This is a genomic window from Azonexus hydrophilus, assembly GCF_905120355.1.
Taxonomy (GTDB): domain Bacteria; phylum Pseudomonadota; class Gammaproteobacteria; order Burkholderiales; family Rhodocyclaceae; genus Azonexus.
Window position 1 is genome coordinate 1 of the sequence record NZ_CAJHOB010000015.1, and the last position, 57,000, is coordinate 57,000.

The 57,000-nt window shown below is 62.0% G+C and carries 53 protein-coding genes and 3 tRNA genes (1 of these 56 only partly in view); 34 read left to right on the forward strand and 22 right to left on the reverse strand.

What is annotated here, in order from left to right; genetic code table 11:
* Window positions 1-73: 73 nt before the first annotated feature.
* Window positions 74-150 (reverse strand) — tRNA-Met (locus tag JYJ39_RS11620).
* A 108-nt stretch (window positions 151-258) separates the two neighbouring features.
* Window positions 259-879 (reverse strand): ParA family protein, encoded by a 621-nt coding sequence (locus tag JYJ39_RS11625; protein WP_205204504.1) that lies wholly within the window; start codon window positions 877-879, stop codon window positions 259-261.
* Between the two features lie 107 nt (window positions 880-986).
* Between JYJ39_RS11625 and JYJ39_RS11630 the strand changes: the two genes are divergently transcribed.
* On the forward strand, window positions 987-1,802 hold the full coding sequence (locus JYJ39_RS11630; RefSeq protein WP_205204505.1) for an IclR family transcriptional regulator: 816 nt from the start codon (window positions 987-989) through the stop codon (window positions 1,800-1,802).
* Here JYJ39_RS11630 and JYJ39_RS11635 read toward each other — a convergent pair.
* Genes JYJ39_RS11635 through JYJ39_RS11645 form a run of 3 tightly spaced genes read right to left on the reverse strand, consistent with a single transcriptional unit; the run spans window position 1,721 to window position 3,352 of the window.
* On the reverse strand, window positions 1,721-2,422 hold the full coding sequence (locus tag JYJ39_RS11635; protein WP_205204506.1) for a chorismate--pyruvate lyase family protein: 702 nt from the start codon (window positions 2,420-2,422) through the stop codon (window positions 1,721-1,723). The two genes, JYJ39_RS11630 and JYJ39_RS11635, sit on opposite strands and share 82 nt — an antisense overlap.
* Window positions 2,346-2,780: a DUF192 domain-containing protein gene (locus JYJ39_RS11640; RefSeq protein WP_205204507.1), complete on the reverse strand. Its 435-nt coding sequence runs from the start codon at window positions 2,778-2,780 to the stop codon at window positions 2,346-2,348. Before JYJ39_RS11640 ends, JYJ39_RS11635 begins: the two co-directional genes overlap by 77 nt.
* The gene (locus JYJ39_RS11645) at window positions 2,780-3,352 is read right to left on the reverse strand and encodes a pseudouridine synthase (RefSeq protein ID WP_205204508.1); all 573 of its coding nucleotides are present in this window, start codon (window positions 3,350-3,352) and stop codon (window positions 2,780-2,782) included. The genes JYJ39_RS11640 and JYJ39_RS11645 overlap by 1 nt, the downstream gene beginning before the upstream one ends.
* 78 nt (window positions 3,353-3,430) lie before the next feature.
* Between JYJ39_RS11645 and JYJ39_RS11650 the strand changes: the two genes are divergently transcribed.
* The 6 genes from JYJ39_RS11650 (at window position 3,431) to JYJ39_RS11675 (ending at window position 11,618) form a co-directional block, all read left to right on the forward strand.
* Entirely contained in the window at window positions 3,431-5,704 is a 2,274-nt protein-coding gene (locus JYJ39_RS11650; protein WP_205204509.1) for an ABC transporter ATP-binding protein, read from the forward strand.
* A 10-nt stretch (window positions 5,705-5,714) separates the two neighbouring features.
* Window positions 5,715-6,176, forward strand: coding sequence for a DUF1854 domain-containing protein (locus JYJ39_RS11655; RefSeq protein WP_240189646.1), 462 nt, complete (start codon window positions 5,715-5,717; stop codon window positions 6,174-6,176).
* Between the two features lie 27 nt (window positions 6,177-6,203).
* The gene (cphA, locus tag JYJ39_RS11660; protein ID WP_205204513.1) at window positions 6,204-8,447 is read left to right on the forward strand and encodes a cyanophycin synthetase; all 2,244 of its coding nucleotides are present in this window, start codon (window positions 6,204-6,206) and stop codon (window positions 8,445-8,447) included.
* Between the two features lie 19 nt (window positions 8,448-8,466).
* Window positions 8,467-11,055 (forward strand): cyanophycin synthetase, encoded by a 2,589-nt coding sequence (gene cphA, locus JYJ39_RS11665; RefSeq protein WP_205204515.1) that lies wholly within the window; start codon window positions 8,467-8,469, stop codon window positions 11,053-11,055.
* Window positions 11,052-11,507 (forward strand): Rap1a/Tai family immunity protein, encoded by a 456-nt coding sequence (locus JYJ39_RS11670; protein ID WP_205204517.1) that lies wholly within the window; start codon window positions 11,052-11,054, stop codon window positions 11,505-11,507. Before cphA (JYJ39_RS11665) ends, JYJ39_RS11670 begins: the two co-directional genes overlap by 4 nt.
* 26 nt (window positions 11,508-11,533) lie before the next feature.
* A tRNA-Leu gene (locus JYJ39_RS11675) sits at window positions 11,534-11,618 on the forward strand.
* A 190-nt stretch (window positions 11,619-11,808) separates the two neighbouring features.
* Here the strand turns inward: JYJ39_RS11675 and JYJ39_RS11680 are convergent.
* Window positions 11,809-11,882 (reverse strand) — tRNA-Thr (locus JYJ39_RS11680).
* 39 nt (window positions 11,883-11,921) lie between these two features.
* Here JYJ39_RS11680 and JYJ39_RS11685 point away from each other — a divergent pair.
* The 8 genes from JYJ39_RS11685 (at window position 11,922) to JYJ39_RS11720 (ending at window position 21,216) form a co-directional block, all read left to right on the forward strand.
* The gene (locus JYJ39_RS11685; protein ID WP_205204519.1) at window positions 11,922-13,661 is read left to right on the forward strand and encodes a GGDEF domain-containing protein; all 1,740 of its coding nucleotides are present in this window, start codon (window positions 11,922-11,924) and stop codon (window positions 13,659-13,661) included.
* 76 nt (window positions 13,662-13,737) lie between these two features.
* Entirely contained in the window at window positions 13,738-14,628 is an 891-nt protein-coding gene (locus tag JYJ39_RS11690) for a lysophospholipid acyltransferase family protein (protein ID WP_205204521.1), read from the forward strand.
* A gap of 26 nt (window positions 14,629-14,654) precedes the next feature.
* A complete protein-coding gene (locus tag JYJ39_RS11695) occupies window positions 14,655-15,347 on the forward strand; it encodes a lipopolysaccharide kinase InaA family protein (RefSeq protein ID WP_205204523.1) in 693 nt (230 codons plus the stop codon).
* 100 nt (window positions 15,348-15,447) lie between these two features.
* A complete protein-coding gene (locus JYJ39_RS11700; protein WP_205204525.1) occupies window positions 15,448-17,196 on the forward strand; it encodes a carbamoyltransferase family protein in 1,749 nt (582 codons plus the stop codon).
* 1 nt (window position 17,197) lies between these two features.
* Window positions 17,198-18,304 (forward strand): glycosyltransferase, encoded by a 1,107-nt coding sequence (locus JYJ39_RS11705; RefSeq protein ID WP_205204527.1) that lies wholly within the window; start codon window positions 17,198-17,200, stop codon window positions 18,302-18,304.
* A gap of 4 nt (window positions 18,305-18,308) precedes the next feature.
* Window positions 18,309-19,184 carry a DUF6625 family protein gene (locus tag JYJ39_RS11710; protein ID WP_205204529.1) on the forward strand — a complete coding sequence of 292 codons (876 nt, stop codon included), beginning with the start codon at window positions 18,309-18,311 and terminating at the stop codon, window positions 19,182-19,184.
* Complete coding sequence (locus JYJ39_RS11715; protein ID WP_205204531.1) at window positions 19,175-20,338, forward strand: glycosyltransferase family 4 protein; 1,164 nt, start codon at window positions 19,175-19,177, stop codon at window positions 20,336-20,338. The genes JYJ39_RS11710 and JYJ39_RS11715 overlap by 10 nt, the downstream gene beginning before the upstream one ends.
* The gene (locus JYJ39_RS11720) at window positions 20,335-21,216 is read left to right on the forward strand and encodes a glycosyltransferase (RefSeq protein WP_205204532.1); all 882 of its coding nucleotides are present in this window, start codon (window positions 20,335-20,337) and stop codon (window positions 21,214-21,216) included. Before JYJ39_RS11715 ends, JYJ39_RS11720 begins: the two co-directional genes overlap by 4 nt.
* 7 nt (window positions 21,217-21,223) lie before the next feature.
* On the opposite strand, the gene JYJ39_RS11725 is transcribed toward JYJ39_RS11720, so the two are convergent.
* The 5 genes from JYJ39_RS11725 to JYJ39_RS11745 are packed head-to-tail and all read right to left on the reverse strand — an operon-like array spanning window position 21,224 to window position 26,031.
* Window positions 21,224-21,859, reverse strand: a complete 636-nt coding sequence (locus JYJ39_RS11725; protein ID WP_205204534.1) for a CatB-related O-acetyltransferase — start codon at window positions 21,857-21,859, stop codon at window positions 21,224-21,226.
* Window positions 21,843-23,015 (reverse strand): O-antigen ligase family protein, encoded by a 1,173-nt coding sequence (locus JYJ39_RS11730; RefSeq protein ID WP_205204535.1) that lies wholly within the window; start codon window positions 23,013-23,015, stop codon window positions 21,843-21,845. Before JYJ39_RS11730 ends, JYJ39_RS11725 begins: the two co-directional genes overlap by 17 nt.
* A gap of 17 nt (window positions 23,016-23,032) precedes the next feature.
* The gene (locus tag JYJ39_RS11735) at window positions 23,033-24,490 is read right to left on the reverse strand and encodes a PIG-L family deacetylase (protein ID WP_205204536.1); all 1,458 of its coding nucleotides are present in this window, start codon (window positions 24,488-24,490) and stop codon (window positions 23,033-23,035) included.
* Window positions 24,491-24,498: 8 nt separating this feature from the next.
* Complete coding sequence (locus JYJ39_RS11740) at window positions 24,499-25,434, reverse strand: GNAT family N-acetyltransferase (RefSeq protein ID WP_205204537.1); 936 nt, start codon at window positions 25,432-25,434, stop codon at window positions 24,499-24,501.
* A gap of 12 nt (window positions 25,435-25,446) precedes the next feature.
* Window positions 25,447-26,031 carry an AarF/UbiB family protein gene (locus JYJ39_RS11745; protein WP_205204538.1) on the reverse strand — a complete coding sequence of 195 codons (585 nt, stop codon included), beginning with the start codon at window positions 26,029-26,031 and terminating at the stop codon, window positions 25,447-25,449.
* A gap of 125 nt (window positions 26,032-26,156) precedes the next feature.
* Here JYJ39_RS11745 and msbA point away from each other — a divergent pair, with 125 nt between their 5' ends.
* Window positions 26,157-27,935 (forward strand): lipid A export permease/ATP-binding protein MsbA, encoded by a 1,779-nt coding sequence (msbA, locus tag JYJ39_RS11750; protein WP_205204539.1) that lies wholly within the window; start codon window positions 26,157-26,159, stop codon window positions 27,933-27,935.
* Window positions 27,936-28,070: 135 nt separating this feature from the next.
* Window positions 28,071-28,673, forward strand: a complete 603-nt coding sequence (locus JYJ39_RS11755) for a response regulator (RefSeq protein WP_205204540.1) — start codon at window positions 28,071-28,073, stop codon at window positions 28,671-28,673.
* Here JYJ39_RS11755 and JYJ39_RS11760 read toward each other — a convergent pair.
* Both JYJ39_RS11760 and JYJ39_RS11765 read right to left on the reverse strand, forming a co-directional pair.
* On the reverse strand, window positions 28,670-29,452 hold the full coding sequence (locus tag JYJ39_RS11760) for a LytR/AlgR family response regulator transcription factor (protein WP_205204541.1): 783 nt from the start codon (window positions 29,450-29,452) through the stop codon (window positions 28,670-28,672). The genes JYJ39_RS11755 and JYJ39_RS11760 overlap by 4 nt on opposite strands.
* A complete protein-coding gene (locus tag JYJ39_RS11765) occupies window positions 29,443-30,447 on the reverse strand; it encodes a sensor histidine kinase (protein WP_205204543.1) in 1,005 nt (334 codons plus the stop codon). The genes JYJ39_RS11760 and JYJ39_RS11765 overlap by 10 nt, the downstream gene beginning before the upstream one ends.
* Before the next feature lie 60 nt (window positions 30,448-30,507).
* On the opposite strand from JYJ39_RS11765, the gene argH reads away from it, so the two are divergent.
* Both argH and JYJ39_RS11775 read left to right on the forward strand, forming a co-directional pair.
* A complete protein-coding gene (gene argH / locus JYJ39_RS11770) occupies window positions 30,508-31,896 on the forward strand; it encodes an argininosuccinate lyase (protein ID WP_205204545.1) in 1,389 nt (462 codons plus the stop codon).
* A 107-nt stretch (window positions 31,897-32,003) separates the two neighbouring features.
* Window positions 32,004-32,381 (forward strand): OsmC family protein, encoded by a 378-nt coding sequence (locus tag JYJ39_RS11775; protein WP_205204547.1) that lies wholly within the window; start codon window positions 32,004-32,006, stop codon window positions 32,379-32,381.
* 108 nt (window positions 32,382-32,489) lie between these two features.
* On the opposite strand, the gene grxD is transcribed toward JYJ39_RS11775, so the two are convergent.
* The 3 genes from grxD to prfA are packed head-to-tail and all read right to left on the reverse strand — an operon-like array spanning window position 32,490 to window position 34,721.
* Window positions 32,490-32,807, reverse strand: a complete 318-nt coding sequence (gene grxD, locus JYJ39_RS11780; protein ID WP_205204549.1) for a Grx4 family monothiol glutaredoxin — start codon at window positions 32,805-32,807, stop codon at window positions 32,490-32,492.
* A gap of 13 nt (window positions 32,808-32,820) precedes the next feature.
* Entirely contained in the window at window positions 32,821-33,636 is an 816-nt protein-coding gene (gene prmC, locus JYJ39_RS11785; protein WP_205204550.1) for a peptide chain release factor N(5)-glutamine methyltransferase, read from the reverse strand.
* Window positions 33,633-34,721: a peptide chain release factor 1 gene (prfA, locus tag JYJ39_RS11790; RefSeq protein ID WP_205204551.1), complete on the reverse strand. Its 1,089-nt coding sequence runs from the start codon at window positions 34,719-34,721 to the stop codon at window positions 33,633-33,635. Before prfA ends, prmC begins: the two co-directional genes overlap by 4 nt.
* A 123-nt stretch (window positions 34,722-34,844) precedes the next feature.
* On the opposite strand from prfA, the gene JYJ39_RS11795 reads away from it, so the two are divergent.
* Window positions 34,845-35,468, forward strand: coding sequence for a hypothetical protein (locus tag JYJ39_RS11795; RefSeq protein ID WP_205204552.1), 624 nt, complete (start codon window positions 34,845-34,847; stop codon window positions 35,466-35,468).
* A 25-nt stretch (window positions 35,469-35,493) separates the two neighbouring features.
* On the opposite strand, the gene crcB is transcribed toward JYJ39_RS11795, so the two are convergent.
* On the reverse strand, window positions 35,494-35,883 hold the full coding sequence (gene crcB, locus JYJ39_RS11800) for a fluoride efflux transporter CrcB (RefSeq protein WP_205204553.1): 390 nt from the start codon (window positions 35,881-35,883) through the stop codon (window positions 35,494-35,496).
* A gap of 174 nt (window positions 35,884-36,057) precedes the next feature.
* Here crcB and JYJ39_RS11805 point away from each other — a divergent pair, with 174 nt between their 5' ends.
* The 9 genes from JYJ39_RS11805 to JYJ39_RS11845 all read left to right on the forward strand — a co-directional run bounded on the left by JYJ39_RS11805 (window position 36,058) and on the right by JYJ39_RS11845 (window position 43,396).
* Entirely contained in the window at window positions 36,058-36,702 is a 645-nt protein-coding gene (locus JYJ39_RS11805) for a DUF47 domain-containing protein (RefSeq protein ID WP_205204554.1), read from the forward strand.
* Between the two features lie 9 nt (window positions 36,703-36,711).
* Window positions 36,712-37,719 (forward strand): inorganic phosphate transporter, encoded by a 1,008-nt coding sequence (locus JYJ39_RS11810; protein ID WP_205204555.1) that lies wholly within the window; start codon window positions 36,712-36,714, stop codon window positions 37,717-37,719.
* Between the two features lie 57 nt (window positions 37,720-37,776).
* Complete coding sequence (locus tag JYJ39_RS11815; RefSeq protein ID WP_205204557.1) at window positions 37,777-39,561, forward strand: glutamine--tRNA ligase/YqeY domain fusion protein; 1,785 nt, start codon at window positions 37,777-37,779, stop codon at window positions 39,559-39,561.
* A 1-nt stretch (window position 39,562) separates the two neighbouring features.
* Window positions 39,563-39,754: a hypothetical protein gene (locus JYJ39_RS11820; protein WP_205204559.1), complete on the forward strand. Its 192-nt coding sequence runs from the start codon at window positions 39,563-39,565 to the stop codon at window positions 39,752-39,754.
* Between the two features lie 69 nt (window positions 39,755-39,823).
* Window positions 39,824-40,021, forward strand: a complete 198-nt coding sequence (locus tag JYJ39_RS11825) for a hypothetical protein (RefSeq protein WP_205204560.1) — start codon at window positions 39,824-39,826, stop codon at window positions 40,019-40,021.
* Window positions 40,021-41,190 (forward strand): Eco57I restriction-modification methylase domain-containing protein, encoded by a 1,170-nt coding sequence (locus JYJ39_RS11830; RefSeq protein WP_205204561.1) that lies wholly within the window; start codon window positions 40,021-40,023, stop codon window positions 41,188-41,190. The genes JYJ39_RS11825 and JYJ39_RS11830 overlap by 1 nt, the downstream gene beginning before the upstream one ends.
* Window positions 41,187-41,999 carry an orotidine-5'-phosphate decarboxylase gene (gene pyrF / locus JYJ39_RS11835; protein ID WP_205204562.1) on the forward strand — a complete coding sequence of 271 codons (813 nt, stop codon included), beginning with the start codon at window positions 41,187-41,189 and terminating at the stop codon, window positions 41,997-41,999. The genes JYJ39_RS11830 and pyrF overlap by 4 nt, the downstream gene beginning before the upstream one ends.
* Window positions 42,000-42,011: 12 nt before the next feature.
* The gene (gene ypfJ, locus JYJ39_RS11840) at window positions 42,012-42,887 is read left to right on the forward strand and encodes a KPN_02809 family neutral zinc metallopeptidase (RefSeq protein ID WP_205204563.1); all 876 of its coding nucleotides are present in this window, start codon (window positions 42,012-42,014) and stop codon (window positions 42,885-42,887) included.
* Window positions 42,857-43,396, forward strand: a complete 540-nt coding sequence (locus JYJ39_RS11845) for a protein disulfide oxidoreductase (protein ID WP_205204564.1) — start codon at window positions 42,857-42,859, stop codon at window positions 43,394-43,396. Before ypfJ ends, JYJ39_RS11845 begins: the two co-directional genes overlap by 31 nt.
* A gap of 22 nt (window positions 43,397-43,418) precedes the next feature.
* On the opposite strand, the gene JYJ39_RS11850 is transcribed toward JYJ39_RS11845, so the two are convergent.
* A complete protein-coding gene (locus JYJ39_RS11850; protein WP_205204565.1) occupies window positions 43,419-44,114 on the reverse strand; it encodes a DUF3334 family protein in 696 nt (231 codons plus the stop codon).
* 569 nt (window positions 44,115-44,683) lie between these two features.
* Between JYJ39_RS11850 and JYJ39_RS11855 the strand changes: the two genes are divergently transcribed.
* Together JYJ39_RS11855 and JYJ39_RS11860 are read left to right on the forward strand one after the other, a co-directional pair.
* The gene (locus JYJ39_RS11855; protein ID WP_205204566.1) at window positions 44,684-46,528 is read left to right on the forward strand and encodes a phosphoenolpyruvate carboxykinase (GTP); all 1,845 of its coding nucleotides are present in this window, start codon (window positions 44,684-44,686) and stop codon (window positions 46,526-46,528) included.
* Between the two features lie 77 nt (window positions 46,529-46,605).
* Entirely contained in the window at window positions 46,606-47,766 is a 1,161-nt protein-coding gene (locus JYJ39_RS11860) for a pyridoxal phosphate-dependent aminotransferase (protein ID WP_205204568.1), read from the forward strand.
* Window positions 47,767-47,782: 16 nt separating this feature from the next.
* Here JYJ39_RS11860 and JYJ39_RS11865 read toward each other — a convergent pair whose 3' ends face one another.
* The 3 genes from JYJ39_RS11865 to JYJ39_RS11875 are packed head-to-tail and all read right to left on the reverse strand — an operon-like array spanning window position 47,783 to window position 53,320.
* Entirely contained in the window at window positions 47,783-49,168 is a 1,386-nt protein-coding gene (locus JYJ39_RS11865; RefSeq protein WP_205204570.1) for a TolC family protein, read from the reverse strand.
* Complete coding sequence (locus JYJ39_RS11870) at window positions 49,165-52,227, reverse strand: efflux RND transporter permease subunit (protein ID WP_205204572.1); 3,063 nt, start codon at window positions 52,225-52,227, stop codon at window positions 49,165-49,167. The genes JYJ39_RS11865 and JYJ39_RS11870 overlap by 4 nt, the downstream gene beginning before the upstream one ends.
* Window positions 52,228-52,240: 13 nt before the next feature.
* Window positions 52,241-53,320, reverse strand: a complete 1,080-nt coding sequence (locus JYJ39_RS11875) for an efflux RND transporter periplasmic adaptor subunit (RefSeq protein ID WP_205204574.1) — start codon at window positions 53,318-53,320, stop codon at window positions 52,241-52,243.
* Window positions 53,321-53,456: 136 nt separating this feature from the next.
* Between JYJ39_RS11875 and JYJ39_RS11880 the strand changes: the two genes are divergently transcribed.
* Genes JYJ39_RS11880 through JYJ39_RS11890 form a run of 3 tightly spaced genes read left to right on the forward strand, consistent with a single transcriptional unit; the run spans window position 53,457 to window position 55,837 of the window.
* The gene (locus JYJ39_RS11880) at window positions 53,457-53,777 is read left to right on the forward strand and encodes a PepSY domain-containing protein (RefSeq protein WP_205204575.1); all 321 of its coding nucleotides are present in this window, start codon (window positions 53,457-53,459) and stop codon (window positions 53,775-53,777) included.
* Window positions 53,777-54,448 (forward strand): response regulator, encoded by a 672-nt coding sequence (locus tag JYJ39_RS11885; protein ID WP_205204576.1) that lies wholly within the window; start codon window positions 53,777-53,779, stop codon window positions 54,446-54,448. The genes JYJ39_RS11880 and JYJ39_RS11885 overlap by 1 nt, the downstream gene beginning before the upstream one ends.
* A 3-nt stretch (window positions 54,449-54,451) precedes the next feature.
* On the forward strand, window positions 54,452-55,837 hold the full coding sequence (locus JYJ39_RS11890; protein WP_205204577.1) for a sensor histidine kinase: 1,386 nt from the start codon (window positions 54,452-54,454) through the stop codon (window positions 55,835-55,837).
* A 9-nt stretch (window positions 55,838-55,846) separates the two neighbouring features.
* Here the strand turns inward: JYJ39_RS11890 and JYJ39_RS11895 are convergent, their stop codons facing one another.
* Window positions 55,847-57,000: the 3' portion of an MATE family efflux transporter gene (locus JYJ39_RS11895; RefSeq protein ID WP_240189647.1), read on the reverse strand. The gene runs 223 nt beyond the window's last position; the window shows 1,154 of its 1,377 coding nt (coding positions 224-1,377); its start codon lies off the right edge, out of view; the stop codon is at window positions 55,847-55,849.

Consider the following 57,000-nt stretch of genomic DNA (forward strand, 5'->3'; position numbering starts at 1 on the left):
GGCTTCCAACGAAGCAAAGAAGCGAGATTATGAAACACTAACTAGCTTCTGTCAAATACTTTTTTCTGACTCTTGGTTGCGGGGGCAGGATTTGAACCTACGACCTTCGGGTTATGAGCCCGACGAGCTGCCAGACTGCTCCACCCCGCGTCCGTCAGAAAGGCGAATTATGGCGACTCCCCGAGGCTACGTCAACTGCTTGCGGCAATTTTTTTGATCCGGATCACGAACTAATCGACGTGAACTGTTCTTTTCCTCTTATTTTTCAAGCCACTCGATGAGCGGCTGCCATTGCTCCAGATCTTTCTTGTGCCTCGATTTCGGCGGATCGAACAACGAAGCACCGGCCGCAGCGACGTTTACATAGTTCTGTGTATTGCGCAGATACGCCAGGATCGGCAGATCGAAATGTTTGAGAAACTCTTCCAGCATCGTTGCGGCACGGGTCCGCGGATCGACCCGCATGGCCACGATACCGACCTTGTCACGCGCGCCACCGCGCAGATCGTTGCGCAGCGAGTTCAGGAAATCTTCAGTCGCCGCCATGTCAAATATGGACGGCACCAGAGGCACAACGACCTTATCCACTAGACGAATATAGTCGCTCAGCTTGTAGCCCTGCAGCCCTGCGGGCGCGTCGACAACCACCCAGTCCGTTTCTTTCGGCAGGCTGACCGCCAGCTGGTTACCACCGAAATAACCCGTAACCGCCGTCAAGTCGGGACTGCGGAAAGCCATCCAGCGCAGTGCTGATTGCTGGCGGTCCAGATCGCATAATGTCGTGCTGCGCCCGGTATTTGAAAAATACCCGGACAAATTTGTGGCCAGGGTGGTTTTCCCCGCCCCTCCCTTGGGGTTTGCTACCAGTACAGCCCGCATCGACATCTCCATTTCTTAGTTAGTAAATCGTTTTACTGTACGCAAAACGCGCGTCGGCGCATAGAATATACCTATCCATCCGCCCTCTCGATTAAGGCATCAGCATTATGGTTACTAGAGTAGCAAACGAGCGTCAAGGCATACAGTCGATTGAAGTAGGTTTCCGTCTGCTGGACGTCCTGGCGAAACATAACCGCCCCATGATGTTGCGCGACCTGGCCAAGGGCGCCGGTATGGCAGCAGCAAAAGCTCACCGTTATCTAGTCAGTTTCATGCGCATCGGCATTGTTGAGCAGGACCCCAGCAGTGGCCGTTACGATCTCGGCGCCTATGCACTTGCTCTAGGACTTTCCGGCCTCGGCCGCCTCGACCCAGTGCGTCTGGCTGGCCCGGTGCTTGATGCGCTGTGTGAAGAAATCCACGAAACCGTCGCTCTGGCTGTTTGGGGAACGCATGGCGCAACCATCGTACGTATCGTCGACGCAGGCAACCCGGTCACCATCACTCTGCGCCCGGGCTCGGTACTCCCACTGCTCAATTCAGCCACAGGGCAGGCCTTTGCTGCCTTTGGGCGCGGGCCATTCCTGAAGAAACTGGTGGATAGCGAACTGCAGGCACAAGCAAGCGCCAGCAAGATCGCTGTGACGACCTGTCGGCGTCAGCTGGAAAAAAATCTTACGGAGTTCCGTACACGCGGGCTGTCACGCGCTACCGGTAGCCTGACCCCAGGCATCAACGGTTTCAGCGTCCCGGTCTACGACTTCAATGGTCAGATGGTGGCGAGTATCACTGCCTTGGGTACCGTTGGCGATTTTGACGCGGAGTGGGACAGCCCGACCGCTCATGCCATGCTGACAGCAGCACGCTCACTCTCTGAGCGACTGGGTTTCGGCGGCATCCCAGCTGACAACGGCGAAACCTGAGTAGCACTCAGCGCCAGCACGCCGGGCACCAGAAAAACCTCCGTCACCAGCACGCAGCCCCCCTTTAAGGCGTGACTTGAGCGCCGCGCCCATAGCACGGGCTGCTCTTCATCAAGCGCGTGGCAAAGCTGTCGGTGCAGTGGATGCGTCTGTTGCAGACGCAGATACTCAATCGGGCCACGCTGAAACCCGGGATGCGTAAACAGAAGCGAGCCGAGCGAACGGCAACCCAGGCCGGCAAACCAGCGCCCCAGCGCCCCGCTGTGCGGCGCAGAAAGCACACTATGGGCGAAGACCACCGGGCGTCCATCGCACTCCAGCAACACCTCGCGTAACGGCAAACAGCGCCGGCCTTCCACCCCCATCTCAACCAGGGGGGCCGCCGATTCCTGGCGCAGCAAGCGCACACGAAAATCGCGGCAGTGGCGCAAACACCGCGCTGTCAACGAACCCGGTTCACGCAGCCAGGGACGCAGCAAGCGCGGCACCCCCACAAGCGGCAAAGCCTGCCGCCACTGCTCACGAAAACCGCTCACTGCCATCTCACCGCCCTTGCGGCGCACGCTCCAGTCCGCGCACCTTGCTTCCTGCGACGATGCCGCGCTGCGCAAACCAGCCACGGTTCATCTCCAACGCATAGCGGGCCGGGCGACGCGCACAATGATTTTCCTCGCTGTGCGGCGCCATATCGGCAATATTGATGATGCGCCCCTCGCCATCGAGAAAAGCAACGGAAAGGGGAATCAGCGTATTGCGCATCCACATGCAGTAGGTATTGTCCTGCGGAAAAACAAACAGCATGCCACGCTGGGCAGGCAGCGATTGCCGGTGCATCAGGCCGGTTTGCCGCTCGGGATCACGCGCCGCGACCTCAGCTTCGATTCTGTGAAAACCCAGGCTCAATTCAATTTGTGGCATGTCTTGCGCACCAACCCCGGTGCTCAAGAAGAAACACAGTGCCACCAGTCGTTTTTTCATCACGTTTTTCTGCCTCGTAAAAGTCCAATATCGCCTTCGAGCACACGCCACTCGCCAGGCGCCAGCCCCGTTACTGATGCCTGGCCAATGGCCGCACGCACCAGTCGCAGCACCGGATAACCTACCGCCGCGCACATCCGCCGCACCTGCCGATTCTTGCCTTCGCTGATGATGACCTCCAGCCAGCTGGTCGGAATGGCAGCACGGTAGCGAATCGGCGGGTCGCGCGGCCATAAATCGGAGGGTTCTGCGATAGGACGTACCCGCGCCGGCTGTGTCGTGAAATCGCGTAAACGCACCCCCCGCCGCAGGTGTTCCAGCGCTGGCGCGTCGGGCGCCCCTTCCACCTGCACCCAGTAAGTTTTTGCAAGCTTGTGGCGCGGTTCGGCAATCTGCGCCTGCAACCGGCCATCATCGGTCAGCAGCAACAAACCTTCACTGTCGGCGTCCAGACGACCGGCAACATAAACCTCCGGCAAAGGAATAAAATCACGCAGTCCACGCCAACGCCCTTCCGGCGTAAACTGGCTGAGTACGCCATACGGTTTATTGAAAAAAACGATTCTTGCCACGCCGGCCACACACATTACAAAACCCGGATTCTACGGCACCCTCCGCGCAAACGCCCCTTTCCCCCAGCCTCCGCTTCCATGCACGCCATTTCCAGTCCCGAACACGGGCCAGCCACCACGCTCCCCGAGCAGTGGCGAGCCTTGCTTGCCCCTTGTCTGGCCACAGACGACTCCCTCCAGGCCTACCTGATCACGGATCTCGATCACCGCCTGCATTTTGCCCCGGGACTGCTCGCTGTCAGCCGCCGGCAGCTGCATGCCATCGCGACAGATGGGCAGATTCGCAGCTGGCCGCTGACGCCAGACTTGCGCCTGACCCACCATGACCACGCCGGAGTCGGCACACTGGAATTGTTCAACGACAGGGAGCGCCTTGCGGTCTGGCGCTACACCCTGGAAAACAATCTGGCCGCCTTGCGCCTCATTAGCGAATTCGCGTTGCAGCGCGATGCAGCCCCGCGCCCGCCAGAAGAAGTGTGCCCCCGATGCAACACGCCAGTCCCCTCCGATCTGGACGAATGCCCAACCTGCAGCAGGGAAAGCAATGTCGCGCCATCCACCTGGACGCTTTTCCGTCTCTGGCGTTTTGCCCGCCCCTACCGCTGGCAACTGCTGCTCGGATTCACGCTGACCCTGCTCGCCACCGCAGCGCAACTGGTACCGCCTTATCTGACCATGCCGCTGATGGACGACGTGCTGATTCCCTTCCAGAACGGGCAGCCCATCGACTGGCCGCTGGTCAGCTGGTACCTCGGCGGCCTCTTCGGCGCAGCGGTACTGGCCTGGCTGCTCGGCTGGGCGCGCACCCTGATCCTGGCGCGGGTTTCCGAACGCATGGGGCGCGATCTGCGCACCACTACCTACCGCCACCTGCTGGGCCTGTCACTGGAATATTTTGGCGGCAAGCGCACCGGCGACCTGATGGCCCGGATCGGCAATGAAACCGACCGCATCAATATCTTCCTCTCGCTGGATTTGCTGAACTTTGCCACTGACGTGCTGATGATCACCATGACGGCGGCCATCCTGTTCTCGATCAACCCCTGGCTGGCGCTGGTCACCCTGCTGCCGCTGCCAATCATCGGCTGGCTGATCCATGTGGTACGCGAAAAGCTGCGCACCGGCTTCGAGAAGATCGACCGCGTCTGGGCCGAAGTCACCAACGTACTCGCCGACACCATCCCCGGCATCCGGGTGGTCAAAGCATTTGCACAGGAAAAGCGGGAAGCGGAGCGCTTTGCCGCCGCCAACGAGCACAATCTGGCAATGAACGACAAGCTGAACAAGACCTGGTCGTTGTTCACCCCCACCATCACCCTATTGACCGAAGTCGGCCTGCTGGTGGTCTGGGCTTTCGGTATCTGGCAGATCGCCAGCGGCGATTCCACCGTCGGCACACTCACCGCCTTTCTCGCCTATATCGGCCGCTTCTATACCCGGCTCGACTCGATGAGCCGCATCGTGTCCGCCACCCAGCGCGCGGCCTCGTCCACCAAACGTATCTTCGACATCCTGGACCACGTTTCCAGCGTGCCGGAACCCAGCCAGCCGGTGCACCTGCAGAACGTGCGCGGTCGCATCGAACTGAAGAAAGCCTCCTTCCGCTACGGCACCCGCGCCGTCACCCAGGACGTGGACCTCGTCATCGAACCCGGGGAGATGATCGGCCTGGTGGGACATTCCGGCTCTGGAAAATCCACCCTGGTCAATCTCATCTGCCGCTTCTACGATGTCAGCGCGGGCCAGATGCTGATCGACGGCATCGACGTACGCTCGGTACCCGTTGCCGAATTCCGCAGCCACATCGGCCTGGTCCTGCAGGAACCTTTCCTTTTCTTCGGCACCATCGCCGATAACATCGCTTACGGCAAACCGGACGCGACGCGCGCCGAAATCATCGCTGCCGCGCGCGCGGCGCACGCACACGAGTTCATCCTGCGCCTGCCGCACGGTTACGACTCGCTCGTCGGCGAACGCGGCCAGGGTCTCTCCGGCGGCGAACGCCAGCGTATTTCGATTGCCCGGGCGCTGCTCATCGATCCCAAAATCCTCATCCTCGACGAAGCCACCTCGGCCGTCGATACCGAAACCGAAAAGGAAATCCAGAAAGCGCTGGACAACCTCGTCAAGGGACGGACCACCATCGCCATCGCCCACCGCCTGTCCACCCTGCGCAAGGCCGACCGGTTGGTGGTGATGGATCGCGGCCGCGTCGTCGAAATCGGCAACCACGATGCCTTGATGGCGGCCGAAGGGCATTATCACAAGCTCTACATGGCGCAAGCGCGTAATGTAGACAGCGAGGCGGCGGAACCTGCCGCGCCAGACTTGCCTAAAACGACTGGCATCTGAGGAAATGAGCATGCACTTCACACTCCAGCGCGACGCCCACGGCCGCCTTGTCCTGCACACCCAGGACGGCGAGCAATACAGCGGCATCACCCCGGTCCGCGCCTTCCCCATTGCCGCCCCGGAAGAAGGGCTGGCGCTGATCAGTCAGGACGGCCGCGAAATCGCCTGGGTCGACCAACTCACCGACCTGCCCGTCGATGCCCGCCGGCTGATCGAAGAGGACTTGGCCAGCCGTGAATTCGTCCCGGAAATCGAACAACTCCTCAGCGTTTCCAGCTTCGCCTGCCCGAGTGCCTGGCAAGTCCGTACCAACCGCGGCCACACCACGCTCACCCTGAAGGGTGAAGAAGACATCCGCCGCCTTTCAGCCACCCGTCTGCTCATTGCCGACAAGAACGGCATCGAATACCTGATCCGCGACCTCAGCCAGCTTGACCGCAGCAGCCGCAAACTGCTCGACCGCTTCCTCTGACCCCTCTTTACCCCACCCTACCCGAACATGACCTCCCACGACATTCGCATCATCAAGCAGTTTTCCCTGCGTGGCCCCAGCATCTGGACCTACCCGCCCAGCCTGGAAACCTGGATCGACATCGGCGACCTGGAAGCCCTGCCCTCCAACAAGATTCCCGGTCTGTACGAGCGTCTCACCGCCTGGTTGCCCAGCCTGATCGAGCACCGCTGCAATTACGATGAACGCGGCGGTTTCCTGCGCCGGCTGCAGGAAGGCACCTGGGCCGGCCACATCCTGGAGCATGTGGTACTGGAACTGATGAGCCTGGCCGGCCTGCCCGACGGTTTCGGACGCACCCGCGAAACCAGCACCCCCGGTGTCTACAAGCTCATCGTCAGCGATTTCCACGGCGAATGCACCCGTCTGGCGCTGGCGCAGGGACGCGAATTGCTGCTCGCCGCCATCAACAACCAGGCCTACGATCTGGCCGCCGCCAACAAGGCGTTGCGACGCAAGGTGGATCGCAAATATCTCGGCCCCTCCACTGCCGCCATCGTTGAAGCGGCGGAAGCACGCAAGATTCCGCACATCCGCCTGCTGGATGACGGCAATCTGGTGCAACTTGGCTACGGTGCCGCCATGCGCCGCATCTGGACAGCGGAAACGGATCAGACCAGCGCTATTGCCGAAACCATTTCGCGCGACAAAGACCTGACCAAGGACCTGATCAGCGCTGCCGGCGTCCCGGTGCCTGAGGGGCGCGAGGTCAACGACGCCGACGATGCCGTGGAGGCTGCCGAGGACATCGGTTACCCGGTCGTGGTCAAACCCACCGACGGCAACCATGGCCGCGGCGTGTTCATCGATCTAGTTACCCCGGAAGCGGTGCGCAAAGCCTACGCCATTGCCGTCGACGAAGGCTCGGGAGTGCTGGTCGAGCGTTCCATCGCCGGCAGTGAACACCGCCTGCTGGTCGTCGGCGACAAACTGGTGGCGGCCAATCGCAGCGACCTCATCACCGTCACCGGTGACGGCCGCTCCAGCGTGCTTGAACTAATCGCCAGCCAGGTCAATAGCGATCCACGCCGCGGCGAAAGCGAATTGCACCCGCTCTCGATCATCCGTATCGATACCGCCGCCCGCATTGAACTCGAACGTCAGGGGCTGGACGGTGACAGCGTCCCCGCTGCCGGGCGCGAAGTGCTCATCCAGCGCAACGCCAACCATGCCTTCGACTGCACCGACGAAGTGCATCCCGAAACTGCGGCCATCGCCGCGCTCGCCGCGCGTGTCGTGGGTCTCGACATCGCTGGCATCGACCTCGTCTGCCGCGACATTTCCCAGCCGCTGGCCAGCCAGGGCGGGGCCATTGTCGAAGTCAATGCCGGCCCCAGCCTGCTGATGCATCTGAAACCCGGTATCGGCAAACCGCGACCGGTCGGTCAGGCCATCGTTGACAACCTGTTTGCCGCCGACCGCAGCGGCCGCATTCCGGTCATCGGCGTCTCCGGGTCGCGCGGCAAGACCCCGGTCGCCCGCCTGCTGGCGCACATGTTGCATTTATCTGGCCTGCGCAGCGGGCTTGCCTGCAGCGCCGGACTGTATCTCGGCAACCGGCACATCCAGAACAAGGATGCTGCCAACTGGGCCGGCGGACGCCGGCTGCTCCTCAACCGCGGCGTCGATGCAGCAGTCATCGAAAACGGCAGTCGCGTCATCCTCGGCGAAGGCCTGCCTTACGACCGCTGCCAGATCGGCATCGTCACCAATGTGTTGCCGGATACGGAAGACCTCTCCGCCTGGGACATCCAACCGACCGGCAGCGAGTATTACACCACCTGGCGCGCCACCTACCGTACCCAGATCGATGTCATCCTGGCCAGCGGTGCAGCCGTCCTCAACGCCGAAGACCCGCTGACGGAGGAGTTCATTCCCCTGTGCGACGGTGAAGTCATCCTCTTCTCCACCAACCCGGACGCTCCGCTCCTCGATCAGCACCTCGGTGCCGGCAAACGCGCCGTTTACGTCAGCGAAAGCCGTCTCTACCTGGGGAGCGGCGAGGAAGAAATACGCCTCTGCCGCCTGGGCGACGTCCCCTGCATCGGCAAGGAAAAACACCCGCACACCATCGCCGCCACCCTGGCTGCCGTGGCCGCTGCCTGGGGTCTGGGGCTATCGCAGGATGTGATCGTCACCGGGTTGCGCACCTATGGCCTCGACCTCGCCGACCCCTTTGCCCTGCTGCCGCGCCGCGCCCGCAAGTCCGCCCACCTCGCCAACCGCATCTGATTCTCACGACAAGACCATCATGGACGTTTCCCGCATTCGCGCCCTGCGCGGCCCCAATCTGTGGAGCCGCCACACCGCCATCCAGGCCATCGTTACCTGCACCGGCAACGAGCTCGCCATCGCCCGCCTGCCCGGCTTCGAAACCCGCCTGCGCGCCCGTTTTCCCGAGCTGGGCGAACTCATTCCCACCGACCACCTGGACAGCGTCTCCATGGCCCACGCCCTGGAATATGCCGCGCTCGGCCTGCAAGCCCAGGCCGGTTGCCCGGTCACTTTCAGCCGCACGACGCAAACGGTTGACACCGGCGTCTATCAGGTCGTCGTCGAATACACCGAAGAAGACGTCGGCCGCCTCGCCTTCGAACGCGCCGAACAGTTGTGCCAGGCCGCGCTTGACGACACCCCCTTCGACCTCGACGCAACGCTCAAGGAATTGCGCGAGCTGGACGAGGACATCCGCCTCGGCCCTTCCACCGGCGCCATCGTGGCCGCAGCGGCGGCGCGCCACATCCCTATCCGCCGTCTGACGCAGGGTAGCCTGGTACAACTGGGCTGGGGCAGCAAGCAAAAACGCATCCAGGCCGCCGAAACCAGCTTCACCAGCGCCATCGCCGAAGCCATCGCGCAAGACAAGGAACTGACCAAGCAACTCCTGCACGCTGCCGGCGTTGCGGTGCCCTACGGCCGCCCGGTAGACGACGAAGACGATGCCTGGGCGGCCGCCCAGGAAATCGGCCTGCCGGTAGTGGTCAAGCCGCAGGACGGCAACCAGGGCAAGGGCATCTCGGTCAATCTGACCACGGAAGAACAAATCCGCCAGGCTTATCGCGTTGCCATCGAGTTTCGTGACAACATCATGGTCGAACGCTTTCTCCCCGGCCACGACTACCGTCTGCTGGTCATCGGCGACAAGCTGATCGCCGCCGCCCGGCGCGAACCGCCATTGGTCATCGGCGATGGTACGCACAGCGTGCGCGAGCTGGTAGACATCGTCAACAGCGACCCCCGCCGCTCCGATGGTCACGCCACCTCCCTGACCAAGATCCGCTTCGACGACATCGCCCTCGCCCGTCTGGCTGAACAGGGCTATACCGCCGACAGCGTACCGGAACGTGGCGCGCGCGTGATTCTGCGCAACAACGCCAATCTGTCCACCGGCGGCACGGCCACCGATGTCACCGACGACGTACACCCCGAGCTCGCAGCTGCCGCAGTCGCCGCCGCGCAAACCGTGGGCCTCGACATCGCCGGCATCGACGTCGTCTGCGAAACCATGCTCAAACCGCTCGAAGCACAGGGCGGCGGTATCGTCGAAGTCAATGCCGCGCCGGGGCTGCGCATGCACCTCGCCCCCTCCTTTGGCAAAGGCCGCCCGGTCGGCGAAGCCATTATCGGCATGATGTATCCGGAAGGCAGCGACGGCAAAGCCGACAATGGCCGCATCCCGGTCGTCGCCGTGACCGGCACCAACGGCAAAACCACCACCAGCCGGCTGATCGGTCGCATCTTCGAAGAAAATGGCCTGCGCGTCGGCATGACCAGCACCGACGGCATCTACGTGCAGAATCAGCGCATCGACGACGGCGACTGCTCTGGTCCGCGCAGCGCCCGCAACGTCCTGGCCCACCCCGACGTCGATGCAGCGGTGCTGGAAACCGCGCGCGGCGGCCTGCTGCGCGAGGGGCTGGGCTTCGACATGTGCGATGTCGCCGTGGTCACCAACATCGGCCTGGGCGATCACCTCGGCCTCAACTACATCACCACCGTGCATGATCTGGCGGTGATCAAGCGCGTCATCGTCGAAAACGTCGCACCTACCGGCTACGCCGTGCTCAATGCGGCCGACCCCGTGGTCGCCGCCATGGCGCCGCACTGCTCCGGTTCGGTCATCTTCTTTGCCCTTGACCCCCTGCACCCCGTACTCGCCACTCACCGAGCCCAGGGCAAACGTGTGCTTTATGTCGACAAAGGCGACATCGTCTGCGGCGAAGGCCGCAAAAAGCAGCGCTTGCCGCTGGCGGACATTCCGCTCACGCGTAACGGCAGCATCGGCTTTCAGGTTGAAAACGCCATGGCGGCCATCGCCACCGCCTGGGCCCTGAACTACGACTGGGACACCATCAGCCGCGCCCTGTCGGGTTTTGTCAGCGATGCCGCCACCGCCCCCGGTCGCTTCAACGTATTCGATTACAAAGGCGCCACCCTGATCGCCGATTACGGCCATAACCCAGATGCCATGCTGGCGCTGGTCCGCGCGGTGGACGCCATGCCCGCCAGCAAACGTGTCGTCGTCATCAGCGGCGCGGGAGACCGTCGCGATGAGGATATCCGCCAGCAAACGGAAATCCTCGGCACTGCTTTCGACGAAGTCGTCCTCTATCAGGACGCCTGCCAGCGCGGCCGAGCCGATGGTGAAGTCATCAACCTGTTGCGCGACGGCCTGAAAAACGCCAAGCGTGTTCGCCATGTCGAAGCCATCACCGGCGAATTCCTTGCCATCGACACGGCACTGGCCCGTCTGCAAAGCGGCGACCTGTGCCTGATCCTGATCGATCAGGTGGAAGAAGCTCTTGCCCACATCGCCCAGCGCATTGCGGAAAACACATGATCCGCTATTTCCTCCCACTCGCCGCCTGCCTTGCCGGCGGCAATGTCCATGCCTACGAAGCCCGTGAACTGCTGGAAGACTGCCGTGCCGCGGAGCGTTTCTATGCTGGCGAGAAAACCGGAGGTGACACGCTGGCGGCGCTCCGCAGCGGTCGTTGCATCGCTTACGTCGCCGGCTTTGCCGACGGCTATGCCGTCAGCGACTACCTCACCGAGAAAATCGGCGTGCGCCTCAACGCATTCTGCCTGCCGCAGGACCGCGAACTTTCCCGCCGCCTGGTCCGCGCCGTAGTCATCCACGTTGAACGGGTCCCACCAGAGACCACCATGAGCACCGCCAACCTGGTCGCTGGCGCATTTGCCAAGGCCTTCCCCTGCCCGGAACCTGCGCCGGAGAAAGCTGCGAGCAAGGAAAGTGAAAAACCTCCAGCAAAGCTTGAACGCACCCGATGATTCATGGATAATCCGCACTCCCCCCGGCCCCGGTGGCGGAATCGGTAGACGCAGCGGATTCAAAATCCGCCGCCGAAAGGCGTGCCAGTTCGAGTCTGGCTCGGGGCACCATGACAAGCAACCCGTTCGATCAGCCGTGATCAACGGGTTTTTTGTTGTCGTATTTACATACAAAACACATAAAAAACCTTATTTCTTGTTAATCTTGCTGGCCAGAAAAAGGCATAAAAAAAAACCCCGCGACACCCTTGCAAAAAAGCTCAGGTCATCCGGGGATGCATGCACAACACGAACAAGACTTTGGTGCCCCCAGTCGGAATCGAACCAACACCTGATGATTACAAATCAACTGCACGACCTTCATGCTATGGGGGCAGGGTCGGGGCGCGATTATAGCCGAAAGCACTGCGAATTATGTCCAACCCTAGCACTCCCTTCGAAATCGCTCGCGAAACCTTGAAGCAACTGGCCGTACGCCGCATTGCGCCGACCCCGGATCACTATCTGACGCTGTACCACGAAATCGCCGGCTCCGACCCGGCACAAAGCTCCTTTCCCCAGCATCACCTGCGCGCCCTGACGGCTGCGTTGCCACGCAACAGTCCGGAACAACTGGGGCTCATCCGTCGCCTCGAAGAGCACATCAAGAACAGCAACTGGGAAGGCTACCGCGGCACATTGTGCGATTTCCTCAATGGTCTGATCGAAGCACAGAAAATCAACTGGTCGGAACTCATCAGCCAGTTGCTGCAGCAATGGGATGCCCGGCACCAGGGCCTGACATCGGCGCGCAAAAGGGAGATGCTGGAACACGTTCTGAACGCCAGTAGCAGCAATCCAGAAACGCTGTACGGGCGGCTGCAGAACCTGCTCAAATCGTGGGGAGAAGGCCTGAGCGGCGAATTTACTGCCACCAACATCAACGTCACCACCGGTGAGCAGAATGCCAGCGAGGGGCTCGATGCGGCGCTGAAAAACCTGCTCGCTTTCACCCTCGAGACTGTAATCGCCGGCCAGCTGGCACACGAACCCCGCCTGGCCGCCGAGGCACACCGCCTGGCCGCCGAGGTGGCGCAAATCCACGGCAACGAAGGCATCGAGCACTGCCTTGGTCAGTTCAAGCGTTTTGCCTTCAAGCTGGAATTGCTGGCAGAGGACGACCAGGAGCTCCGCCAGAGCCTGCTGCAACTGCTGCAATTACTCGTCACCAACATCAACGAACTGGTCATTGACGATCGCTGGCTGCATGGGCAGATCGAAGTCGTCCGCGAAATCATTGACCAACCCTTGTCGCAGCGCAGCCTGGACGATGCCGGGCGACGCCTGAAGGAAGTGCTGTACAAACAAAGCCAGCTAAAAGCCAGCTTGTTCGAAGCACGCGATGCCATCAAGCAAATGCTGGCCGGTTTCGTCGACCAACTGGCTGACTTTGCCGATACCACGTCCGATTACCACAACAAAATCGAGGTTTACGCCGACCGGATCAGCGCCGCCAACGACATCAGCGAGCTGGAAAGCGTGATTGCCGAGGTCATGCGCGAAACACACAATGTGCAGCTGAACGCCCAGCGCTCGCACGATGAGCTGCGTTCGGCACAGGAGAAAGTACGCCAGGCCGAGGGACGCATCCGCGAACTCGAGCGCGAGCTTGAGGCCACCAGCGATCTGGTGCGTCACGACCAGCTCACCGGCGTCCTCAACCGGCGCGGGCTGGACGACATGTTCGCCAAGGAAATGGCACGCACCCGCCGCCACGACAGTTCCTTGTGCGTTGGCCTACTCGATATCGATAACTTCAAGAAACTCAATGACAGCCTGGGCCACACCGCCGGCGACCAGGCACTCATCCACCTGGCCACCGTCTGTCGGCAAACCCTGCGCCCGCAGGACAGCATTGCCCGTTACGGCGGCGAAGAATTCATCATCCTGTTGCCTGACACCAATCTGACCGAAGCCACCCACGCCTTGACCCGCCTGCAGCGCGAACTGACCAAGCGTTTCTTCCTGCATGACAACGAAAAAGTACTGATCACGTTTAGTGCCGGCGTCACCGAAGTCCTTGCCGAGGACGACCAGACCAGCGTGGTCAATCGCGCCGATACCGCCATGTACCAAGCCAAGCAAAGCGGCAAGAACCGGGTGATCAGCGCATGAAGCCGGTGGCAATCGGTTAAACTCGCGTCTTTCCGAGATTTTGGCCGCACTGCGCGGCCAATTCATTTTTGCGCTCATGCTCACCCGCCTCCCGGGCCTGCTGGCCGTTTTCATCCTGTGGCTGCTGCACTTCCTGCCACTGCCCGTGCTCGCCCTGCTGGGGCGCGCCCTGGGTCGGCTGCTGTATGTCCTTGCCCGCAGCCGGCGACGGGTAGCGCAAAGAAACATCGACCTCTGCTTTCCTGAGCTACCCGCCGAAGAAAGACGCAAACTGACGCGCGAGCACTTCGCGCTGCTCGGGCGCAGCATGCTTGAGCGCGCCATTCTGTGGTGGGGCAGCGACGCACGCATCCGCCACCTGGTCCGCGTCGAAGGCGAGGAACACATTCATGCCGCGCGGACCGCCGGCCGCCCCGTAATCCTCCTGGCCCCTCATTTCCTCGGCCTGGATGCGGGCGGCGTCGCCATCACCCAGCGTTTTGACATCGTCAGCATCTACTCGAAACAAAGCAACCCGGTATTCGACCAGGCCGTTTTGCGCGGACGCAGCCGTTTTGGCAACCAACTCCTGATTTCCCGCGACGACAGTGCCCGCCCCACCGTCAAGGCCATGAAGGCCGGGCGTCCGTTCTACTACCTGCCCGATATCAGCCCACGCCGGCGTGACGCGGTATTCGTCCCCTTTTTCGGCATTGCCACCGCCACCATCACAGGGCTACCCCGGCTGGCCAAAGCTGCCGGCGCGGTGGTGCTACCCTGCGTCACTCGCATGCTGCCCGGTAGCGCCGGCTACGTCGTGCAGATTGGTCCGGCGTGGCCTGACTTTCCCGGTGCCGACCCCGTCGCTGACGCCACCCGCATGAACGCCTGGATCGAAGCCGAAATCCGCAAGATGCCAAGCCAGTACTACTGGGTGCACCGCCGCTTCAAGACCCGCCCGCAGCGCAGCGACCCCAGCCTTTATTAAACACTGCCGGAAACCACAAACACGCCATGTCCGCCCCCTCTCTTCCCACCGCGCAACTCCCTGACGATTTCGCCGGCTGGTGGTCTCTCCCGGCAGAATGGATCGAAGAGCCCAACGTCCGCCGTGCCGGCTGGAGCGGCATGGCGACCTGCCATATCAACGGCGCCCGCTATTTCATCAAGAAACAGTGCAATCACTGCTATCGCAGCCTGGCCCATCCCTTCGGCCGGCCAACGACGGAGCGCGAGTATGCCAACATCTGCCGCCTGCAAACGCTGGGACTGCGCGTACCGGAACCGGTATTTCACGCCAGCCGTAAAACAGAGGAAGGCTTCCTCGGCCTGCTCGTCACCCGCGACCTGAGTGGCTTCAAAGCACTGGACGACCTCCACGACCTCACCCCTGCCGTCAAACTCCAGCTTGCAGCCGCAGTCGGCAGCGCCGCCGGCTGCATGCACCGGGCTCACCTGCAGCACAGCTGTTTCTATGGCAAGCACATCATGGTGCGCTGGCCGGAACAGCACGCCGACAGCGCGCCCGAAGTGGCCTTCATCGATCTAGAGAAACTACGCCGCCCCCCGCTGCCCTGGCGTGCGGCCGCCCACGACCTGAGTCAGCTACGCCGCCACCAGCAGCTGTGGAACGAAACTGAGTGGGCACATCTCCTCGCCGCGCACCGTGCTGCAATGGCAGGCCAAGCAGGTATACTTCGCACCTGATCCACCAACAAAAACAGGCATGGGCAGATGCTGTCGTCGATGGTCACAGAATATCCCGACCCCCTAACTGACAGCCCCCTCCTTCACACCTTTTTCCTACATGTCCCTGACCATCCTCGGCCTTTCCGGCGCCCTCACCCACGACCCTTCGGCAGCCCTGTACATCGACGGCAAGCTCGTCGCCGCCGCTGAAGAAGAACGCTTCGTGCGCGACAAGCATGCCAAGAACCGCATGCCCTACGAAGCCGCCCGCTTCTGCCTGGATTTCGCCGGCATCAAGCCGAAGGACGTCACCGCCGTGGCCATTCCCTTTGCGCCGATCAGCCTCGCCGACAAGGCGCGCTGGCATTACGCCAAGCGCTACTGGTACGCCCCCGACCGTGCGCTCGACGCGCTGCTCACCGGCAACCGCCGCTTCAAGCGCTACAAGAAACGCATTGAATGGTGCCTGGCGCAGCTCGGTTTCGATCTTTCGAAGACCGAAATCATCCCGGTCGAACACCACCTGACGCACGCCTCCTCCGCCTACCACTGCTCCGGCTTCACCGAAAAAACGGCGATCCTCGGCATCGACGGCAAGGGCGAATACGCCACCACCTTCTTCGGCGTCGGCGAGAACGGCAAGATCCGCAAGATCAAGGAGTTCTACGATCCGGATTCGCTCGGCGGCCTGTACGGCGCGATCACCGAATACCTCGGCTTCGAGATGCTCGACGGCGAATACAAGGTGATGGGCATGGCCCCCTACGGCGACCCGAGCAAGTACGATTTCTCGCGCCTGGCCAGGTTCGAGAACGGCGAGCTGATCATCAACACCGACTACGCCAACGTGATCGGTTTCCGCCGCTACAAGGAAAAGGGCAAGGGCTACTACTTCTCGCCCAAGCTGATCGAATGGCTCGGCCCGATGCGCCACGGCGACATCGCCGACGACCCCTACATCCACTACGCGGCGAGCATGCAGAAGCTGTTCGAGGACCTGGCGCTGCAGATGATGGACTACTACCTCGGCGACATCCTCAAGGAAACCGGCAAGCTGGTCTTCGCCGGCGGCGGCGCCTTGAACGTCAAGCTCAACCAGAAGATCATCGCCCGCCCGGAACTCAAGGAACTCTTCGTCCAGCCGGCTTCCGGCGATGCCGGCACGGCCATCGGCGCCGCCGCCTACGTCTCGGTCGAACGCGGCGTGCCGGTCGAGAAGATGGAACACGTCTATCTCGGTCCGGAATACAGTAACGAGGACGTCATCGCCGCCTGCGCCCGCCATCCGGCCAAGCCGCAATACGAAGTCATCGCCAATGGCGACAGCGCCGTGCCCGAACGCATCGCGCAGATTCTCGCCGACGGCAACCCGGTCGCCTGGTTCCAGGGGCGCATGGAATTCGGCCCGCGCGCACTCGGCGGTCGCTCCATCCTCGGCTGCCCGAGCGCCCCCGGCGTCGCCGACCGGATCAACGAGCAAATCAAGTTCCGCGAACGCTGGCGCCCCTTCTGCCCAAGCATGCTCGACACGGTCGGCCCGCAGATGCTGGGCAGCGACCACCCCGCACCGTTCATGACCTTCACCTTCGAAGTCGCCGAGGAATGGAAGAGCCGCGTCCCGGAAGTCGTGCACGAAGACGGCACCTCGCGCGCCCAGGTACTCAAGCGCGAATACAACCCGCGTTACTACGACCTGATGCAGCAGATGGAAAAGCTGACCGGCAACGGCGTCGTGCTCAACACCTCGCTCAACCGCCGCGGCGAACCGATGATCTGCTCGCCGACCGACGCGCTGAACATGTTCTTCGGGTCAGATTTGCAATATCTGATCATGCAGGATGTGCTGGTGGTGAAGAGTACTGACTAACATGGACCGCTGGATTCTCCAGTTCTGCCACGGCTACGATGGTCCTTTCATGGACTGTGCCCGGCAATATGCCGTGTTGTTCGAGGACACCCCCTACAAAGTGTGCACCGTTTACCTGACCGGCACCCCTGATCCAGCAGTCGTCGCTGGATCAGCTTCCGATGAGGTGGTCTTTCTCGATTACAGCAGTGCTCAGATTCGCGGTCTCAAACTCGCCGCCATCCGCGATCTGCGCAAAATCGTCGCCAGCCGCGACTTTGACCTGTGCATCGCCCACCGCTTCAAGCCCATTTACATTACGCTGCTAGCCAGCAAACTGCCCGTCATCGGCGTGCACCACGCCTTCGGCGACTACCAGCGCCGCTCGCGTCGCCTGTTTACCCATATTTTCCGCCAGCGTCTGATGCTGCTGGGCGTCTCCAACGCGGTTCGTGACGACATTCGCCGCTGTCTGCCCGCGTGGCCCGCCGAACGTATCGCCACACTGCACAACCGCATCGACATTTCCGCCGTGCAGGCCGGGCAACTTTCACGTAGCACCGCGCGCGCCCAGCTGGGACTCCCGGAAGAGGCCTGGATCGTCGGCAACGTCGGCCGCCTGCACCCGGACAAGGATCAAGCCACCCTGATCAAGGGCTTTGCCCAAGCGCTCCCCAAACTCCCTACCAACAGCCTGCTCGTCATTCTTGGACAGGGGCGTCTGGAATCCGAACTGCGCGCCCTGGCCGGAAAACTCGGCGTTGCCGCCAGCGTGCGCTTCCTTGGCCAGGTGCCGCAAGCACGCAATTATTTTCGCGCCTTTGATCTTTTTGCTCTCAGCTCCGACCACGAACCTTTCGGCATGGTGCTGCTGGAGGCAATGGCGGCAGGCGTCCCCATCGTCTGCACGGATTGCGGGGGGGCAAAAGAAATCGTCTCTGATCCCAAAATGCGTTTCCCCTTAGGGCAACAGCATGCGCTTGCCGAACTATTGATCGATACGTCGCGCAAACCGCAAGAGCACGGCCAGCCGCCCGCAGAGCTGAGTAAAAAATTCAGTGACCAATCCGCGAAAAACACCTTCAATCAACTCACCCGGCAATTCCTCAACGCCGGCGACCCGCAATAAACCCATGAATGCGCCATCCATCTGCTTCATCATTCCCTACTTTGGGAAGTGGCCATTCTGGCTGCCTTTGTTCCTGGAAAGCTGCCGGCACAACCCTGATATCAACTGGTTGATTTTCACTGACTGCGGAGTCCCTGAAAATCTTCCCAAAAATGTTCTCATTGAAGAAATCGGCTATGCAGATTATTGCGCACTGGTTGGAGAGAAATTAAACATCAAGTTTTCACCCAGAGATGCTTATAAGCTTTGCGACATAAAACCGGCGCTCGGACATATTCACCAGGACTCCCTGAAGCATTTTGATTTCTGGGCCTGGGGCGATCTGGATCTCGTTTATGGCGACCTGCGTGCCTACTACACGCCGGAGCGGCTCGCCCGCCACGATCTGTATTCAACGCATGCCCGGCGGGTTTCAGGCCACCTGTGCCTGATCCGCAACACCGAACGCATGCGTCAGGCTTTCCGCAAAATTCCGCGCTGGGAGCAACGTTTTGCAGATCAGGCGCACCATGCGCTCGATGAAGGCGCATTTACCCGGATTTTCCTGTGGCGCAAGAACTTCCCTCCTCTCCTGTTCAATCTGGTCGGCAAATTCAATCCCTGGCGACGGCGCAGCGAATTCATCGAAGCCTACAGTACGCCCAATGGCTGCATCGCCTGGACCGATCGGAGCTTTGATTTTCCCCGTCAATGGTTCTGGACGCAGGGGCGCGTCACCAATGACCTAGATAAAAACCGGGAATTTCCTTATTTCCACTTTGCCATCTGGAAGCGTGATACTTGGCCACAGCATGCGATCCCTTGTCCGCAAGAAATCGCACAACTGGCAGCGCGCCCTGCCTGGTTGATAGATGAAAAGGGGTTTCACGAATGTCCCTGAATCAAACCCGCCGCTTCAAGGTGTTGCAACTGCATCCTGACTACAACATCAAGACCAGGGATTTCGCCGATCTGGGCGAGCAAATTCTCAAAGCCTTGCCGGTTGAGCGCTATCAAACCGTCACTGCTTTCTTGCGTGGAAAACCCGAGCCTGGGCAACCCGAGAGCCGCGCCGAACAATCGATATATTTCGAATTTACGGATGCCCAACTCAAAGGCATGCGTCTGCGGGCCATGTGGCAGCTCTACCGATACTGTGCAAAAGAAAAATTCGATATCGTCATCTGCAACCGTTTCAAGCCGGTGAACATGATGCTCACCCTCAATCGCTGGCTGAAAATCCCGCTGTGCATCGGCATCGCTCACGGGTTTGGCGAATACAAACGCGGCTACCGGCGACGCCAGACCGCCCGCCTGGTCAATCGAGCCTGGCGCTTTATCGGGGTATCGCCGGCAGTCCGGCAATATTTGCTGGACTGCCGGTGCGGATTTACTGAAAAAAACACGATTACCATCGCCAATTCCATTGATGTCGCTCAAGCAAGATCGCTACAACTTACACGTGAAGATGCTCGACAACAACTCGGCTTAAACCAGAGCGCCCGTTTCATCGGGGCTATTGGGCGCCTTGTTCCGGTTAAAGGTCACATTTATTTAATTCGTGCTTTTGCACAGATCGCCCATAAACACCCTCACGCCCAGCTCGCAATTATCGGCGAAGGTCGTGAAAAGGAACATCTCCTCGGGGAAATCAAACAACTCAATCTAACAGACCGTATTCATCTGCTCGGCTTCCACGAAAATGCATTGCGCTTTGTACGCGCATTCGACATATGGGCCATGCCTTCACTCTCCGAGGGCCTGAGCCTAGCGCAAATGGAAGGAATGAGTGGCTGCTTACCAAGTATTGGAACGAATATCCCGGCCATGTTACAGCTCATCGAAGGTTCTGGTGGCATCGCTGTGCCCCCAAAAGATACAACCGCACTGAGCCAGGCTCTGGATGAATATCTCAAACTCAGCGACGCGGAATTGGCGCAAAAAGGTGAGCAGGCTTACAACTACCTGATTACGCACCACGATATCGAAAGTTTCCGCCACCAATACCTGACCCTGATCGAATCGGGTTTGCAGCAAGCCGGTCTCAATCCATGAATATCCCCCTCCCTCTCGTTACCGTCATCGTCGCCTCATACAACCACGGCCCTTATATCGAAGCCTGCCTGCTCAGCGTGCTCCAGCAAAGCTATCCGAACATTGAGCTGCTTGTCATTGACGACGGCTCCAGCGATGACAGCGTGGCGCGTATCGAAAAACTGCAGAACGAGCACGGTTTCGATTTCCACGTGCAGAAAAACCAGGGGCTCACCCGTACCCTCAATGCCGCGATCGCGAGAGCCAAGGGCAGCCTGATCGCCCCTTTCGGCTCGGATGACATCATGTTTCCGGAGCGGATCGCCAAACAGGTGCATTACATGCAGGACAAGCCGGAAGTGGGCATCTGCGCCGGCAATATCGAGTTGATGGACTCCGAAGGCAACCCGTTTCCGGAAAAACGCCAGCAACGGGACATACCCTTCCGTCGCCTGGATTTCGAGGATGTTTTCCTGGAACGCAAGCCTTATCCGCCTGCACCAACCCTCCTGTTTCGCAAGGAGGCGCTGGAAAAAGTGGGCGGCTTCGACCCTGAAATCCGCCTAGAGGACCTGTTGATCGAACTCAAGATCACCCATGCGGGCTATTACATCGACTGCCTTGGCGAACCTCTGGCCCGCTATCGTAAACACGCCACCAACACGTACAAGAATCACCGTTTCATGGCCGATAACATCTTGCGCACCTATACCGTATTTAAGGATCACCCACAGTACGAGGCCGTGCGCATTCGCTTTCTCTCATCCATGTTCCTGAAATGCGCCAACCGCGACCGCGCCCTGGCCAGGGAGTTTCTGGCACAAATTCCCATTAGCCAGTGGAACAAGAAAGTCTGGCGCGGCCTGGTGCGACTATTGCTTCCGCTGGAAAAACGCTGAACTAGGGCTACTCTGCGGCTCTGGGCGTAAGCGGCCGGGATGACGCATAACGAAGAAATTCGTCGATGCGATCCGAACACAGTAATTTCGCAACTTCCCGAACCTCTGCCTCCGGCCACGTCCACCAAGCACAAGCTTGCAACGCCGCGCGGGTTTCAGCCTCGAAACGCCAGCCGATCGGTTTCGCAGGGTTCCCCGCCACGATCTGATAAGGCGCCACGTCCCTGCTAACAACGGCGCGGGCAGCCACAACAGCCCCATCTCCGACATGCACACCCGACAGGATCGTGCAACCCGAAGCCAGCCAGACATCGTTACCGATCACGACATCTCCTCGCGTGCCACCGAACCCTTCAATGTCTTTCGCTTCTTCAACAAATGCGGGAAAGGGATAGCAGGAAACCCAGTCTATCCGGTGATGCCCGCCCAGAAAAATGTGCACTGCGTCGGCGATTGAGGTATAGGCTCCGATCGTCAGGTTTGTTCCTTCGTGCCAGTCATGCACGATGGGTAGGCCGTAAGTACCAGCCCCGATCGAATATCCGGGATAGCGCGCCCGGAATTTGTGCTGGCCTTTATGCAACTTCGAGGGCTTGGGAGGGCGGCCCAAAAAACCCCGCAGCCGCTCAAGCAACCCGCGCATCACGCTTCCTCCCCGCTCTATCCAAAGCTGCCAGCAAAAGCGCCAACGGTATCCACAGCAAAAACCAGTGTTCCTTCGGGCGCGGAAACAGGGCGCCTCCTTCGGTCATACCGGCCATCAATCCATAAATCACAGTTGCCGATGCAATAACGACGAAACGATCCGTCCGCCTGCGCCACGCCATGGATGCCGCACAACAGTACATAGCTGCCCATAACAGCAAGCCAAGGACGCCGCCGCGATAAAGCACCGAGAGCGTCATGTTGTGCGGATCGCTGAAGGCATAGCTGATTTCAGGGAGCTTGATACTCAAGGCCGCCCCCAGACCATGACCCAACCAGAGCGCTTCCTTGCTCTGAGCAAGCACATTGGCCCAGATCTCCGGGCGATACGAGACGCCGCGATCAGTGATCAGCTGCGGCATAACAACTAGGATCACCGCAACGACCAGCGCAGAAGCCGCCAATGCATAGATCAGCATACGCGGTCTGACTAGCAGCACCAGCCAAAGAAAACAGGCGAAAAACGCCACCAGGGGCGTCCTGGAGCCGGTCAGAACCAATAGCAACAGCAAAGGAAACAGGCTTACGAGTCCCCATGCGCGCTGCGCCCGGCTATCCGCCACAAGCAAACAGGCTAGCCACAAGGCCGCGAAAAAACCGTAAATATGGGAAATGAGCAAGGGATTGCTCAAAGCCCCTTGACTCGCCAGCCGCCCTTGCCCACCACTCATGTAAAACTGAAAGATTTCATAAAGCGCAATGGCAACGGCAAAAACCATCGCGAATCCTGCTGCGCGGCATAGCGATACAAAACCGGTGCGTCCGGCAAGAAAGACGAAACAGATGAACAGGACGACTTGCATCTGGCGCTTCAATAAAACGCCGGCACTCTCTGCGGAAACGGACCATGCGCAGGAGAGCACAAAATAGGCCACGAACGACAAAATCATCACAGATAGCGGATTTTTGAAGAGAGCAAGCAGGTTTCTAGGATACGCCCCCCCTAGCAACAGAGCGCTTGCAATGACTAGATAATAAATCTTTGGAAAATAACCGCGGTCGGGCAGCCACATCAGACTGGTCAACATCAAAAACAGGCTCACCGGAGCCAGCCAGCGTTCAGAGAACGTTCGTACCCATCGGAAGTTTGTCATCAGTGTGTCTTTCCCCATTAAATCCTGCGCACCCAGAACACCTCATGCCGCCGGACTGCCTTGCGCAGAAACTCGTCCTCCCCGGTTGCCGGCCAGCGCCGGCCGAGCAGGAGACGCTGCAGCATGCGGCGCAGGCGTTTCTTGGCGGGCAGCGGTGTCTGCAGATCATGCTGCATGCGCAGGGCCATGGCCTTGTCAAGTTGTTGTGCCGCATCCAGCGGGTGGCAGTACAGCGTATCTGCCGGCAAAGGCGTCAGGGCTGGCGGCAGGGGGACGCCAGTACCGGCGGCGCCCATCGGCCAGCGGTCGTTGTCATGCAGATGGTTGGCGTAGAGGAAAATCTCCTCCGGCTGCCAACCGTCACCTGCCGCCAACTGCCGGAGTGCTTCCGCAACTGCCTGAGCGGCCGCAACGTGGTCGGCGTGTGGATCAAGCTCGGGGTGCGGCATGAGGATACGCTGTGGACGGTAGTGACTGAAACAGGCCACCAGATCCGCCAGCAAATTGCTCCAGGTCGGCTGACCATCGCGGTCGCCCGGCAGGGGGAAAGGGTTGTTGCGCCGCACCGGCCGCGTGTCGGCATCGCCGGATTCGCGTGAGGCAAATGGCATCTCGGGCGCGGCCCGCATCTCCGGCAAGCGCAGACAGTAGTAGCCAAGCTGCACACAATGCGTACCCGGCACGCCGCCCCAAAGCGGAATCGCCAGGCTGTCCCAGCTACGCAAACGGCCCTTGAGACGGGCGGCCTGCGCCTGGGTCAGCCCCATGTCGCAGCCCAGGCGGCGAATATGGTCGGCCTCGATTTCACCCTGCGTTAACGTGACGATGCTGACTTCGCCCTCTTTCGCCAAGGTACTGTACAAACCGAACGCCGCGAGTTCGGCATCATCGGCGTGCGGAGCAACGATCAGGATCCGGGCAGGTGCTGGACGAGGGGCAAAGACAAACAGTTCCCCCTGCGCGGCAAGCCGGCAAAAACGCCCCTGCAGACGCAAATCCCCCTCCCGCAGTTGCGCCCCCTGACTGCTCAGGTTGAGATAGCGCACGCCGTCCACTCCGCGCTCGAAGGTCTGGCAATCATCGCCGATCTGCACTGCGGGATCGAACCAGTAGCCAAGCCAGGTGCGGCGCAGATGAAGTTTGAGAAACATAGTTGCCGCTGCAGCATCCGCCACGTCAAAGCTGGCCGGCAGGCGCAAACGCCCTTCTTCCACCGTGCAGGCGACGCTACGCGTGTCCGGTGGGAAGCGGTAGAGGTAGTCCTGCTGCGGCGAATAGAACAGGTGATCGGCAAACACCACTTCATGGATGATCCAGGCCAGCAGCAGCCCCAGCGGCAGCAGCCACCAGGAGAGCGAAGCAGTCAGGCCGCCCAGGGCCAGCAGTACCGCCGCCATCGCCAGCCGCTTGCGACGACGATAACGCTGCAACAACACGTGTTTACGTGCCGGCGGGGTGTCCACAACATCGCTCATAGGCCACCTCAACCCGTCGTAAAAACCGGCACGCTGTGGCACCAGCGGGCCTTGTATTCACGGTCGGCCCGACCAAACGAATAACGCAGGGCCTTGCCCAGCGCCCGCGCTTCCTCCCAGGCGCTCTGCGTATTGACGAACGTCAGCACGCTGCCCGGGCCAAGTGCGTTGCAGGCCGGATCGACGCCGCCATTGATGTATTCCGCGCTCAACCAACCCGGCGCCTCCACCCGGTAGACAATCTGGATCGCCGCCGGCTGCCCGTCGATGCGGATCAGGTGTCCGACCATGAAGGGGCGCAGCGCGGAAAATACGCGTGCGAGATAGTACTTGCCCGGCACAGCAAAGCCCCAACGCTTCTCGAACAGAAGTTCGTAGATTGCGGCAATGTCTTCTGCCGGTACATCCTGTAGCGGCACGATCTGGCCACCTCCCTCTTCCAGCAGGCGGCGCTCCCGCCGCTGGTTGTAAAGAAATTTCTTGCCATACTCTTCCGGCGCCCGAGCCAGCATCAACTGCTCGCGTTGCGGGCGCAGGGTCGCAATCTGATCGGCATGCAGCGCGCCGAGATAGTGGGCCCGATGGCGCAATGCCACTCCCCTGCCCTGCGGCGCGACGGGCAAGAGAATTTCAGCGTTACCCAGATCGAACACACCCCGCTTGCCGGTTTTTTTCAGCACCTCGCGTGCCAGTGCTAGGTGGCGCCCCCACGTGGGAATGGCAGCCTGTAATTCGTCGCCGGCAAACCAGCCGAAATAATCGACCGGAATTTCGGCCAGCGCAGACAAGCGACTGACGACATCCGGATGGGTGGCGACGCTACCGCCCCAACGTGCCCAGGCAGCGCTGTAATCGGCTGCGGAAATGGCCGTCCACCCCCGCTCGCGCAAGGGGCGCAGACGATTGGTGCAAAACGCCGGCAGCGAAAAGGCGGACAGTCGCATACGCCCGTATCCTCAGTGTGCGCACTGGAACACAATGGCCGTATCCAGCCATTCGCCTTCCGTCGCCAGCATCTTGCGCACCCCCCGCTGGCGCAGGGTACGCCCCAGGGACCAGGGGTAGAAACGCATGTCGGAGAAATCAATCAGGCCCAATTCGCCATCCGGCATGACAATCACGTTGCCGGTGTGCAATGAACGAAAAATCATGCCGTGATCGAACAATTTCGCCACCAGGCGGCTGAGCGCCAGGCGCAAAGCCTGGCGCCGCTCGGCGGACAGACTCTCCTGCTGCAGTTTACGCAGCGAAATCCCCGGTAACGGCGCGTACAACACGGCATCACGCGCCAGCGAAGGAATGCGCCAAACCTGCTCCACCGCAGGCACCGGCACGCCGATCGCGGCCAGTTTACGGGCATTGTCGGCGAAGCGACGGGCGTACGGATAGTACAGTGCCGAACTCAGTAGACGCTTGCGCCGGAAGAGCTTGAGGATGCGCCCGTCGGCCAGCTGCAGGACTTTTTCCCCGAAGCCGTCCGCTTCCAGCACCACGGCTCCGGCGCGCAAGGCCTGGTAATCCACCGCACTCAGCCTGTCCAAACGACTCTCCCCTACAATTTTCGGCAAGAGCGCGAGTTTAGCGCATTCGCCCCCAGCGATCGGCACCGGAAATGCCCTTTCGGCCGCATGGTAGACTCGCGCATCGCTGAAACACCCTGCTGCACATGCCAAAAACTCAAACCGCCTCCTCACTGAAAATCTATCTGCGCCTGCTGGGCTATGTGCGCCCCTACATTGGCTACTTTGCCGTCAGCCTGCTGGGTTACCTGATTTTCGCCTCATCCGAGCCGATGCTCGCGGCGGTATTGAAGTACTTCGTCGATGGCCTCAACACACCGGGGCAGAATGCCGTGCATTACCTGCCCCTTTTGGGCGAGGTACAGCTAATCTGGGGCGTACCGGTCCTGATGGTGATGATCGTGGCCTGGCGCAGCTTGGGATCGTATCTGGGTAATTACTATCTGGCCAAGGTCTCGCTCGGTCTGGTGAACGACCTGCGTCAGGCGCTGTTCAACAGTCTGCTGCGCTTGCCCAACCGCTATTTCGACGAAAACAACTCCGGCCACCTGATCTCGCGCATCACCTACAACGTCACCATGGTCACCGGTGCCGCCACCGACGCCATCAAGGTCGTCGTCCGCGAAGGACTGACCATCGTCTTCCTGTTCGGCTATCTTTTGTGGATGAACTGGAAGCTGACCCTGGTCATGCTCGCCATCCTGCCCGTCATCGGGGTACTGGTCGGCAGCGCCAGCCGCAAATTCCGCAAGCAGAGCAAGAAGATTCAGGCATCGATGGGCGAGCTCACGCACGTCTCCTCGGAAACCATCCAGAACTACCGTGCAGTGCGCAGTTTTGGCGGCGAAAACTACGAAACCCGCCGCTTTCAGTCTGCCAGCGAAGACAACACCCACAAGCAGCTGCGCATGGTACGCACCGGTGCCCTGTTTACACCGGCCCTGCAGATGGTCTCGTTTTCGGCCATGGCGGTCGTGCTGTTCCTGGTGCTCTATCTGCGAGGAGACGCCACCGCCGGTGACCTGGTCGCCTACATCACGGCCGCGGGCATGCTGCCCAAGCCCATCCGGCAGTTGTCGGAAGTCAGCTCCACCATTCAGAAAGGGCTGGCCGGGGCGGAAAGCATTTTTGCACAGCTCGACGAAATGCCGGAAAACGATAGCGGCACCTACAGCGCCGAGCACGTGCGCGGTCACCTGCAGGTTCGGCAACTGAATTTCACCTACCCCGGTGCCGAGCACCCGGTTCTGCAGGACATCGAATTCACCGCGCAACCCGGCCAGATGATCGCCCTGGTCGGACGCTCCGGCAGCGGCAAATCGACGCTCGCCAACCTCATCCCGCGCTTTTATCCGCACACGACCGGCGACATCCTGCTCGACGGGGTCGATGTGCGCGATTACACCCTGAAAAACCTGCGCCAGCATATTGCCCTGGTCAGCCAGCAGATTTCGCTGTTCAACGACAGCATCGCCAACAACATTGCCTACGGCGATCTGGCCGGCACCCCGCGCGAAGCGGTGATTGCCGCAGCCAAGGCGGCCTACGCCGATGAATTCATCTGCCGACTACCAGCGGGCTACGACACTTTGGTCGGTGAAAACGGTGTCCTGCTGTCCGGTGGTCAGCGCCAGCGCCTGGCAATTGCCCGTGCCATCCTGAAAAACGCCCCTCTGCTCATCCTCGACGAAGCCACCTCGGCCCTCGACACCGAATCCGAACGCCATATCCAGGCCGCTCTGGAAACAGCTACCGCGCACCGCACCACACTGGTCATAGCACACCGCCTATCGACGATCGAAAAAGCCGACCTGATTCTGGTCATGGACGGCGGTCGCATCATCGAACGCGGCAGGCACAGCGATCTGCTGGCACAAAACGGGGCTTACGCCCACTTGCATTCCCTGCAATTCGCCGAGGCGTGACCCCGCCGCGCAAAACCTCCATGCCCGATGCGCCACGGGCGAGCGCCGGCGCAAACCCATGGACATAAGAACTCAATCATGATGCAATGCACACCGCATTGCATCAATCGCTTCAATTCTGCAAACGGATCAGCCATGGGCATTCTCGATCAATTAAAAAACCTGTTCGGCAGCGCACCCAGTGTCTCGCAGCCTCCACCCACACCAGAAGTCGCTGCCACCGCCCCCACCCCGCCACAGGAACGCCGTCAGGCGCCACGCATCGATGCCTGCATGGGCACCCGCGCCATCATCATCGATGACTCCAAGACGGTGTGCACCGTACTGCGTAAATTCCTGCGCTCGGCGGGCTACGAAACCATCGAATGTCTGGATGCGGAAAAAGGCCTCACCGCCCTGCAACAACACGGTGCCGACGTCGTTTTCCTCGACATCGTCCTGCCCGGCATGAATGGCTTTGCCGCCTTGCGCGCCATTCGCCGCGACGTAAATACCCGCGACATCCCGGTCATCATGATGAGCGGCAATGAGCAGGCAATGGAACAGTTTTTCGGCACCCGCATCGCGGCTGACGATTTCATGAAAAAACCATTTTCCCGCCAGGAAGTTTTCTTCCGCATGACACGCCTGCTCGATCCCAGTGGTGTCCCACGCCGGGCGGCGCACCCTCTCGCGCATTCTGCAGCGGAAGGCTCTGCCGCAAACAACGCCCCCACCCAGTTCCTGCGCGCGTCCTAAGCGTTTCCTGCCGCGCCGGCCGCCTTGGCCGCAGCCCACTGCCGACGGCTGATCGGCAGTTTTTCCGGCAGGCCACGCAGCAAGGCCCAGCCATACGCTTCGACATCGTCGCCGCTGGCTTTCTCAAATCCAGCCAGCGCCTCGCGCGCCACCAGCACAGCCCGATGCAGGCGCAGGAAGCGGTCGGGGAATTCCTGCTCCAGTTGTGCCAGGCTGTCATCGAGCAGATATTCCCGCTCCAGCGTTCGCGCCATGACATATTTCAGGTCCGCACGCAGATACAGCACTTCACTGACCGGCACCAACAGCAGCCGCCCCCGCTCATGGCAAGACAAGTGGCTACGCCCGCCGCCGCGCAGGCTCTGACCCAGCGCCGCCAGCTGTTCACCATCGACGCCGGGCCCTGGCAGTTTCTGCAGGGCAACCAGCAAACGTTGCAGCCGCACCGGCTTCATCAGGTAATCGAGGGCATTCAATTCAAACGCCTGGACCGCAAAATTATCGTAGGCCGTCGTAAAAATGACTGCCGGTGGCCGGGGCAGACGGGTCAGATGTAACGCCAGTTCGATACCGTCCATGCCGGGCATGCGGATGTCGCACAACACCACATCCACCGCCAGCTCGCGCAAGCTGTCCAGTGCCGCCTGGCCGCTGGCCGCCTCGCCCACCACGACATGCGGGTACAGCGGCGCCAGATCACCGAGCAGGGTGCGCAGACGCTCACGGGCAAGCGCCTCGTCATCGACAATAAAAATTTTCACGGGCTGATCTAGCGGCATGGCAAAACAATGTGCGTGCGATAGTGCTGCGCATCCTCCTGGCTTTCCAGGCGCGCCTCCAGATCGTAATACAAGGCCAGGCGCTCACGGATGTTGCTCAACGCAATTTGATGCCCAGTGGTTACTTCAGCACGACCAGCGGTCGGATTGCTGATTTCAATATGCAGCTCGGCGCCGCGCCGCTCAATCGTGATGGCGACCACACCTCCTTCCGGCAATGGTTCGATACCATGACGCACGGCATTTTCCAGCAAAGGCTGCAGCATCAGGGGAGGAATGGGCATCTGCAACGGCACCGCAGCAATCTGCCAGGTCACCTGCAACCGCTCCCCGAGGCGCAATCTCTCCAGCGCCAGATACTGGCGGGCCAGCTCGATTTCATCCGCCAGACAGATCTGCTCCGACGGATCGCGCATGGCTGCACGAAACAAATCGGCCAAAGATTCCAGGGCAGTTTCTGCTTCCCGCGGCCGGGAACGAATCAGCGACAGCACCGCATTGAGTGAATTGAACAGGAAGTGCGGCCGGATGCGGGCATTCAGCGCCGCCAGACGCGCCTCGCCCTGAGCCGGCGTCAAGGCACGCGCACGCAGTGAAAAATAATGCAGCACCAGAGCGGTAACCCCGAGCGCCAGCAGAAGCGCCGCTCCCCCGGTTCCTGCCTCGACCATCATCCCCAGCCCCCGTCCGTACGCCAGCAACACCACCGCCAGGCCGCCCACCAGCAACAGCACCAGCGCTTGTCCCTGACGCAAAGGCAGCCGCCACAGCAGATCGCGGATACCGGCCAGAGCGCCCAGCGCCAGCAAAAGCAGGGGTTCGACGAACGATGCGGCCGCCACAAAGCCCAGACTCCAGCTCGCCAGATCGCGCGCCTCCAGCAGCACCGCCAGCGCCACCAGCAGGTTCACGCCGAGCAAAACACGCAGGATGACACCAAAATTACGCCAGTCTGGCAGCGGATGGGTTGCGGGAAAGTGCCGTATACTTGCCATTTTCGTGGTGGCTTCAGGCTGAAGCCACTCCTCCTTCGCAGCACATTGTAGACCCAAGTCATGACATCCAACGCCAACCAATACACCTGGGCCGGCCGCTTTTCCGAGCCGGTGTCCGATCTCGTCAAACGCTACACGGCCTCCGTCGACTTCGATCAACGCATGTGGCGCCAGGATATCCGTGGCTCACTGGCGCACGCCCGCATGCTGGCCCGCCAGAACATCATCAGTGCCCAGGATCTGGCCGACATCGAACGGGGCATGGCCCAGGTCACCGAGGAAATCGAAGGCGGCAAGCTGGACTGGTCGATTGATCTGGAAGATGTCCATCTCAATATCGAAAAACGCCTCACCGCCCTCATCGGCGATGCCGGCAAACGCCTGCACACCGGCCGCTCGCGCAACGACCAGGTCGCCACCGACATTCGCCTCTATCTGCGCGACGCCATCGACGACATTCAGGTGCTGCTCAAGCAGTTCCGCACCGCCCTGGTCGATCTGGCCGAGAAGGAGGCCGCCACACCGCTGCCCGGTTTCACCCATCTGCAGGTCGCCCAGCCCGTCACCTTCGGCCACCACATGCTGGCCTATTTCGAAATGTTCGGCCGCGACAGCGAACGCTTCGCCGACTGCCGCAAGCGCGTCAACCGCCTGCCGCTCGGCGCCGCCGCGCTGGCTGGCACGACTTATCCAATCGACCGCGAATTCGTCGCCGAACAGCTCGGCTTCGAAGGCGTCTGCGAAAACTCGCTCGACGCCGTTTCGGATCGCGACTTCGCCATCGAATTCACCTCCGCCTGCGCGCTCTTGATGATGCACATCAGCCGCCTGTCGGAAGAGCTCGTGATGTGGATGAGCCCGCGCGTAGGTTTCATCCAGATTGCCGACCGCTTCTGCACCGGCTCGTCGATCATGCCGCAAAAGAAGAACCCGGACGTGCCGGAGCTGGCACGCGGCAAGACCGGCCGCGTCTACGGCCAGCTGATGAGCCTGCTGACGCTGATGAAGTCGCAGCCGCTGGCCTACAACAAGGACAACCAGGAAGACAAGGAACCGCTGTTCGACGCCGTCGACACCGTCACCGACACCCTGCGCATCTTTGCCGACATGGCCGGCGGCATCACGGTGCGCGCCGACAACATGCAGGCGGCGCTGACCCAGGGCTTCGCCACCGCCACCGACCTCGCCGACTATCTGGTCAAGAAGGGCCTGCCCTTCCGCGACGCGCACGAAGCCGTCGGTCTGGCGGTCAAGGCCGCCGAAGCCAAGGGCGTCGACCTGCCCCAACTCACTCTCGACGAATTGCGCGCTTTCTGCCCGCAAGTAGAGGCGGATGTATTTGCCGTACTCACCGTCGAGGGCTCGCTCGCCGCCCGCAACCATATCGGCGGCACCGCACCGCAGCAGGTCAGGGCCGCCATCGCCCGCGCCCGGAAACAACTCGCCTGAGTCGCATGCATTTCGGATTTGTGCGTTGCAACAAATACATTAGCGGACTATGATGCACGGCGGGTGACCCCAAGTCCCCGCCTGCACCTTCAACAACCGAGAAAAACATGTTCAAGACCGTTGTCGACAACAGCCCGCTGATCAAGGTCAGCACCGGAAAATTTGCCGCCACCTACGCCCTGGACGGCAGCCAGATGAACCCGCTGGAAGCGTTCTACGCCACACTGGCTGGCTGCGCCGGCGTCTTCGCGAAAAAAGCCTGCAAGCAACTGGGCATCTCCGCCGAAGGCATCACAATTGACTGCAAACCCTTCGCCGGCCCTGGCGGGCCGCTCACCTTGTCGCGTTTTCGCACGGAAGTCAGCTTTCCGGCGCACTTCAATGCCGAACAGAAGGCCGCCGTCATCGACAGCATTGCCCACTGTGCAGTCAAGGAAATCGTCAACGACGGACCAAACATCGAGTTCAGCATCGTCGAGGTTTGAACCGACCGCCCGGCCGGGAAGCTGCGCCGGGAAACAGCCGGCGGTAGCTGCCGCAACAAAAAACCCGCCTGTCACCGACTGGCGGGTTTTTTTCAGATCAGTGCCTGCTCAGCCCAAATCCTTCAACAGTTCCTGCAGTTCTCCGCTCTGGTACATCTCGCGCATGATGTCGCAGCCGCCGATGAATTCGCCCTTGACGTAGAGTTGCGGAATGGTCGGCCAATTGGCGTATTCCTTGATGCCCTGGCGGACAGCCTCATCGGCCAGCACATTGACCGTGACGAACTTTTCCACACCGCAGGCCTTCAGTATCTGCACCGCTGTCCCGGAGAAACCGCACTGCGGAAAACGGGCATCGCCCTTCATGTAAAGCACCACCGGATTGCTGGTGACGGTAGCGTGAATCTGCTGCTGAATGTCGGACATGCGTGCTCCTGGATTAAAGTTGGCCGCCGGACACACGGTCGGTGCCGGCCAGGTCAGGTTGGGTAAAGACGTCTTTGAAACCCGCCGCCTGCAGTAAGTTCCGGCTGGCCTCACCCTGATCGTAGCCATGCTCGAATAACAGCCAGCCACCCGGTTCCAGATGGGCCGCTGCACCGGCCACGATCTGGCGGATACACGCCAGTCCATCCGCCGCATCAGTCAGTGCCATGTGCGGTTCAAAGCGCAGCCCGTCGCCTTGCAGGTGGGGATCGTGAGCCGCAATGTAAGGCGGGTTCGACACAATGAGAGCAAAGCGCTGACCGGCAAGCGGTGCGTACCAGTCCCCCTGGTAAAACGTCACCGCAGCCCCCAGGCGCCCCGCGTTGTTACGGGCGACAGCAAGCGCAGCGGGCGACAGATCGACCGCGCTGACGATACTCGCCGGGATTTCCAGCGCCAGCGAAATGGCGACAATGCCGGACCCCGTTCCCAGATCCACCAGCCGCGCCCCGGCCGGCTGCCATGCCAGTCGCGCCAGCGCCAGTTCAACCAGCAGCTCGGTTTCCGGGCGCGGCACCAGCACTGCCGGCGAGACCTGAAACAGGCGCCCACGGAATTCCGCCTCACCGAGCAGATAGGCCACCGGCTCGCCCATGGCGCGCCGCGCCACCCAATCCATGAATTGCGCCAGCGCCGGCGCCGGCAGCCCGGTTTCTGGCCGGGTGAGCAAGTCGACATGTGTGCAGCCGCTGGCCTGCTGCAGGAGCAGTCGGGCGTCCAGCCGATCAACCCGGCCCCGCGCCCAGGCGAGCGCCTCGCCCAGGCTCATGCGCCGCCCTGCTCGGCCAGTTCAGCCAGCTGATCGGCCTGGTATTCAGCGGCCAGGGCATCGAGCAATTCAGCCAGATCGCCTTCCATGATGGCGGCGATCTTGTACAGCGTCAGGTTGATGCGGTGATCCGTCACCCGGCCCTGCGGAAAGTTGTAGGTGCGGATGCGCTCGGAACGATCACCCGAGCCGATCAGGCTCTTGCGCGTGCTGGCAATGGCGCTCTGCTGCGCCCGCAGCTGCTGGTCCTTGATGCGTGCCGCCAGCACCCGCAGGGCCGAGGCCTTGTTGGCGTGCTGCGAGCGGCCATCCTGACATTCCGCCACCAAGCCCGTGGGCAGGTGGGTGATGCGCACGGCCGAATCGGTTTTGTTGATGTGCTGGCCCCCGGCTCCGGAAGCGCGAAAGGTATCTATCTTCAGATCCGCCGGATTGAGGTTCACATCCGCCACCTCGTCCGCCTCCGGCATCACCGCCACCGTGCAGGCCGAAGTATGAATACGCCCCTGCGTTTCGGTTTCCGGCACCCGCTGCACACGATGCCCACCGGATTCGAACTTGAGCCGCGAATAGGCTCCGGCACCGTCGATACGGCAGATGATTTCCCGGTAACCGCCCAGTTCCGATTCATTGGCCGACAGCACCTCCACCGGCCAGCGCTGCCCCTCGGCATAGCGCGAATACATGCGGAACAGATCCCCCGCAAACAAGGCCGACTCGTCACCGCCCGTACCGGCCCGGATTTCCAGCAGCACACTGCGCTCGTCGTTGGGATCGCGCGGCAGCAGCAGTTTCTGCAACTCCAGCTCCAGCGCCGGCAGACGCGCCTTGCAGGCCGCGATTTCCTCTTCGGCAAAGTCGCGCATCTCCGGATCGCCGCGCAACCCTTCCGCCGCCGCCAGATCCTGCTCGCACTGGCAAAAGGCCTGATAGTTGAGCACCACCGGCTCAACCTCCGACCGCTCACGCGTCAGACGCCGGAACTGATCCATATCCCCCGCCGTTTCCGGCGCCGACAGCAGCAGATCAATTTCGCCCAGGCGATCCGTAAGTAAGGCCAGCTTCTGGCGAATGCTATCTTTCATGAAGGAAACAACGTGGCGTGAGCAGGTAGGGCGTGCAGTTTACCTGGAAAGCTGCAGGAACCGGGGCATCCTTGCGCAGTCTGACACCCCGTCAGCGCTTCCTTTGCCCCGGGCACCCCGACCATGAACAGCCACTTCCCCGCCTTCTTTGCCGCCGCTCCACACATCACCCTGCACGATCCCCTCGCCGAATTTCTCGGTAGCTGCACGGACGGCCTGATCGAATACCGCTACGCCGACGCCGTGCGTCTCGCCGGCCACTCCTGCCCCACCGTCGCCGGCGCCTGGCTGATGACCCTGCGCGGACTACGCGCCCTCTACGGCGAAGCCCTACCTGTGCGCGGCGAAATCACCGCCAGCCTGCGCGATGCCCGCGACCACGGCACGACGGGCGTCGTTGCCAGCATCGTCCAGCTCGTCACCGGCGCTGCCGCTGAAACCGGCTTCCAGGGCATCGGCCCCAACCGCCGTTTCGCCCGCCAGCAACTGCTCCAGTTTTCTGTCCAGCCCCAGCCCGGCACCCTCAGCCTCTGCCGGCGCGACACCGGGCGCAACGTGCACCTTGATCTCGACACCCGCTGCATCCCGTGGCCGGAAGAAATGCGCAGCCTCATGCCCCGCGCAGTTTCCGGCCAGGCCACGACGGCCGAACGCCAGCGTTTTGCCGCAATGTGGCAGGACCGCGTCCGGCTGATGCTGATCGAACACGCCGATGACCCGGCCCTGGTTTCCGTCCGGACAAGCTGAACACCGTCCCAGCACGACAGGCTGATCAAGACCAGACCCGCCCGGCCCCCACACTCAGGATGCCCAGCCAGGTACCGAGTAGCGAACCACACAGATGCAGCGTCGCCAAACCCAGCGCCAGGCCGATCTGCCCGCTGAGCAGCCGCTCGACGACTTCGGCTGAAAAACTGGAAAAGGTGGTGAGCCCGCCGAGAAACCCGGTAATGGCGAACAATTTGAGATAGGTTGGCAAATCAGCGTGCAAATGAAAATAGCCCGCCGCCACGCCCACCAGATACCCCCCAATCAGGTTGGCCGCCAGGGTGCCCAGTGGCAACGCAGGAAGCAGGGGGTTGAGGGCGAGACCGAGCAACCAGCGCGACAGTGCACCGAGCATCCCTCCCAGACCGACAGCGAGTACTCCCTGGAAATACATCAATTTTTACCGGGTAGTCAAAGTGGGAATGATAGCAAGTACCCCCAGCCCGCCAGGGCACAGAAACAAAACAAAAGAATCTTCTTTTAATCACTCTATATTATTTCAAGGAATATAGAGATGCTTTGCCGCTGAGTAGAATGCCGCCTGTCACACAACTTAAACAGGTCGTTCATGTTCGGTGCGCTCATGCCCAAAGAGGGCAAGTATTTCGATTATTTCATTGCTCACGGCGATCTGATCCGCCAGGGCGGCAAGACCCTGCACCAGCTGATCGACGCGCTGGCAGGCGTTGACCCCAACGGCGGTGTACACGCACTAGCCGACGAAGTGGACCGCCTGGAGCGTGAAGCCGACAAAGTCACGCATGAACTGCTCAGCCAGTTGCACAGCGCCTTCATCACCCCGTTCGACCGCGACGACATCCACGCGCTGATCAACAGCATGGACGACATTCTCGACGTGATGCAGGACGTCGCCGAGTCGATTTCGCTTTACGATATCCAGCGTATTCCGCCCGAGGCCTGTGCCATGGCGGAAATCACCGCGAAGAGCTGCCTCAAGATCGGTGAGCAGGTCAAACTGCTCAGCAACATGGACAACGCGCCGCAAATTCTCGCCCTGTGCAAGGAAATCGACGAACTCGAAGGCGAGGTCGACCGTCTCTTGCGCAAATGTATGTCCAAAGCTTTCCGTGAAGAACAGGATGTGCGCGAATTGATCAAGCTGAAAGAAATCTACCAGCTTCTCGAATCGGTGACTGACCGCTGCAAGGACGTCGCGGGCTGCGTTGAAGCCATCGTGCTCGAAAACTCCTGACCCGGCACCATGGATAACCTGACCATCGGCTACGGGGTCCTCATCACCCTGATCGTCGTGGCGCTGCTGTTCGATTTCATGAACGGCTTCCACGACGCGGCCAATTCGATTGCCACCATCGTGTCGACGCGCGTGCTCAAACCGCAGCACGCCGTACTATGGGCGGCGTGTTTCAATTTTCTGGCGTACTTCCTGTTCCACCTCAAGGTCGCCTCGACCATCGGCACCGGCACCATCAATCCCGGCATCGTCGACCATTACGTCATTTTTGGCGCGCTCATCGGTGCCATCAGCTGGAACATCATCACTTGGTATTACGGCATCCCTTCGTCCTCCTCGCATGCCCTGGTCGGCGGCTTGGTCGGCGCGGCCGTGATCAAGGCCGGCTTTGGCAGCCTGGTCGCCTCCGGTGTGCTGAAAATCATTGCCTTCATCTTCATCGCGCCGTTGCTGGGCTTCGTTTTCGGCGGCACCATGATGGTCATCATCTCCTGGCTCTGTCGCAACACGGCGCCGCAAAAGGTGGACAAGACCTTCCGCCGGCTGCAGCTGCTGTCCGCCGCAGCTTACAGCCTTGGCCACGGCGGTAATGATGCCCAGAAAACCATCGGCATCATCTGGCTGATCCTGATTACCGCCGGCCTGTCCACCACCGAATCCGAAATCCCGGGCTGGGTCGTACTCGCCTGCTACACGGCGATGGGGCTGGGCACGATGTTCGGCGGCTGGCGCATCGTCAAGACCATGGGCAATCGCATCACCAAGCTGAACCAGCCCCGTGGTTTCAGCGCCAACAGTGGCGGCGCCTTCACCCTGTTCATCGCCTCGGCTTTCGGCATTCCCGTATCCACCACCCACACCATTACCGGCGCCATCGCCGGTGTCGGTACCACGCGTGGCACCAAGCAGGTGCGCTGGGGAGTCGCCGGCGGCATTGTCTGGGCCTGGATTCTGACCATTCCCTGCAGCGCCATCATGGCAGCCATGGCTTGGTATGTGGGGCGACTGGTCCTGTAAGACTCTGGCGAGCGGCACGGGCTGGTAGAATGCGGTTTTTTTCCGCCCCGCAGCCTCATGTCCGACATTCCTGCCGCCGCCAATTTCATCCGTAACATCATCGAGGCCGACCTGGCCGCTGGCAAGCACGCCCAACGGCGCTGGGCCGGCCGCCCCGGCCTGGCCGCCGAGCATGCCGCTGCGCCGCTCGATCCGGCCAAGATCCGTACCCGCTTCCCGCCCGAGCCGAATGGCTATCTGCACTTCGGGCACGCCAAATCGATCCTGCTCAATTTCGGCCTCGCCGCCGAGTTTGGTGGCCGCTGCCACATGCGCTTCGACGACACCAACCCGGAAAAGGAAGAGCAGGAATACGTTGACTCCATTCTCGACTCGGTGCGCTGGCTGGGCTGTTCCTGGCAGGACGAGACGGAGAACAATCTCTATTACGCATCCAACTACTTCGACTGGATGCTGCAGTTTGCCGAATACCTGATCGACGCCGGCCACGCTTATGTCGACAGTCAGTCGGCAGAGGAAATGCGCGCCCGCCGCGGCACCCTGACCGAAGCTGGCCAGGATTCGCCGTTCCGCAACCGTTCGATCGAAGAAAACCGCGCCCTGTTCAAGCGCATGCAGGCCGGCGAATTTCCCGACGGCGCCCACATCCTGCGCGCCAAGATCGACATGGCATCGCCCAACATCAACCTGCGCGACCCGGCCATCTACCGCATCCGCCACGCCACCCACCACAACACGGGCGACAAATGGTGCGTCTATCCGATGTACACCTTTGCCCACCCGATCGAAGACGCCCTGGAGTGCATCACCCACTCCCTGTGCACCCTCGAATTCGAAGACCAGCGCCCCTTCTACGAATGGGTCAATGAGCGCCTGGCCGAAGGCGGCCTGCTGCAGCGCCCGCTGCCCCGGCAGATCGAGTTCTCGCGCCTCAATCTCACCTACATCGTGCTGTCCAAGCGCAAACTGATCCAGCTGGTGGACGAAAAACACGTCAATGGCTGGGATGATCCCCGCCTGCCGACGCTCGCCGGCGCCCGCCGCCGCGGTTATGCGCCCGAGGGCTTCCGCCTCTTCGCCGAGCGCATCGGCATTTCCAAGGCAGACTCCCTGATCGAATACAGTGTGTTCGAGGATGCCCAGCGCGAAGTCATGAACCAGCTCGACGAACGCCGCGTCGCCGTGCTCGACCCACTCAAACTGATCATCGACAATTACCCCGAAGGCCAGTTCGAGGACTGCCACGCCCCCAACCATCCGCTCAAGCCGGAACTCGGGCAGCGCACCATGCCCTTCGGCCGCGAGCTGTGGATCGAGGCCGAGGACTTCCAGGAAATCCCGCAAAAGGGCTTCCGCCGCCTCTTCCCTGGCAACAAGGCACGCCTGAAATACGGCTACATCGTCGAATGCACCGGCTGCGACAAGGACGAGAACGGCAAGGTCATCGCCGTGCATTGCACCTACCTGCCCGACACCAAGTCGGGCACGCCCGGCGCCGACAGCATCAAGGTCAAGGGCAATCTGCACTGGGTCTCGGCAGCGCATGCCTATCCCGCTGAAATCCGCCTCTACGAGCGTCTATTTGCCGTTCCCGCACCAGGCGCCCGGCGCGAAGGTGATGCCGCCGATGTCGAACGCAACTTCCTCGATGACATCAACCCCGACTCCAAACGGCTGATCACGGCCCAGCTGGAGCCCGCCCTCAAGGATGCACAACCGGAACAGCGCTTCCAGTTCGAGCGCCACGGTTACTTCGTCGCTGACCGCGTCGACTCGGGCCCCGGAGCACCCGTCTTCAACCGCGCCCTGACGCTCAAGGATTCGTCGCACAAAGGAGCCTGACATGGCCGGAAGCTGGGGTTGCCCGCACGAAATCGATGATCGCTGCACGAAGATCAACAACCTGCCGTGCAACCCTGGCATGAAGGGCTGCGAACTCGCCGGCCGCTTCCGCTTTGTTGACGAGAGCAAAAACGAGCGTTACTGGGAAAAGAAGGCGCGCGAACAGGCTGCTGCCGAAGGCTCGAAGAAATGATCGACCTCGATCCTTTCCGCTTCCCGGAGATGCATCTCGAAAGCGACATCGTGCACCTGGAGCGCGCGCGTGGCTGATCGGGAGCGCACCGCCGCGGGCGGCTACCGCTATTGGGTCAGCGACGAACAGCTCGCCGCCTTCGCCCGCCTGTCGCCCTTGCAACGCCTCGAGTGGGTCGAGGCGGCGCGCGAATTCACCTGGCTAGGCCAGACCGCAGAAACCCGCGCACGGCACGAACGCCTGCGGCAAGGAAAGACCGGGGTCTGATGCCACTCGACGTCGCCCGATTCGGTCAGGTGTTCACGCCGCCCAAGGTAGTGGAGTTCATGCTCGACCTGTGTGCCAACGCGGGCAGCGTGCTTGAGCCGTCGGCCGGCGACGGTGCTTTCTTCAACGAGCTGCGCCGGCGCGGCCGCGATGTCACCGGCGTCGAACTCGACCCCGGGGTTGCCCCAGCCGACGCCCGCGTCATGGATTTCTTCAACCTGCCGGAGAGCGAACGTTTCGCCACCATCGTCGGCAACCCGCCCTATGTGCGCTACCAGGACATTGCGCCGGCGACCCGCAAGCGCCTGGCCTCGCCGCTGTTCGACAAGCGCAGCAACCTGTTCCTGTTCTTCATCGAAAAATGTGTCCGGCACCTGAATCCGGGCGGTGAACTGGTGTTCATCGTGCCGCGCGAATTCATCAAGCTGACCGCCGCAAAAAAAATGAACGCCTGGCTGTACGAGCAAGGCAGCATCACCCATTTCTACGAGACCGGCGACGTGCGAATCTTTGGCGAGCACACGCCGAACTGCGCCATCTTCCGCTTCGAGAAAGGGCGTTTCGACCGCCGCATGACCGACGGGCGGACCTTCACCGAAGTCGATGGACAACTGATGTTCCTGCGCAACGATCATCAGGTTCGCTTTTCCGACATCTTCACGGTCAAGGTTGGCGCTGTCTCGGGAGCCGACTCCATTTACACCCATCCGGCCGGCAACATGGAATTCGTCTGCTCGAAAACGATCGAGACCGGTGAAACCCGACGCATGCTTTACGGCATCACGCATCCGCACCTGGAACAGCACAAGACCGAACTGCTCGCCCGCCGGGTCCGGGAGTTCGATGAAAGCAACTGGTGGGAATGGGGCCGGAAGTTCCCGCTCAATCGGCTGCCGCGCATCTACGTCAACGGCCGCACGCGCAAGCCGACGCCCTTCTTCCTGCACGACTGCCTGAATTTCGACGGCTCGATCCTCGCGCTATTTCCAAGGCATACCCAGATCAACCGCCGCGACCTGATCGAGTGCACGATGATGCTCAACCACGAAGTCGACTGGCAGCAGCTCGGTTTCGTCTGCGACGGCCGTTTCCTGTTCACCCAGCGCAGCCTGCAGACCTGCCTGCTGCCCGACAAGTTTTCCCGCTATCTGCCAAAGGACGCAACATGACCTTTACCGAACAACTCGCCGCCGCCTGGCAGAACAATGACTCGCTGCTCTGCGTCGGCCTCGACCCTGATCCGGCCAAATTCCCGGCGCACCTGAAGGGGCGTGACGACGCCATCTTCGAATTCTGCAAAACCATCGTCGACGCCACCGCCGACCTCGTCTGTTCGTTCAAGCCGCAGATCGCCTACTTCGCCGCCCGCCGTGCAGAAGACCAGCTGGAAGCGCTAATCGCCCACATCCACGAGCGGCACCCCGGCATCCCGGTGATCCTCGACGCCAAGCGCGGCGACATCGGCTCGACCGCCGAGCAGTACGCAGTCGAGGCCTTCGAGCGCTTCCGGGCCGATGCCGTCACGGTCAATCCCTACATGGGCCGCGATTCGGTCGAGCCCTACCTGGCCTTCCCGGACAAGGGCGTGATCCTGCTCTGCCGGACCTCGAACGCCGGCGGTTCCGACCTGCAGTTCCTCGATGTCGGCGGCGAAAAGCTGTACGAACGCGTCGCCCGCCTGGCCGCCGAACAATGGAACACGACCGGCCAGATCGGCCTGGTGGTCGGCGCCACCTTCCCCGCCGAAATTGCCCGCGTGCGCGCAATCGTCGGCGAGATGCCGCTACTGGTGCCGGGTATCGGCGCCCAGGGCGGCGACATCGAGGCTACCGTCAAGGCCGGCCGCACCGCAGCGGGCACCGGCCTGATGATCAATTCCTCGCGCGCCATCCTCTACGCCGGCCAGGGTGAAGACTTCGCCAGTGCGGCCCGCCGTGTGGCTGAAGAAACCCGCAGCGCCATCAACCTGCATCGATGAGGATCACACGCCATGCGCATGGATGATTACCGTCACAGCGACAACATCGAAGACCGGCGCGGCAGCCGCATGAGCGGCGGCGGTGTGCGACTGGGCGGCGGACGCCTGGGGCTCGGCACCATCGCCATCGCCCTGGTCGCCAGCTACTTTCTCGGCGTCAATCCGCTAACGGTGATCAACATGCTCGCCGGCGGAGGCATGCCAGCCATCGAGCAACAGGCCCCTGCTGCTGCCCCACCCGTCGACGATCCGACCGCACAGTTCGTTTCCAAAGTACTGGCCTCAACCGAAGACACCTGGAACACCGCCTTCCGCGAGATGGGCCGCCAGTATCAGGAGCCCAAACTGGTTCTCTTTTCCGGTCTGACGCCCACTGCCTGTGGCACCGGCCAATCGGCCATGGGCCCGTTTTACTGCCCGGGCGACCAGAAGGTGTACATCGACCTGAGTTTCTTCCGTGAGATGAAGGAAAAATTCCGTGCCCCCGGCGAATTTGCCCAAGCCTATGTCGTCGCCCATGAAGTAGGACACCACGTGCAACACCTGCTCGGCATTTCCGATCAGGTGCAGCGTGCCCGCCAGCAGGCCGGCGAAAAAGAGGCCAATGCCCTTTCCGTGCGCCTCGAACTGCAGGCCGACTGCCTGGCCGGCGTCTGGGGCAAACGCACCGACAACATGGCCAACATCCTCGATCCCGGTGATCTGCAGGCTGCCCTCACTGCCGCGGCCGCCATTGGCGACGACCGTCTGCAACAACAGGCGCAGGGACGCATCGTGCCGGAAAGTTTTACCCACGGTAGCTCGGAGCAGCGCATGCGCTGGTTCAAGCGCGGTTTCGACAGTGGCGATTTCAACCAGTGCAACACCTTCAACAACCGCCCGCTGTAAACAAGCCCCCGCGCTGGCGGCGCTGGCTGGTTGAAATCATCCTCTTTGCCACCCTCCTGGTGGCTTTCCAGGCCTGGCAGCTACGCGCCACCCCCAGCGCCGGGGTGGCACCTGACTTCAACGGCACGCAAGTCGACGGCAGCGCTTTTGCTTTGACCGACTATCGCACTGCCCATCCCGGCCAGCCCGTACTGCTCTATTTCTGGGCCGATTGGTGCCCGGTATGCCGGACCACCGCCGGCAGTGTCAGCAGCATTGCAGAGGACTGGCCCGTCATGACGCTGGCCACGCAAAGCGGTGATGCCGCTGCCGTGCGACGCTTCATGCAGGAAAAGGGCTATCAGTGGCCGACCCTCGCCGACCCGGACGGCAAGATCATGCAGCGCTACCGCCTGCCGGGAACGCCCGCTTTCGTCGTCATTGCCCCTGATGGCAACATCCGCTTCGTCAACGTCGGCTATACCACCGAAATCGGCCTGCGTCTGCGTCTGTGGTGGGCTGGCCGTTGAACGGCCGCCCGCCAGCGGCAATTTACATTCCCAGCGATTTCAGCAATTCGTCCTGATCTTCGCTTGCCGTACTTGGCGCCAAACTGAGCGCTGGCGTTGCCGCAGCCTGAGCGATCAGCAGGTCGGGATCCGGGATTTCACTGGCCTCGAAGTCGCGCAATTTGATGAATTCAGTCCCATCGATCGCCATCTCCAGATAGAAGATGTTGTTGCGGGCGGTGTAGAAAGTCACCCGCCGCGCCTGCGGGCGGTCGAGGTTGGTATCCACACTCAGCATCACCTGCTTGTTCAGCACCAGCATCTTCGGCTGATTCTGGGTGATGTGCGTCTGCAGTTCGCGGCCGATCTTGCCGGTAAAATTACCGACAATCTGATTCATCAACTCCCCCATGACATTACCCACTTCATCCGCGGTGTGGCTGGAAGCCAGTTCCGATTTCGCCATACCCATGCTGGTCAGGTAGGTTTCGTACAGCTCCATTGCTGCAGCGGCCGAAAAATTGATCACCACCAGGCCGGTGAAGCCGCCGTCGAAGAGAACAAAGCAACCGATATCCGGCTTCAAACAGGTTTTGGTAATGCGCTGCACCATGCCGGAGTAGTGCAGATTGCTTTGCGTGGCCACCGTCAACACATCGACCACCGAGTTGCACAAGCGCAACAGGATGTCCTCGGTGCCGATGACCTGACGATTTTCTTGGTTTTCTTTGAAATGCATGAAGAGTGCGCCGTAAGATGTTGCAGAACGCACATTCTAGGGGCAGGAAGGTCTTTTTTTCATATGCCAGCCACGATTTTTCTCCACCTCGCCGCAGACGCTCCAGACAAACCGGCACCCGGTGCGCCCTGCAACGGGTGCGGCATCTGTTGCAGCCTCGACACCTGCCCGCCAGGACGGCTGCGCTTCTGGCAAAAACAAGGCCCGTGCCCGGCACTGTCCTGGTCAATCGATGACCGCCGCTACTACTGCGGACTGCTCAGCGATCCCGGACGGTACATACCCCATCCGCAACGGCTGACGCCATTACTACGCACTCTGCTGCGCCGGTGGATTGCTGCCGGCAGCGGCTGTGACAGCACAACTCGCCTGCTGACCGACCTTTCCTGAATACCGTTCCAGCGCATTCGTCATATCCCGCAACGTCTTATTTTGACTGGAAATCAGGCCCCGTTTCAGGCATAATTACGTGCTTACCAGCCGACGGTCGCACCTTTTTCTGCAGCATGGCGTAAGCACCCGGAGACTGGATTTTTCTTTTGTTTCAGTCACCCGGAGAGAGACACCCCATGACCGTCGCATTGAACATCCCCAATTACGTCAAACACGAAGGCCTCAAGCAATGGGTCGCTGAAATCGCAGCGCTGACCCAGCCGGACCAGGTCTATTGGGCGGATGGTTCGCAGGAAGAATACAACCGCCTGTGCGCGGAAATGGTTGAAGCCGGCACCCTGATCAAGCTCAACGAGCAAAAACGTCCGAACTCCTACCTGGCTTTCTCCGACCCCTCCGACGTTGCCCGCGTCGAAGACCGCACCTACATCTGCTCCGAGAAGAAGGAAGACGCCGGCCCGACCAATAACTGGGAAGAACCGGCCAAGATGCGCGAAACCCTGAACGGCCTGTTCAAGGGCTGCATGAAGGGCCGCACGATGTACGTCATCCCGTTCTCGATGGGCCCGCTCGGTTCGCCGATCGCCCACATCGGCGTGGAAATTTCCGATTCTCCCTACGTCGTGGTCAACATGCGCACCATGACCCGCATGGGCAAAGCCGTATTCGACGTGCTCGGCACCAACGGCGAATTCGTGCCCTGCGTGCATACCGTCGGCGCCCCGCTGGAAGCCGGCCAGAAGGATGTGGCCTGGCCGTGCAACCCGACCGTCAAGTACATCGTGCACTACCCGGAAACCCGCGAAATCTGGTCCTACGGTTCCGGTTACGGCGGCAACGCCCTGCTCGGCAAGAAGTGCTTCGCGCTGCGCATCGCCTCCAACATGGCGCGCGACCAGGGCTGGCTGGCCGAACACATGCTCATCCTCGGCGTCGAGTCGCCGGAAGGTGAAAAAACCTACGTTGCTGCCGCCTTCCCGTCGGCCTGCGGCAAGACCAACTTCGCCATGCTGATCCCGCCGAAGACCCTGGACGGCTGGAAGATCACCACCATCGGCGACGACATCGCCTGGATCAAGCCGCGCGTCGACGCCGACGGCGTCACCCGCTTCTACGCCATCAACCCGGAAGCCGGCTTCTTCGGCGTCGCCCCGGGCACCAGCGAGAAGACCAACTACAACGCCCTGGCCACCCTCAAGGAAAACATCATCTTCACCAACGTCGCGCTGACCGACGACGGCGACGTGTGGTGGGAAGGCCTGACCAAAGAAGCCCCGGCCCACCTGATCGACTGGCAGGGCAAGGACTGGACGCCGGAAGACGGCAAGAACGGCCGCAAGGCAGCGCACGCCAACTCGCGCTTCACCGCCCCGGCCAACCAGTGCCCGTCGGTCGATCCGGCCTGGGAAGACCCGGCTGGCGTGCCGATTTCCGCCTTCATATTCGGTGGCCGCCGCGCCACCACCGTGCCGCTGGTCTATCAAGCCTTCAACTGGAACTACGGCGTCTACATGGCGGCCACGCTGGGCTCGGAAACCACTGCTGCCGCCTTCGGCCAGCAAGGCGTCGTCCGCCGCGACCCGTTCGCCATGCTGCCGTTCTGCGGCTACCACATGGGCGACTACTTCAACCACTGGCTGAAGATGGGCAAGACCGTCGATGCCACGCCGAAGATCTTCTGCGTGAACTGGTTCCGCATGAACGAGAAGGGCGAATTCATGTGGCCGGGCTTCGGTGACAACATGCGCGTGCTGAAGTGGATCGTCGACCGCTGCAAGGGCAAGGTCGCGGCCAAGGAAACCGTGCTCGGCTGGATGCCGAAGTTCGAGGACATCGACTGGACCGGCCTGGAAATCAACAAGGACGACTTCGAAGCCCTGACCTCGATCGACGCCGACGCCTGGAAGGCCGAACTGGCCGGCCACAAGGAGTGGTTCGACAAGATGGGCGAGAAGATGCCGCGCGAACTGGTGTTGAAGCGCGAGCTGTTCGAAATGGGCATCTTCAAGGACGGCGTCTGATATCCGGATAACGGAATGAGCTGAATCCGCCACGGCCACCGATCATTTCGGTGGCCGTCGTCTTTCTGGAGTATGCAATGCCCGGTTCTGCCGCCCGTCTTGCCGATATCGCGCCCTTCCACGTCGTCAAACTGCTGACTCGCGCCCGCCAGCTCGAAGCTGAGGGCCGCGACATCATCCACATGGAAATCGGCGAGCCGGATTTCCCGACACCGGCCCCGATCGTCGCCGCCGCAATCGACGCCCTGAAAACCGGCAAAACGCTGTACACCCAGTCACTTGGCCTGCCGGAACTGCGCCAGGCGATCAGTGACTTCTACCGCCAGCGCTATGGCGTTGCTGTTCCGGCAGCGCGCATCGCGGTCACCAATGGCGCCTCCGGCGCCCTCAATCTCGCCTTCGCCTGCCTCACTGACCCTGGCCGCGAATGGCTGCTGGCCGATCCCGGCTACCCCTGCAACCGGCACATCCTGCGCACTTACGAAGGCCGGCCGGTGGCGCTAGCGGTCGGGCCGCAGAGCAATTTCCAGCCGACGCCGGCACAGGTCGCGGCAGCCTGGACTGAACGCACCGCCGGCTTGCTGGTTGCCTCGCCGGCGAATCCGACTGGCACACTGCTGAGCTTGCCCGAAATTACCGCGCTGGCCGATACCTGTCGCGCTCGCAACGGTCACTTCCTGGTCGACGAGATCTATCACGGTCTCACCTACGACTGTGACGCACCCACCGCCTGCGCTGCCGGCGACGACCTCTGGGTCATCAACAGCTTTTCCAAATACTTCCAGATGACCGGCTGGCGCCTGGGCTGGATGGTGATTCCCGAGCTCTTCGTGCGCGACGTCGAGAAGCTGGCGCAGAACCTCGTGCTCTGCCCGTCGACACCAGCGCAATACGCGGCGCTGGCGGCATTCACGCCGGAAACGATCCGCATCCTCGAAGAGCGCCGGGCCGAATTCCGCCGTCGCCGCGATTTTCTCGCCCCCGCCCTGGAAACCCTCGGCCTGCGGGTCACCGCCCGGCCAGAAGGTGCGTTCTACCTCTACTGCGACAGTTCCGCACTGGCTCCCGACAGCTTCACACTGGCCCGCGATCTTCTCGAGCAGGCCGGCGTCGCCTGTACCCCGGGCCTCGACTTCGGCCAACACACCCCGGAAAAGCACCTGCGTTTCGCCTACACCACCGATATCACCCGTTTGGGCGAAGCCGTGGAACGGTTGGCGACATATTTCAACCGCTGAACATCACCAACGCAGGTCAGTGCGTGTGCGCCACTGCCGCGCCAGCCTCTGGCGCATCCGCAACCGGCCACAGCGCATGCATGTCCAGCAGCAGACGGTAGCGGGCCTCATTGGCGTCGAGCCGGGCGCGGCTGGCGGCTAGGCGTGCCTCGATGGCCTGACGGCGGGTTTGCTGCAATTCAGCAAATTGCCCTTCACCCAGACGCCAGGCTTTCTCCTGCAAGCGGAGGTTCTCATCCAGACGTTGCGCCACGTCGGCCAGACGCTGCCACTGGCTGTAGCTGCTGAGGGCAAGCTGGATCGTCTGCCGGGCACCGCTCTCCGCGCGCAACAAAGCCTGTGCTTCACGCGCACCGGCGGCTTCAGCGGCGGCCTGTCCAGCGCGCGCATCCGCCGAACGTCCGGCACCGGGCAGCGGAATACTCAACTGCACCCCGACCACCCGCTCGGCACCATCGCGCTCACGGGCCACAGCCAGTCCCAGGCTGGGATCGGGCAGGCGATCAGCATCCAGACGCCCGGCCTGCAGGCGGCTTTTGCGCGCCGCACCGCGGGCCACCGCCAGTTCGTGATTCTCCTCCAGCAAGCGCGTGCGCCAGGATTCATGCTGCACCGAGTCGGCCGGCAACGGACTGGGCGGAACAACCACCGCCTCCTGCGGCAAGGCAATGGCGGGAAAATTCTGCTGCCACTCCACCGTCAGCCGCGCCTGCTCATTCTGCATGCGCGCCAGTTCGGCCTCCCCCTGGAATAACTGCGCTTCGGCCTGCAACAGATCGAGGCGGGCGGCCTCGCCCAGCTTGACCTTCTTTTCCGCCACCTCGCGTTGCAACCGCAGATTGTCGACCTGCGCCTGCCAGTCGCCCACGGCGGTGGCGGCGCGCTGCCAGTCAAACCAGCGGGCCAGCAGCAGCCGCGCCGTTTCATGACGAGCATCGCCCAGCGCGTAGCGCGCCTCACTGACCCCCGCCGCGCCGATTTCCGCATCACGCGCTGCCTTACCCGGCAGGCGGAAGGTCCGCTCAAGACCGATCTCGTGCTCGCGCGTGCGGGTGCGCTCGGTACGGTCGTGCCGACGCGCCGTCGCCGCCGTCACCGTGAATTCGTACGGCCCGGCCAGCAAGCGGTCGCGGTTGGCTTCTTCCATTCGCACGCCAGCGCCGGCAGCCTGCACCAGGGGGTGTTCCTGCAGGACGACCTGCACCTGCGCACCAGGTGGCAGATCCGCCCCGAGGGGACCGGCCCCATGCTCATCTCCGGCCCAGACAGCGCCCCCGGCGAGCGCCGCAAGCAGCGCGAGCATCAGGCGGGAACGCGGCGGTGGCAGGTGCGCCGGCAACGCGGCAACAGCAGCGGCAGCGCCACGGACGACCGACCCGAATCGATATTTCATAAGCATCATTTACTTTCCCAGCTACGATACAGAATAGGCAAGACCACCAAGGTCAGCAGCGTTGATGTCAACAAACCGCCGATCACCACGATCGCCAGCGGCCGCTGGATTTCCGACCCCGGCCCGGTCGCAAAAAGCAGCGGCACCAGACCAAACGCGGCAATGGAAGCGGTCATCAGCACCGGACGCAAGCGCCGCCGGGCACCTTCCACCACCACCTCGGCCAGCGCCATGCCCTGACTACGCAATTGATTAAAATAGGAAATCATCACCAGACCATTGAGCACGGCAATCCCGAGCAAAGCGATGAAACCCACCGAAGCCGGCACGGAAAGATACTCGCCACTCAGAAGCAAGGCAAACACGCCGCCGATCAGGGCAAACGGAATGTTCACGAACACCATCAAGGCCTGCCGCAGCGACCCCAGCGTCGCGAACAGCAGATAAAAGATCAGGCACAGGGCCACCGGCACCACCAGCGTCAGACGCTGCGCAGCACGCTGCTGATTTTCGAATTCGCCGCCCCAGGTCAGGTGATAACCCGGGGGCAACTTGATTTCCTTCGCCACCCGCGCCTTGGCCTCTTCAACGAAACCGACCAGGTCGCGCCCAGTAACATTGGCCTGCACCGTCACCAGTCGCGCCGCATTCTCGTGATCCACCTTGACCGGCCCAGCCACCCGCTTCAACTGGGCCACACTGGCCAGCGACACACTGCCACCGGCGGGCAGCGCCAGATGCAGATCGGCGAACAGCCCCGGCGACACACGTACCTCCTGGCTACCGCGCAACAGAAGCGGAGTCCGCCGGTTGCCTTCCAGCACCAATCCCAGGTGTTCGCCTTCCAGCTGGGTCCGCAACGCCCGGCCCACGTCTTCCACACTGAGCCCCAGGCGGCCCGCGGCCAGACGGTCCACCTCCACCGTAAAGTACTGCACGCCTTCGTTCTTCACCGTCAGCACATCCTCCGCGCCGGGCAGGCTCTTGAGGAGTGCGGCCATCCGCTCGGCCAGGCTGTTCAATTCCGGCAGATCGGTGCCAAAAATCTTCACCGCCAGATCGCCGCGCGTGCCGGTCAGCATTTCCGAAATCCGCATCTCGATCGGCTGGGTAAAGGCAATGTCCATGCCGGGAAAATTGGCCACCACCTTGCGGATCTCGTCCGTCAACCATTCCTTGTCCGGATTGCGCCAGGTGGCACGCGGCGCGAGAACGAGGAAATGGTCGCTTTCATTCAAGCCCATCGGGTCCAGCCCCAGTTCGTCCGACCCCGTCCGCGCCACGATGTCACGAATTTCCGGGATCTCCTCACGCAGCGCCTTTTGCACCGCGAGATCGATGCGCGCGCTTTCCTCCAGATTGATCGAGGGCAACTTGGCGCTCTGCATCAGGATGTCGCCTTCATCCAGGGTCGGCATGAAGGTCTTGCCGAGCATGAAAAACGCACCGCCGGCAGCGAGCAGCAGCACGATGGCGGCAATCACCACCTGCCGCGCATGCTGCAGGCTCCACTCCAGCAGAGGCAGGTAGATGCGCGTCGCCTGCCGGTGCAGCCACGGCTCATGATGGTCACTCGCCGGCTTGATCAGAAACGAAGCAAGCACCGGAATCACTGTCAGCGACAGCAGCAGGGAACCGAGCAAGGCAAACACGATGGTCAGCGCCACCGGCCGGAACAGCTTGCCCTCCAGCCCCTGCAAGGTCAGCAGCGGCAGGAAGACAATGGCGATGATGGCCATGCCGGACACCACCGGCATCGTCACCTCGCTCACCGCATGCAGGATCCGTGAAATGAGCAGACGCTGCGTACCGCTTTCGCCCACCAGGCGGCTTTCCACGTTTTCCACCACCACCACGGCGGCATCGACCAGCATGCCGATGGCGATGGCCAGCCCGCCCAGACTCATCAGGTTGGCCGACATGCCGAACAGCTGCATGAGGATGAAGGTGATCAGTGCCGCCAATGGCAGGACCGCCGCCACCACCACGGCAGAACGCAGATTGCCGAGAAAGGCGAGGAGGAGGATCAGCACCAGCACGATGGCTTCAGCCAGGGCTTTCGCCACCGTCCCCACCGCACGATCGACCAGTGCCCCCCGGTCATAAAAAATCCGGGTAGTGACGCCGGCCGGCAAGGTCTTTTCGATTTCAGCCAGCTTGTTGCGCACCGTTTCCACCACCGCATGCGCATTGGCGCCGCGCAAACCCAGAACCAGCCCCTGCACCGCCTCACCCTCACCGCCCCGGGTCACAAAGCCATAACGGGTCAGACTGCCAAGACGCACCTCGGCCACATCGGCAAGGCGCACGACCTGGCCGGCAGCGGGGGTGCCGACGACGATGGCACGCAAATCATCGAGCGTTTTGACACTCCCTTCCACCCGCACCAGCAGGCTTTCCTCGCCTTCGCTCAAGCGTCCGGCACCGTCATTGCGGTTATTGCTTTGCAGGGCCCGGCGCAGATCATCGAGATTCAATCCCCGCGCTTGCAGGGCAGTCAGATCGGGAACCACCTCGAAACTGCGCACGTTGCCCCCCAGCGCGTTCACATCGGCAACACCGGGCAAGGCGCGCAACTGCGGCCGGATGACCCAATCAAGCAGGCTGCGCTTTTCCGCCAGGGACAACTCGCCCTCGACAGTAAACATCAGCATCTCGCCCAGCGGGGTCGTCATCGGCGCCAGCCCACCGCTGACCCCGGCGGGAAAATCGGCCATCGCATTGGCCAGGCGCTCGCTCACCTGCTGGCGGGCCCAGTAAATGTCGGTGCCGTCGGTAAAATCGAGAGTGATGTCGGCAATCGCATATTTTGCAACGGCACGCAGCGCGCGCTGCTGCGGAATACCGAGCAGTTCCAGCTCGATCGGCGTGACGATGCGTGCTTCCACCTCTTCCGGCGTCATTCCGGGCGCCTTGACGATGATCTTCACCTGCGTTGAAGAAACATCCGGAAAGGCATCGATGGGCAAGCCGCGAAACGCCATTACCCCCCCGGCCACCAGAAACACACTGAGCAGCAGCACAAACACCCGCTGCACCAAGGCCAGTTCAGTCAGTTTAGTTAACACGGAATACGCCCTCTCACTCTTCCTGCCCCAGACCCAGCCAGCTTCCCTTGAGGGCAGCCACACCGCGCGTCACCACCTGCGCCGTCGGCGGCAGGTCGGCAGCAATGCGCACCGACCCGGTACCTTCGGCCAGAACGCGTACCGGCACGGCACGGAAGCCCTGGTCCTGGGCAACGAACAGCCAGGTCTTGCCCTGATGCCGCAATACCGCCGTCAACGGCACCTGCCATTGGTCCCTGCCCAGATCAGGCGCCTGCACTCGCGCCTGAACGAAGGCAAAGGGTTTGACGCAGCCAGCCACCTGCGCCAGTTCAGCCCGCACCAGCACCGACTGACTGGCGGACTGCACTGCCGGGGCGACCAGGGTGACCCGCGCCGGCGCCGAACAGCCGGCAATCCCGACCTGCGCCCCCAGCGGCACCCATGCCGCCTGTGCCGGGTTGGCCTGAATTTCCAGCCACAGCGTGTCGACCCGCCCCAGTTTGAACAAGGGCGTCAGCGCATCCACCTGGGCGCCGGCTGCGGCATTGGCTTCCAGCACCACACCGGCAAAAGGCGCCCGCAACACCGCAACACCAGCCTGATTGACGCCGGCGAATTGCAGCGCCCGCCGCTTCTCCGCCGCCAGCACGCTAGCTTGCCGCTCAATGGCCCGGCTGGCCGACAAGCGCGACTGCGGAATGATGCCGTCAGCCAGAAGATTTTCATCACGCTGACGGTTTTCACTCGCCAGCACCGCCTGGCTCTGCGCCTGTGCATACGCACTCTGGGCTTCGAGCAGCGCCGGCCCCTGCAATTCCGCCAGAATCTGCCCGGCGCGTACCTGCTCGCCATAGGCCACATGCACTCGTGTCACCAGGGCTGGCAACGGCGCCGCCAGCACCGCCAGCTGTCCCGGGGGCACCACGACCTGCGCCGGCAATTCCAGTGCGGTTGCAGCGGCCCGCAACGATCCCAGTTCCTTGGTTGCCACCCCCAGACGCTTGGCCTGCTCGGCACTGAGGTTGATTTCCGCGGCTTCGGCCAGACTGAGCGCGCAGAAAGACAGTATTACAGCGAGCAGGCGCCTGATCGCCCCGGTCGTGTCGTGCATGTTCATGCTCCCCATTGTTCTTGAATGCCCGGATTCTCGCGCGCAGCACATGAACGCAAGCTGAAAGGCCGGTTCAGGAAAAGTTCATCTGCCCGCAATTACAATCGGCACCCTCATCAGCCCCCGGGAGAAAACCATGTCCACCACCCGCGCCCTGGCGCTTGCTGCCCTTCTTGCACTGCCTTCCGTGAGCGTCCTGGCGCATAAATCCGATCATGAAATCGCACGTCAGGCACTGGAAGCTGGCGAAATACTGCCGCTCAAGCGTGTCCTCGAACGCGTCGAACGTGAACACCCGGGTGAGCCGCTGGAAATCGAACTGGAACACGAAGAGGGTCAATGGGTTTATGAAATAAAATTGCTGCGGCAGGATGGCAGTATTCAGAAACTGATTCTCGATGCCCGCAACGGCACCCTGTTGCACATCAAACAACGCACTCCCGAAAGAAAACGCTGATGCGCCTGCTCCTGGTCGAAGACGAACCCACCCTCAACCAGCAAGTGGCGACCGGCCTGCGCGCCGAGGGTTATCTGGTGGAAGCGATCGGCAACGGCCAGGATGCGCTGCATCTGGGGCTGGAAGAGGATTTCGCCGCCGCCGTGCTCGATCTCGGTTTACCCGGCATGGATGGCCTGAGCGTGCTCAAGCACTGGCGGCGACGCGGGCGCAATCTGCCGGTGCTGATCCTGACCGCGCGCGGCGACTGGCATGAGCGCGTGGCCGGCATCGACGCCGGTGCCGACGACTATCTGGCCAAGCCGTTTCATATGGAAGAACTGCTGGCCCGCCTGCGCGCCCTGATCCGGCGCAGCGCCGGCCAGGCCGACAACCTCCTGCGCTGCGGCCCGCTGCAGCTTGATCTACGCAGCAACCGGGCGCAGTTAAACGGGCAGGAGCTAGCGCTCACTCATCATGAATTCCTCCTCCTGTCCTGTCTCCTGCGCCAGGCGGGCAGTGTGGTGTCACGCAGCGAACTGACTGAACAGATCTATCCTCTGGACAACGAACGCGACTCCAACACCATCGAAGTCTTCGTCGCCCGGCTACGCAAAAAACTGCCGGAAGGCATGATCGAAACCCAGCGCGGTTTCGGCTACCGCCTGGTCGCCCCTGAGCACACCGCCTGAGCCATGCGCCGCATTACCACCTCACTACGCCTGCGCCTGCTGCTCGGCACCCTGCTGTGGATCGTCGTCAGCATCGCTGCCACGGGCTGGCTACTGCAGCAGATGTTCAGCGACCATCTGGCACGCCAGTTCGACCGCGAACTGAACATCCACCTCAATCAACTGGCGGCCAGTATCGAATTCGATGTCGCCGGCAATCTCAGCGTCCAGCCCCTGAGCGACCCCCGCCTGCAGCAACCGTATTCCGGACTCTACTGGCAGATCGACGCCCTGCCGGGCCCTGGCACCCGCGCCCAGAACGCCCTGCGCCGCTCGCGTTCATTGTGGGACAGCCGCCTGCAGGTGCAAGCCGACCAGCTCGGTGACGGCGAGCTGCACACCCATCAGATCACCGGTCCCAATGGCGAAACACTGCGCTTGAACGAGCGTATTTTCCGCCTTGAAGAACGCCCGCAACAACCGCTGCGACTGCTCGTCGCCGCCAACGAACAGTGGCTGCAGCAACCGCTGCAAGCGCTGCGCGCGCCGCTGTTCGGCAGCCTGGCCGTGCTCGCCTGCGGTTTGCTGCTGGCCGCATTTTTTCAGGTCTGGGCCGGTCTGCGGCCGCTATCGCGCCTGCGCCGCGAACTGAGCACCCTGCGCGAAGGCGGACGCAGCGCCCTGGGGCGGGACCACCCCGCTGAAATCCAGCCGCTGGTCGATGAACTCAACACCGTGCTACAGAACAACAGCGAATTTGCCGAACGCGCTCGCCTGCAGGCCGGCAACCTCGCCCACGCCGTCAAGACACCGCTCGCCGTCATGGCCAACGCCGCACAGGCCGAAGATACGCCGCTGGGCCATCTGATTCGCGAACAGGTCGCCATTGCCAGCGCCGAAATCGATCGCCACCTCAACCGCGCCCGCAGCGCGGCACGCGCGCGCCATGCCCCCGGACGCTGCGCGGTCAAACCCCTGGCCGAGGGACTGGTGCGAGTGATGCAGAAAGTCCACGGCGAGCGCGCCCTTGATTTCAACATTCAGCTCAGTGACACCCTCGAATTTCGCGGTCAGGCAGAAGACCTGCAGGAAATGCTCGGCAACCTGATCGACAACGCCTGCAAATGGGCCCGACAGCGCGTCAGCATCCGTGCTGGTCAGGAGCAGGGACGCGATTACCTCGACATCGACGACGACGGCCCGGGCATACCGGAAGCCCAGCGGCCACTGGTCCTGCAACGCGGGCGCCGCGCCGACGAACAGACCCCGGGCAGCGGATTGGGGCTAGCGATTGTTGACGACCTGGCCAACCAGTGCGGCTGCCGGCTTGAACTACTCAGCAGCCCGGAACAGGGCTGTCGCGCCCGGCTCTGGCTGGCACCCCGCAGCAGTGCACAACCCGCGGGCTGACGCAAGACATCACGCCTCGGCGGTCACACTATTGAGCACCCGCGACATCAGCGGTAGCAGCAGGGCGGCGGCGGCGGCAAGGGCGATCACCGCCGCCAGCCAGAAACCAGCGACGCCGAGCGGTGGCGTCCAGCGATAACACAGCCAGGCACCGCCAGCGAGCGCAATCCCCCAGAAACAGAACAGCTGGATCAGCATGGGCACAAAGGTCACCCGGCAGGCCCGCAGCACATGACCGGCAATGGTCTGCAGGGCATCAACGAACTGGTACACCGCCACATAGGCAATCAGCGCCAGCGCCACCGCCTGCACCGCCGGATCGTCGGTATAAGCCGCAATCAGCGGCCGCGCCGCCAGCCACAGCAGGAGTCCGGTGACGACCGAACTGACGGTCGCCAGCCACAGCCCGGCCCGGGTCAGACAATGCGCTTCCTGCCAGGCGCGCGCGCCCAGGGACTGCCCTACCGCAGCCATGGTGGCAATGCCCAGCGACAGGGGCAGCATGTAGGCCAATGCCGACAGATTGGCGATGATGCGGTGCCCGCCGACCACCGCCGCACCGAGTGAAGCCACGAACAGACTGACTAGGGTGAAGGCGGTAATCTCGATCAGATTGGAAAGCCCCATCGGCAGTCCCAGCCGCAGCAACTCGCGCCATTGCCGCCAGGCGGGCCGCTGCCAGTCGTGGAACGGCCGGTAACGTGCGCCAAGCGGGCCCAGATGCAACCACAGCGCGGCGCACAGGCACTCCAGCCAGATCACCACCACATTCGACAGCGCACAGCCCACCACCCCCAGCGGTTCTCCCAACCAGCCCTGCAGTGCCAGCCCCCAGGCCAGCACCGCGTGTACGCCGAGGCCGAACAGGGCAATGCCCATCAGCACCCGGGGCCGCCCCAAGGCGCTGCAGAAAGCGTAAAACGTCCGGTAAAACAAGGAGGCCGGCAAATACCAGGCGAGCAGATTGAGATACTGCTCGACCTTCAACTGCACCACTGCATCCAACCCGAACGGCGCCAGCATGAATTGCGGAAAGAGCAGCAGGGCCATGCCCGGCACGGCCAGCAGGGCCGCCAGCCAGAACCCCTGCTGCAGGACACCGGCCACTTCGCCATCGCGGCGGGCACCATGCAGATGCGCCACCACCGGCGCCACCGCCTGCA

Coding starts and splice junctions, on each gene's coding strand:
- JYJ39_RS11625 (WP_205204504.1), bottom strand. CDS start 879: ATGCGGGCTGTACTGGTAGCAAACCCCAAGGGAGGGGCGGGGAAAACC.
- JYJ39_RS11630 (WP_205204505.1), top strand. CDS start 987: ATGGTTACTAGAGTAGCAAACGAGCGTCAAGGCATACAGTCGATTGAA.
- JYJ39_RS11640 (WP_205204507.1), bottom strand. CDS start 2,780: ATGAAAAAACGACTGGTGGCACTGTGTTTCTTCTTGAGCACCGGGGTT.
- JYJ39_RS11650 (WP_205204509.1), top strand. CDS start 3,431: ATGCACGCCATTTCCAGTCCCGAACACGGGCCAGCCACCACGCTCCCC.
- JYJ39_RS11655 (WP_240189646.1), top strand. CDS start 5,715: ATGCACTTCACACTCCAGCGCGACGCCCACGGCCGCCTTGTCCTGCAC.
- cphA (WP_205204513.1), top strand. CDS start 6,204: ATGACCTCCCACGACATTCGCATCATCAAGCAGTTTTCCCTGCGTGGC.
- cphA (WP_205204515.1), top strand. CDS start 8,467: ATGGACGTTTCCCGCATTCGCGCCCTGCGCGGCCCCAATCTGTGGAGC.
- JYJ39_RS11670 (WP_205204517.1), top strand. CDS start 11,052: ATGATCCGCTATTTCCTCCCACTCGCCGCCTGCCTTGCCGGCGGCAAT.
- JYJ39_RS11685 (WP_205204519.1), top strand. CDS start 11,922: ATGTCCAACCCTAGCACTCCCTTCGAAATCGCTCGCGAAACCTTGAAG.
- JYJ39_RS11690 (WP_205204521.1), top strand. CDS start 13,738: ATGCTCACCCGCCTCCCGGGCCTGCTGGCCGTTTTCATCCTGTGGCTG.
- JYJ39_RS11695 (WP_205204523.1), top strand. CDS start 14,655: ATGTCCGCCCCCTCTCTTCCCACCGCGCAACTCCCTGACGATTTCGCC.
- JYJ39_RS11700 (WP_205204525.1), top strand. CDS start 15,448: ATGTCCCTGACCATCCTCGGCCTTTCCGGCGCCCTCACCCACGACCCT.
- JYJ39_RS11705 (WP_205204527.1), top strand. CDS start 17,198: ATGGACCGCTGGATTCTCCAGTTCTGCCACGGCTACGATGGTCCTTTC.
- JYJ39_RS11710 (WP_205204529.1), top strand. CDS start 18,309: ATGAATGCGCCATCCATCTGCTTCATCATTCCCTACTTTGGGAAGTGG.
- JYJ39_RS11715 (WP_205204531.1), top strand. CDS start 19,175: ATGTCCCTGAATCAAACCCGCCGCTTCAAGGTGTTGCAACTGCATCCT.
- JYJ39_RS11720 (WP_205204532.1), top strand. CDS start 20,335: ATGAATATCCCCCTCCCTCTCGTTACCGTCATCGTCGCCTCATACAAC.
- JYJ39_RS11725 (WP_205204534.1), bottom strand. CDS start 21,859: ATGCGCGGGTTGCTTGAGCGGCTGCGGGGTTTTTTGGGCCGCCCTCCC.
- JYJ39_RS11730 (WP_205204535.1), bottom strand. CDS start 23,015: ATGACAAACTTCCGATGGGTACGAACGTTCTCTGAACGCTGGCTGGCT.
- JYJ39_RS11735 (WP_205204536.1), bottom strand. CDS start 24,490: ATGAGCGATGTTGTGGACACCCCGCCGGCACGTAAACACGTGTTGTTG.
- JYJ39_RS11740 (WP_205204537.1), bottom strand. CDS start 25,434: ATGCGACTGTCCGCCTTTTCGCTGCCGGCGTTTTGCACCAATCGTCTG.
- msbA (WP_205204539.1), top strand. CDS start 26,157: ATGCCAAAAACTCAAACCGCCTCCTCACTGAAAATCTATCTGCGCCTG.
- JYJ39_RS11755 (WP_205204540.1), top strand. CDS start 28,071: ATGGGCATTCTCGATCAATTAAAAAACCTGTTCGGCAGCGCACCCAGT.
- JYJ39_RS11760 (WP_205204541.1), bottom strand. CDS start 29,452: ATGCCGCTAGATCAGCCCGTGAAAATTTTTATTGTCGATGACGAGGCG.
- JYJ39_RS11765 (WP_205204543.1), bottom strand. CDS start 30,447: ATGGCAAGTATACGGCACTTTCCCGCAACCCATCCGCTGCCAGACTGG.
- argH (WP_205204545.1), top strand. CDS start 30,508: ATGACATCCAACGCCAACCAATACACCTGGGCCGGCCGCTTTTCCGAG.
- JYJ39_RS11775 (WP_205204547.1), top strand. CDS start 32,004: ATGTTCAAGACCGTTGTCGACAACAGCCCGCTGATCAAGGTCAGCACC.
- grxD (WP_205204549.1), bottom strand. CDS start 32,807: ATGTCCGACATTCAGCAGCAGATTCACGCTACCGTCACCAGCAATCCG.
- prmC (WP_205204550.1), bottom strand. CDS start 33,636: ATGAGCCTGGGCGAGGCGCTCGCCTGGGCGCGGGGCCGGGTTGATCGG.
- prfA (WP_205204551.1), bottom strand. CDS start 34,721: ATGAAAGATAGCATTCGCCAGAAGCTGGCCTTACTTACGGATCGCCTG.
- JYJ39_RS11795 (WP_205204552.1), top strand. CDS start 34,845: ATGAACAGCCACTTCCCCGCCTTCTTTGCCGCCGCTCCACACATCACC.
- crcB (WP_205204553.1), bottom strand. CDS start 35,883: ATGTATTTCCAGGGAGTACTCGCTGTCGGTCTGGGAGGGATGCTCGGT.
- JYJ39_RS11805 (WP_205204554.1), top strand. CDS start 36,058: ATGTTCGGTGCGCTCATGCCCAAAGAGGGCAAGTATTTCGATTATTTC.
- JYJ39_RS11810 (WP_205204555.1), top strand. CDS start 36,712: ATGGATAACCTGACCATCGGCTACGGGGTCCTCATCACCCTGATCGTC.
- JYJ39_RS11815 (WP_205204557.1), top strand. CDS start 37,777: ATGTCCGACATTCCTGCCGCCGCCAATTTCATCCGTAACATCATCGAG.
- JYJ39_RS11820 (WP_205204559.1), top strand. CDS start 39,563: ATGGCCGGAAGCTGGGGTTGCCCGCACGAAATCGATGATCGCTGCACG.
- JYJ39_RS11830 (WP_205204561.1), top strand. CDS start 40,021: ATGCCACTCGACGTCGCCCGATTCGGTCAGGTGTTCACGCCGCCCAAG.
- pyrF (WP_205204562.1), top strand. CDS start 41,187: ATGACCTTTACCGAACAACTCGCCGCCGCCTGGCAGAACAATGACTCG.
- ypfJ (WP_205204563.1), top strand. CDS start 42,012: ATGCGCATGGATGATTACCGTCACAGCGACAACATCGAAGACCGGCGC.
- JYJ39_RS11850 (WP_205204565.1), bottom strand. CDS start 44,114: ATGCATTTCAAAGAAAACCAAGAAAATCGTCAGGTCATCGGCACCGAG.
- JYJ39_RS11855 (WP_205204566.1), top strand. CDS start 44,684: ATGACCGTCGCATTGAACATCCCCAATTACGTCAAACACGAAGGCCTC.
- JYJ39_RS11860 (WP_205204568.1), top strand. CDS start 46,606: ATGCCCGGTTCTGCCGCCCGTCTTGCCGATATCGCGCCCTTCCACGTC.
- JYJ39_RS11865 (WP_205204570.1), bottom strand. CDS start 49,168: ATGATGCTTATGAAATATCGATTCGGGTCGGTCGTCCGTGGCGCTGCC.
- JYJ39_RS11875 (WP_205204574.1), bottom strand. CDS start 53,320: ATGCACGACACGACCGGGGCGATCAGGCGCCTGCTCGCTGTAATACTG.
- JYJ39_RS11880 (WP_205204575.1), top strand. CDS start 53,457: ATGTCCACCACCCGCGCCCTGGCGCTTGCTGCCCTTCTTGCACTGCCT.
- JYJ39_RS11885 (WP_205204576.1), top strand. CDS start 53,777: ATGCGCCTGCTCCTGGTCGAAGACGAACCCACCCTCAACCAGCAAGTG.
- JYJ39_RS11890 (WP_205204577.1), top strand. CDS start 54,452: ATGCGCCGCATTACCACCTCACTACGCCTGCGCCTGCTGCTCGGCACC.